This is a genomic window from Streptococcus sp. DAT741 (assembly GCF_009866825.1).
In the GTDB taxonomy this organism is placed as follows: Bacteria; Bacillota; Bacilli; order Lactobacillales; family Streptococcaceae; genus Streptococcus; species Streptococcus ruminantium.
The window spans coordinates 748,707-806,377 of record NZ_CP019557.1; the positions used below are offsets into that span (position 1 = coordinate 748,707).

General features: G+C 42.5%; 48 protein-coding genes and 3 pseudogenes (1 of these 51 only partly in view). 46 read left to right on the top strand and 5 right to left on the bottom strand.

The genetic code is table 11. The features are described from left to right. The first annotated feature begins 98 nt into the window (after positions 1-98). The 18 genes from atpD (at position 99) to pheT (ending at position 21,412) form a co-directional block, all read left to right on the top strand. The gene (gene atpD, locus BZG42_RS03620) at positions 99-1,505 is read left to right on the top strand and encodes a F0F1 ATP synthase subunit beta (RefSeq protein WP_024532406.1); all 1,407 of its coding nucleotides are present in this window, start codon (positions 99-101) and stop codon (positions 1,503-1,505) included. Between the two features lie 9 nt (positions 1,506-1,514). Beyond that, positions 1,515-1,931 carry a F0F1 ATP synthase subunit epsilon gene (locus tag BZG42_RS03625; RefSeq protein ID WP_155970839.1) on the top strand — a complete coding sequence of 139 codons (417 nt, stop codon included), beginning with the start codon at positions 1,515-1,517 and terminating at the stop codon, positions 1,929-1,931. Between the two features lie 163 nt (positions 1,932-2,094). Next, positions 2,095-2,322, top strand: coding sequence for a DUF1146 family protein (locus BZG42_RS03630; protein ID WP_032537890.1), 228 nt, complete (start codon positions 2,095-2,097; stop codon positions 2,320-2,322). A gap of 21 nt (positions 2,323-2,343) precedes the next feature. Then, entirely contained in the window at positions 2,344-3,627 is a 1,284-nt protein-coding gene (gene murA / locus BZG42_RS03635) for a UDP-N-acetylglucosamine 1-carboxyvinyltransferase (RefSeq protein ID WP_155969961.1), read from the top strand. After that, positions 3,620-3,811 carry a DNA-directed RNA polymerase subunit beta gene (locus tag BZG42_RS03640; RefSeq protein WP_120171528.1) on the top strand — a complete coding sequence of 64 codons (192 nt, stop codon included), beginning with the start codon at positions 3,620-3,622 and terminating at the stop codon, positions 3,809-3,811. The genes murA and BZG42_RS03640 overlap by 8 nt, the downstream gene beginning before the upstream one ends. Positions 3,812-3,840: 29 nt before the next feature. Beyond that, complete coding sequence (locus tag BZG42_RS03645) at positions 3,841-4,683, top strand: DNA/RNA non-specific endonuclease (RefSeq protein ID WP_155970840.1); 843 nt, start codon at positions 3,841-3,843, stop codon at positions 4,681-4,683. A 188-nt stretch (positions 4,684-4,871) separates the two neighbouring features. Continuing rightward, on the top strand, positions 4,872-6,425 hold the full coding sequence (locus BZG42_RS03650; RefSeq protein ID WP_120171530.1) for an MFS transporter: 1,554 nt from the start codon (positions 4,872-4,874) through the stop codon (positions 6,423-6,425). Positions 6,426-6,678: 253 nt separating this feature from the next. Beyond that, positions 6,679-7,707 (top strand): sugar kinase, encoded by a 1,029-nt coding sequence (locus BZG42_RS03655; protein WP_155995647.1) that lies wholly within the window; start codon positions 6,679-6,681, stop codon positions 7,705-7,707. A 15-nt stretch (positions 7,708-7,722) separates the two neighbouring features. Next, positions 7,723-9,513, top strand: coding sequence for a beta-glucuronidase (gene uidA / locus BZG42_RS03660; RefSeq protein ID WP_155995645.1), 1,791 nt, complete (start codon positions 7,723-7,725; stop codon positions 9,511-9,513). A 43-nt stretch (positions 9,514-9,556) separates the two neighbouring features. After that, on the top strand, positions 9,557-10,273 hold the full coding sequence (locus BZG42_RS03665; RefSeq protein ID WP_155965781.1) for a FadR/GntR family transcriptional regulator: 717 nt from the start codon (positions 9,557-9,559) through the stop codon (positions 10,271-10,273). Between the two features lie 125 nt (positions 10,274-10,398). Next, a complete protein-coding gene (locus tag BZG42_RS03670) occupies positions 10,399-11,019 on the top strand; it encodes a bifunctional 4-hydroxy-2-oxoglutarate aldolase/2-dehydro-3-deoxy-phosphogluconate aldolase (RefSeq protein WP_024532415.1) in 621 nt (206 codons plus the stop codon). A 1-nt stretch (position 11,020) separates the two neighbouring features. Continuing rightward, positions 11,021-12,421 carry a glucuronate isomerase gene (uxaC, locus tag BZG42_RS03675; protein WP_155995643.1) on the top strand — a complete coding sequence of 467 codons (1,401 nt, stop codon included), beginning with the start codon at positions 11,021-11,023 and terminating at the stop codon, positions 12,419-12,421. Positions 12,422-12,434: 13 nt separating this feature from the next. After that, complete coding sequence (locus tag BZG42_RS03680) at positions 12,435-13,535, top strand: mannonate dehydratase (RefSeq protein WP_155995640.1); 1,101 nt, start codon at positions 12,435-12,437, stop codon at positions 13,533-13,535. 2 nt (positions 13,536-13,537) lie between these two features. Continuing rightward, the gene (locus BZG42_RS03685) at positions 13,538-14,377 is read left to right on the top strand and encodes an SDR family oxidoreductase (protein WP_024532418.1); all 840 of its coding nucleotides are present in this window, start codon (positions 13,538-13,540) and stop codon (positions 14,375-14,377) included. Positions 14,378-14,379: 2 nt separating this feature from the next. After that, on the top strand, positions 14,380-15,177 hold the full coding sequence (locus tag BZG42_RS03690) for an HAD family hydrolase (RefSeq protein ID WP_120171536.1): 798 nt from the start codon (positions 14,380-14,382) through the stop codon (positions 15,175-15,177). A gap of 42 nt (positions 15,178-15,219) precedes the next feature. Then, positions 15,220-17,010, top strand: coding sequence for a glycoside hydrolase family 3 protein (locus BZG42_RS03695; protein WP_155964533.1), 1,791 nt, complete (start codon positions 15,220-15,222; stop codon positions 17,008-17,010). Positions 17,011-17,587: 577 nt separating this feature from the next. Next, the gene (gene pheS, locus BZG42_RS03700) at positions 17,588-18,631 is read left to right on the top strand and encodes a phenylalanine--tRNA ligase subunit alpha (RefSeq protein ID WP_120171538.1); all 1,044 of its coding nucleotides are present in this window, start codon (positions 17,588-17,590) and stop codon (positions 18,629-18,631) included. Positions 18,632-19,012: 381 nt separating this feature from the next. Next, positions 19,013-21,412 (top strand): phenylalanine--tRNA ligase subunit beta, encoded by a 2,400-nt coding sequence (gene pheT, locus BZG42_RS03705; RefSeq protein WP_155995638.1) that lies wholly within the window; start codon positions 19,013-19,015, stop codon positions 21,410-21,412. 296 nt (positions 21,413-21,708) lie between these two features. Here the strand turns inward: pheT and BZG42_RS03710 are convergent, their stop codons facing one another. Both BZG42_RS03710 and BZG42_RS03715 read right to left on the bottom strand, forming a co-directional pair. Continuing rightward, complete coding sequence (locus BZG42_RS03710) at positions 21,709-22,011, bottom strand: hypothetical protein (RefSeq protein ID WP_024532056.1); 303 nt, start codon at positions 22,009-22,011, stop codon at positions 21,709-21,711. 87 nt (positions 22,012-22,098) lie between these two features. Next, positions 22,099-22,581: an NUDIX hydrolase gene (locus BZG42_RS03715; protein WP_120171540.1), complete on the bottom strand. Its 483-nt coding sequence runs from the start codon at positions 22,579-22,581 to the stop codon at positions 22,099-22,101. 172 nt (positions 22,582-22,753) lie between these two features. Here BZG42_RS03715 and folE point away from each other — a divergent pair, with 172 nt between their 5' ends. The 21 genes and pseudogenes from folE (at position 22,754) to BZG42_RS03820 (ending at position 48,835) form a co-directional block, all read left to right on the top strand. Further along, positions 22,754-23,317: a GTP cyclohydrolase I FolE gene (folE, locus tag BZG42_RS03720; RefSeq protein ID WP_024532058.1), complete on the top strand. Its 564-nt coding sequence runs from the start codon at positions 22,754-22,756 to the stop codon at positions 23,315-23,317. Between the two features lie 8 nt (positions 23,318-23,325). Further along, on the top strand, positions 23,326-24,138 hold the full coding sequence (gene folP / locus BZG42_RS03725; RefSeq protein WP_120171542.1) for a dihydropteroate synthase: 813 nt from the start codon (positions 23,326-23,328) through the stop codon (positions 24,136-24,138). Continuing rightward, entirely contained in the window at positions 24,131-24,493 is a 363-nt protein-coding gene (gene folB, locus BZG42_RS03730; protein WP_120171543.1) for a dihydroneopterin aldolase, read from the top strand. The genes folP and folB overlap by 8 nt, the downstream gene beginning before the upstream one ends. Next, entirely contained in the window at positions 24,490-24,993 is a 504-nt protein-coding gene (gene folK, locus BZG42_RS03735) for a 2-amino-4-hydroxy-6-hydroxymethyldihydropteridine diphosphokinase (RefSeq protein WP_155995636.1), read from the top strand. The genes folB and folK overlap by 4 nt, the downstream gene beginning before the upstream one ends. Before the next feature lie 43 nt (positions 24,994-25,036). After that, the gene (locus BZG42_RS03740) at positions 25,037-26,353 is read left to right on the top strand and encodes a GntP family permease (RefSeq protein WP_024532062.1); all 1,317 of its coding nucleotides are present in this window, start codon (positions 25,037-25,039) and stop codon (positions 26,351-26,353) included. Between the two features lie 168 nt (positions 26,354-26,521). Next, on the top strand, positions 26,522-27,196 hold the full coding sequence (rpiA, locus tag BZG42_RS03745) for a ribose-5-phosphate isomerase RpiA (protein WP_155970852.1): 675 nt from the start codon (positions 26,522-26,524) through the stop codon (positions 27,194-27,196). 234 nt (positions 27,197-27,430) lie between these two features. Then, complete coding sequence (locus BZG42_RS03750) at positions 27,431-28,642, top strand: phosphopentomutase (protein ID WP_024532064.1); 1,212 nt, start codon at positions 27,431-27,433, stop codon at positions 28,640-28,642. Positions 28,643-28,671: 29 nt separating this feature from the next. Further along, positions 28,672-29,232 (top strand): GTP pyrophosphokinase, encoded by a 561-nt coding sequence (locus BZG42_RS03755; RefSeq protein WP_120171547.1) that lies wholly within the window; start codon positions 28,672-28,674, stop codon positions 29,230-29,232. 10 nt (positions 29,233-29,242) lie between these two features. Next, complete coding sequence (locus tag BZG42_RS03760; protein WP_024532066.1) at positions 29,243-30,052, top strand: purine-nucleoside phosphorylase; 810 nt, start codon at positions 29,243-29,245, stop codon at positions 30,050-30,052. Between the two features lie 681 nt (positions 30,053-30,733). Next, entirely contained in the window at positions 30,734-31,444 is a 711-nt protein-coding gene (deoD, locus tag BZG42_RS03765) for a purine-nucleoside phosphorylase (protein ID WP_024532067.1), read from the top strand. Between the two features lie 180 nt (positions 31,445-31,624). Continuing rightward, positions 31,625-33,889 carry a glycogen/starch/alpha-glucan phosphorylase gene (locus BZG42_RS03770; protein WP_155995634.1) on the top strand — a complete coding sequence of 755 codons (2,265 nt, stop codon included), beginning with the start codon at positions 31,625-31,627 and terminating at the stop codon, positions 33,887-33,889. A 516-nt stretch (positions 33,890-34,405) separates the two neighbouring features. Beyond that, positions 34,406-34,894, top strand: a complete 489-nt coding sequence (locus BZG42_RS03775) for a YSIRK-type signal peptide-containing protein (protein ID WP_159780092.1) — start codon at positions 34,406-34,408, stop codon at positions 34,892-34,894. Between the two features lie 312 nt (positions 34,895-35,206). After that, complete coding sequence (locus BZG42_RS03780) at positions 35,207-36,361, top strand: hypothetical protein (protein ID WP_155995629.1); 1,155 nt, start codon at positions 35,207-35,209, stop codon at positions 36,359-36,361. A 279-nt stretch (positions 36,362-36,640) separates the two neighbouring features. After that, positions 36,641-40,657 carry a YSIRK-type signal peptide-containing protein gene (locus BZG42_RS03785; protein WP_159780094.1) on the top strand — a complete coding sequence of 1,339 codons (4,017 nt, stop codon included), beginning with the start codon at positions 36,641-36,643 and terminating at the stop codon, positions 40,655-40,657. Further along, positions 40,657-42,810, top strand: a complete 2,154-nt coding sequence (locus BZG42_RS03790) for an LPXTG cell wall anchor domain-containing protein (protein WP_155995890.1) — start codon at positions 40,657-40,659, stop codon at positions 42,808-42,810. Before BZG42_RS03785 ends, BZG42_RS03790 begins: the two co-directional genes overlap by 1 nt. Before the next feature lie 366 nt (positions 42,811-43,176). Continuing rightward, positions 43,177-44,313 carry a radical SAM family heme chaperone HemW gene (gene hemW / locus BZG42_RS03795; RefSeq protein ID WP_155995888.1) on the top strand — a complete coding sequence of 379 codons (1,137 nt, stop codon included), beginning with the start codon at positions 43,177-43,179 and terminating at the stop codon, positions 44,311-44,313. Positions 44,314-44,432: 119 nt separating this feature from the next. Next, positions 44,433-45,173: an acyl-ACP thioesterase domain-containing protein gene (locus BZG42_RS03800; RefSeq protein WP_120171554.1), complete on the top strand. Its 741-nt coding sequence runs from the start codon at positions 44,433-44,435 to the stop codon at positions 45,171-45,173. After that, a pseudogene (locus BZG42_RS10240) lies at positions 45,160-45,314 on the top strand (NUDIX hydrolase N-terminal domain-containing protein); the annotation flags it as partial. The gene BZG42_RS03800 and the pseudogene BZG42_RS10240, both read left to right, overlap by 14 nt. Before the next feature lie 308 nt (positions 45,315-45,622). Beyond that, positions 45,623-46,489 (top strand): helix-turn-helix domain-containing protein, encoded by an 867-nt coding sequence (locus tag BZG42_RS03810; RefSeq protein WP_155995886.1) that lies wholly within the window; start codon positions 45,623-45,625, stop codon positions 46,487-46,489. A 320-nt stretch (positions 46,490-46,809) separates the two neighbouring features. Beyond that, the gene (locus BZG42_RS03815) at positions 46,810-47,244 is read left to right on the top strand and encodes a hypothetical protein (RefSeq protein WP_155965732.1); all 435 of its coding nucleotides are present in this window, start codon (positions 46,810-46,812) and stop codon (positions 47,242-47,244) included. Beyond that, on the top strand, positions 47,231-48,835 hold the full coding sequence (locus BZG42_RS03820) for an ABC transporter ATP-binding protein (RefSeq protein ID WP_155995884.1): 1,605 nt from the start codon (positions 47,231-47,233) through the stop codon (positions 48,833-48,835). Before BZG42_RS03815 ends, BZG42_RS03820 begins: the two co-directional genes overlap by 14 nt. 404 nt (positions 48,836-49,239) lie before the next feature. Here BZG42_RS03820 and BZG42_RS03825 read toward each other — a convergent pair. Together BZG42_RS03825 and BZG42_RS03830 are read right to left on the bottom strand one after the other, a co-directional pair. Beyond that, positions 49,240-49,727, bottom strand: a pseudogene (locus BZG42_RS03825) (nucleotidyl transferase AbiEii/AbiGii toxin family protein); the annotation flags it as partial. Next, positions 49,724-50,142: pseudogene (locus BZG42_RS03830) on the bottom strand (type IV toxin-antitoxin system AbiEi family antitoxin domain-containing protein); the annotation flags it as partial. The pseudogenes BZG42_RS03825 and BZG42_RS03830, both read right to left, overlap by 4 nt. 13 nt (positions 50,143-50,155) lie before the next feature. Between BZG42_RS03830 and BZG42_RS03835 the strand changes: the two are divergent. The 5 genes from BZG42_RS03835 to galE all read left to right on the top strand — a co-directional run bounded on the left by BZG42_RS03835 (position 50,156) and on the right by galE (position 53,772). Beyond that, positions 50,156-50,446, top strand: a complete 291-nt coding sequence (locus BZG42_RS03835) for a hypothetical protein (protein ID WP_155973932.1) — start codon at positions 50,156-50,158, stop codon at positions 50,444-50,446. 230 nt (positions 50,447-50,676) lie between these two features. Continuing rightward, entirely contained in the window at positions 50,677-51,450 is a 774-nt protein-coding gene (locus tag BZG42_RS03840; RefSeq protein WP_120171559.1) for a TIGR01457 family HAD-type hydrolase, read from the top strand. Next, positions 51,440-52,078 (top strand): TIGR01906 family membrane protein, encoded by a 639-nt coding sequence (locus BZG42_RS03845; protein ID WP_120171560.1) that lies wholly within the window; start codon positions 51,440-51,442, stop codon positions 52,076-52,078. The genes BZG42_RS03840 and BZG42_RS03845 overlap by 11 nt, the downstream gene beginning before the upstream one ends. Positions 52,079-52,324: 246 nt before the next feature. Continuing rightward, on the top strand, positions 52,325-52,501 hold the full coding sequence (gene rpsU, locus BZG42_RS03850; protein ID WP_000048054.1) for a 30S ribosomal protein S21: 177 nt from the start codon (positions 52,325-52,327) through the stop codon (positions 52,499-52,501). Between the two features lie 257 nt (positions 52,502-52,758). Further along, positions 52,759-53,772, top strand: coding sequence for a UDP-glucose 4-epimerase GalE (gene galE, locus BZG42_RS03855; RefSeq protein WP_024532369.1), 1,014 nt, complete (start codon positions 52,759-52,761; stop codon positions 53,770-53,772). A 568-nt stretch (positions 53,773-54,340) separates the two neighbouring features. Here galE and mscL read toward each other — a convergent pair. Then, complete coding sequence (mscL, locus tag BZG42_RS03860; protein WP_120171561.1) at positions 54,341-54,709, bottom strand: large conductance mechanosensitive channel protein MscL; 369 nt, start codon at positions 54,707-54,709, stop codon at positions 54,341-54,343. A gap of 179 nt (positions 54,710-54,888) precedes the next feature. On the opposite strand from mscL, the gene dnaG reads away from it, so the two are divergent. Beyond that, positions 54,889-56,679, top strand: coding sequence for a DNA primase (dnaG, locus tag BZG42_RS03865; protein WP_155963887.1), 1,791 nt, complete (start codon positions 54,889-54,891; stop codon positions 56,677-56,679). A gap of 2 nt (positions 56,680-56,681) precedes the next feature. After that, positions 56,682-57,671, top strand: partial view of an RNA polymerase sigma factor RpoD gene (rpoD, locus tag BZG42_RS03870; protein ID WP_024532366.1) — the 5' portion only. The gene runs 129 nt beyond the window's last position; only the first 990 of its 1,119 coding nucleotides appear in the window; its start codon is at positions 56,682-56,684; its stop codon lies off the right edge, out of view.

The following is a 57,671-nucleotide window of genomic DNA, read 5'->3' on the forward strand; positions in this document are numbered from 1 at the left end:
ACTCAGTTTTCGACCTAAAAAGTAGTAGAATCTATCTTTGTCTTCGTTTTCGAGGCTGAATTTGGTATTCATTGAGCAATAGAAATAGAGGAAATAGAATGAGTTCAGGCAAAATTACTCAGGTTGTCGGACCAGTTGTAGACGTGGCGTTTGCAGCAGAGGATAAGCTTCCTGAGATTAACAACGCACTCGTTGTATATAAAAATGATGATTCCAAACAAAAAGTCGTGCTTGAAGTTGCTCTGGAGCTTGGAGATGGCGTTGTGCGAACCATTGCCATGGAATCAACGGATGGATTGACTCGTGGAATGGAAGTTCTTGATACGGGTCGTCCTATTTCGGTTCCAGTCGGTAAGGAAACGCTCGGTCGTGTCTTTAACGTTTTAGGGGATACGATTGATCTTGAGGAGTCTTTTCCGGAAGACTTCAAACGTGATCCGATTCACAAGAAAGCCCCGGCCTTTGATGAGTTATCTACTTCGAGCGAGATTTTAGAAACAGGAATCAAGGTTATTGACCTTTTGGCACCTTATCTAAAAGGTGGTAAGGTTGGTCTATTCGGTGGTGCCGGGGTTGGTAAAACGGTTCTTATCCAAGAATTGATTCATAACATTGCTCAAGAACACGGTGGTATCTCAGTGTTTACCGGAGTTGGCGAGCGGACTCGTGAGGGGAATGACCTTTACTGGGAAATGAAGGAATCAGGTGTTATCGAAAAAACCGCTATGGTCTTTGGTCAGATGAATGAACCACCAGGTGCCCGTATGCGGGTGGCTCTTACTGGTCTGACAATCGCGGAATATTTTCGTGATGTTGAGGGGCAGGATGTCTTGCTCTTCATTGATAACATCTTCCGCTTCACTCAGGCAGGTTCGGAAGTTTCAGCTCTTTTGGGACGTATGCCATCAGCCGTTGGTTACCAGCCAACTCTTGCGACTGAAATGGGGCAATTACAGGAACGGATTACATCTACGAAGAAAGGCTCTGTTACATCTATTCAGGCTATTTATGTCCCAGCAGATGACTATACAGATCCAGCGCCAGCGACAGCTTTTGCCCACTTGGATTCGACAACAAACTTGGAGCGTAAATTGACCCAGTTGGGTATCTATCCCGCAGTGGATCCTTTGGCTTCCTCTTCTCGTGCCCTTGCTCCGCAAATTGTTGGTGAAGAGCACTATGCAGTAGCGATGGAAGTCAAGCGTGTCCTTCAGCGTTATCAGGAATTACAGGATATCATCGCCATCCTTGGTATGGACGAACTATCAGATGAAGAAAAGACCCTGGTTAATCGTGCGCGTCGTATTCAGTTCTTCTTGTCGCAAAACTTTAACGTTGCTGAGCAATTTACTGGCATGCCTGGTTCCTATGTTCCAGTAGCTGAGACTGTTAAGGGCTTCAAGGAAATCTTGGATGGAAAGCATGATCATTTACCAGAGGATGCATTCCGAAATGTCGGTTCCATTGAGGATGTAGTCGCTAAAGCTGCTAAAATGAAATTCTAGAGGTGGTCTATGGCACAAATGACTGTTCAAATCGTGACTCCTGATGGGTTAAAATACGATCACCGTGCGACCTTTGTCTTAGTTAAAACAGTAGATGGCGAGATGGGGATTTATTCAGGGCATGAAGAGTTGATTGCTGTTTTGGAAATCGGTGAAATGAAAGTACGTCGCGTTGATGACGAAAACCATGTGGACTGGATTGCGGTCAATGGTGGAATTATTGAAGTTAACAAAGATGTGATTACGGTTGTTTCCGATTCAGCAGAGCGGGCACGAGATATTGATATCAGCCGTGCGGAACGTGCCAAATTGCGAGCAGAGCGTGAATTGGAAGAAGCACAAAATGCCCGTAATATTGATCTGGAGATGCGGGCGGCTGTTGCTCTTCAACGTGCGATAAACCGTATTCGTGTTGGAAAGCACTAATGTAGCCCGACCTTTATGCTATCTTTGCTTTTCCAATCCTTTGTAAGGCTTGGGTAGAAAACTACTTTCCGAACTGTTGGAGCTAGTACCAAAAAGAAAAAGACTATATATGGGGTTGGACTTGTCCAAGTCCCATTTTTCAATTTCATGGTATAATGAGAGTATGGCAACATCAATTTTACAATTATTCAGTCATATACTTTTTATCTATCTGGCTCATCATCTACTGGTAACAACCGTTGATTGGACAAAGTGGTTGATAGTAACGAGAGATAACCAACGCAGGACGAACACACTGGTTCTATTTTTAGCCATTGTGTTGGGCTATCTTGTCTCTACATTCTTTTTAGAATTGTTGATGATTGGTCGTTCTTTTGCGAGGCTTGGATAAAGAGTAGGAAGAGGATGATAGATGGATACAATTATTGTTAGAGGCAGTCGATCTGGTTTAAAAGGTCAGGTTGAGATTGAAGGGGCTAAGAATGCTGTCCTTCCCCTGCTAGCTGCGACGGTCTTGGCGAGTCAAGGGCAGACACGATTGCTGCAAGTGCCAATTTTGTCAGATGTTTATACGATGAACAATGTTGTTCGGGGGCTCGGTGTTCGAGTCAAATTTGATGAGGAAAGTAAGGCGATTACTATCGATGCAACTGGAAAGCTCGGTAGTGAAACGCCTTATAAGTATGTCAGTCAGATGCGGGCTTCTATTGTTATTCTAGGACCAATTTTGGCTCGAAATGGCTATGCTAAAGTTTCTATGCCAGGTGGATGTACCATTGGAAGTCGCCCTATTGATTTGCATTTGAAAGGCTTACAAGCCTTAGGGGCAAAGATTAAGCAACGTGCGGGTTATATTGAGGTGAGTGCGGAGAAGCTGCGAGGAGCGCATATCTACCTTGATTTTCCAAGTGTAGGCGCTACGCAGAATTTGATGATGGCAGCAACTCTTGCTAACGGTACAACAGTACTAGAAAATGCTGCGCGCGAACCTGAAATTGTTGACTTAGCTATTTTTCTGAATAAAATGGGGGCTAAGGTAAAAGGAGCAGGAACAGAGACCATCATTATTACCGGTGTAGAAAGATTGACCGGTGCAGAACATCAAGTAGTGCAAGACCGCATAGAGGCAGGTACGTTTATGGTAGCTGCCGCCATGACCGGTGGTGATGTCTTGATTAAGGATGCGGTTTGGGAACACAACCGTCCCTTGATTTCCAAGATGGTGGAAATGGGTGTAGAAGTGACAGAAGAAGCGGGTGGAATTCGAGTGCGTTCGCAAGTGGACAAGCTCAAACCTGTAACAGTTAAAACTCTTCCGCATCCAGGTTTTCCAACTGATATGCAGGCTCAGTTTACCGCATTGATGGCTGTTGCCAAAGGAGAGTCTACCATGATTGAGACGGTATTTGAGAATCGCTTCCAGCATCTGGAAGAAATGCGGCGAATGGATGTGCATTCGGAAATCTTACGTGATACAGCTATTATCACAGGTGGTCAGCCTCTTCAGGGGGCTCCGGTCATGTCCACAGATTTGCGAGCTAGTGCAGCTTTGATTTTAGCTGGTTTAGTGGCTGAAGGCGAGACAACTGTTGGTCGGTTGACGCACTTGGATCGCGGTTACTACCGTTTTCATGAAAAATTAGCAGCTCTTGGTGCAAGTATTGAGCGTGTAAGTGGAGAAGGAGAAGATGGATAAGGAAAATCTTAACTATGTTGGTAAAAATTTACTCTTGGTAGTAGTTGGATTGATGATTGCCATTTTAGTATTTGCTATTGGTTTAATAGTAGGTTATGGTGTTATCGGTGATGGAGATAATATGTTTGCAATCCTATCACCAGAAAAGTGGCAGGAGTTATTTAGTAAATTTACAGGAAAGTAGGGAGACCTACTTTTTAATAGGAGAGTAAAGTGGCAAAGAAAAATGTAAAAAAACAAGCCATGAGTTTGTTTAGTTTGTTGGCCACACTCATTGTAGTGGGTGGAGGCTACTTTCTAAGCAGTACGACGAATAGTAATGTTACGAATCATCCTTACTACGTCAATCAATCCAAAGCTAGTGAATCAGTACCAAGTCAAGAATTGGCTAGCTCAGTATTGACAGAAAATGTAAAAAAGCAACTCGGAACTAAGATTGAGTGGAACGGAGCAGGTGCTTTCTTCATCAATGGGAATAAAACCAATCTAGATGCATCGGTAGCTAGTGCTCCTTATGGAGAAAATAAAACCAAGATTGTACAGGGAAAAATGGTACCGACGGTTGCAAATGCTCTTTTAGCAAAATCAACCCGTCAGTACAAGGACCGAGATGAAACAGGAAAGGGGCGTACCTCTTGGACTCCTGCTGGCTGGCATCAGATCCATGGCTTATCAGGGGAATATGATCATGCAGTTGATCGAGGCCATTTACTAGGCTATGCCTTGATTGGTGGGCTTTCTGGTTTTGATGCTTCAACAAGCAATCCTAAGAACATAGCTGTTCAGACAGCTTGGTCCAATCAAGCCAATGACCAAGCTTCTACCGGGCAAAATTATTTTGAAAGTCAGATTCGTCGGGCGTTGGATAAAAATAAGCGTGTCCGCTACCGTGTGACACTGATTTATGCAGAGGACAATGACTTGATTCCAGTTGGGAGTCATTTAGAAGCAAAAGCAGCAGATGGAAGTCTAGAATTTAATGTTTTTGTGCCAAATGTACAAAGTGGTTTGAGTATCAATTATCGTACTGGTAAGATTACAGTCAATCCCCACTAGAATTATCAGATGAATTTTCAATTAAATTAGCAAATATATCAGACGATTTATACGATAAATCGTCTTTTTTTCTTTGAAGTTAAAAAAATTTGCAAAAACTGTTGACAAATCATCAGATGAATATTAGAATAATAGTTAAGAAAACGCTTACGACTTTTGTCGTAGAAAACATTTAGGAGGAATTTCCGATGGAAAAACATGTTGAACAACGTGTTGAAGATGTTACTTATAACAGAGCAAAGTTGTGGCAGATTATTTTATTCGCCTTAAATAATTCTTCGACGAATATTTATCTGGTTGCCTTTACTTTTGTGACTTATTTGTCGACAGGCGTGCTTGGTTTAGCAGCGCTATTTGTTAGCCAATTGATGGGGTATATCCGTATTTTTGATGGCTTCATTGATCCAACAATCGGAGTTATTATTGATAAGACAGATACTAAATTTGGTAAATATCGTCCAATCTTGGTTTTGGGTAATATCATCACTGCCTGCTCTCTCTTTATGATGCTTGGTTTGAGTGGTGTTGGTGAAAGTCTACGTCTTCCACTGTTTATCCTCGTCATGATTATCCACAAAATTGGTTATTCGCTCCAACAAACAATCACTAAGGCTGGACAAGTTGCGCTCACCAATGATCCGAAACAACGTCCAATCTTTAACATTGTTGATGGTATCGCCACAACGGTTTTGATGACAGGTAGTCAAGTTGTTGTTTCAGGTACCTTGGTTCCAAAATATGGTGGCTTTACTGCTGAATTTTTCCAAGTACTTTTTACAGGCGTAGTGATTATTTCAGCAGTGCTCGGTATTTTAGCTATTATTGGTATCTGGGAAAAAGATAATAAGAAATACTTTGGTCTTGGTGAGAAAACACAAGAAACAAAATTGGCTGATTATTGGAAGGTCATCAAAGGTAACAGACCACTCCAAGTACTCTCTATTTCAGCAGCTTTTGTAAAGTTTGTCGCACAACTCTTTGGTGACTCTGTTCTCGGTGTTATGCTCTTTGGTATCGTCTTTGGTGACTATGCTCTTTCAGGGAAGATGTCCATGCTTCTCATTTTACCGGGTATTCTAGTGACAGTTGGAGCAGCACAGTTGGCTCGACGTAAAGGGTTGCGTTTTGCTTATGTAACTGCACTTCAACTTGGTATTGTAGGTCTAGTGGGATTGACATTCTTGTTGCTCCCAGCTCGACCAGGCATGTTGGATTTGACAAACTGGAATCTTTACACTGTCGCTTTCTTTGTAATATACATCATTGCTCGTTATGCCTCAAGTGCACCTTCTGGTTTGGTACTGACAATGGGGGCAGATATTACGGATTATGAAACTTCGGTATCGGGTCGTTATTTGTCAGGTATGATTGGTACAATTTTCTCCCTTACGGATTCTATTGCTTCATCCTTTGCACCGATGGTTATTGGTTTTGTGTTGGCTGCCATTGGTTTTGGAAAACAATACCCAACAGTTGAGACAGCATTTTCAGGTGATTTGAGAATGGCCACAATTGTCTTGTTGACAGTTATTCCTATCGTAGTTTTGTGTGTGTCATTGTTCTTGATGAAATTCTACAAACTTGATCGTGAAGAAATGGCCCGTATCCAAGAGAAAATTCATGTCATGAAAGCTGCAAAAGATGAAGAACGTGTTCGTGCTATTGCGAAAAATGTTCCTCTATCAGATATGGATTATGTTGATGTGACCAAGTACAAGGTTGATCAATATGAAGAAAAATAATATAGTCTTTATTGCCTTGCTGACTTGGAATAGTCCACTGAATTGGGATGAGTACTAGAAGCAAACAAAAAGACTATGCTCCATGAAAATTGACACGATAAGGGAATGAGTTCTTCTCTACTGGAGGCTTTGATCTTGCTGATAGGCATTCTGGTCATGAATAGCCTACGTGTAATTTTTCTTGAGTAAAGATAGTAAAGTTGATTGGTCTAGTTGGAGGATTCTGGCTAGGCCCTTCCTTTAGGAGGTAACAATGAAAAAAGTCTTGGCCTTTGGGGAGATCTTGCTTCGTCTATCCCCGCCACATTACCAGACCTTGACACAGGCAACTAGTCTGGATTGTCAATTTGGAGGTTCAGAGTTGAATGTTTTGGCGACCTTAACGCAACTCGGCTACCCTGTAGAATTATTGACAGCTCTTCCTGAGAATGAATTAGGAAAGATGGCAGAGCATTTTCTCTTTGCTCGGCAAATCGGACAAAACTATTTGATTCGAAAGAAGGGGCGCCTTGGGATTTACTATTATCAAAAAGGATTTTCTCTTAGACCGAGTCAGGTAACCTATGATCGTGACCACTCTGCTTTTAGTTTGTCAAGGGCAGAAGATTACGATTTGGAAGCTGTTTTTGATGGAGTGGATTGGTTCCATGTCAGTGGTATCACTGTCGCTCTGAACTCGGATGTCTATCAACTGGCCTTTCGCTTGATGGAACTAGCAAAACAAAAAGGTGTGACGGTCTCCTTTGATCTGAACTATCGTGAGAGTTTATGGTCTTCCTTTGAAGAGGCAAGGGCAAAGCTTTCTCCTTTTGTGGGTCTGGCAGATGTTTGTTTTGGTCTAGAGCCCATTCAGCTATTAGGCAGTTCAGGGAGGGACTTGAAGGACGAGGTAGGCTTGGTTCGACCTTACGAGGATAGAGAAGTATTGTTACGGGTTCTTGATGAATTGGCAGAAAACTACTCTATACGAAGTATTGCCTTTACTCAGCGAGAGATGACTTATAATAATGATTACCTGTTAAAGGCTTTTCTATACCAAGATGGTGTCTTGTATGAAACCGAGAAAGAATCAATTCAGGTTCTAGATCGAGTAGGAACTGGAGATGCTTTTACAGCAGGAATCATCTTTGGCTATTTACAGGAGGAGATGCCGCAAAAAATTTTAGATTTAGGAATGGCTAGCTTTCAATTTAAGCACACAATCGAAGGAGACATCAATGTTATCAATCAATCAGACATTGAATGCTTGCTTCAAAAAGGTTCGCATGAAATAAAACGATAGAAAGAAGGAAAAATTATGTTATATCCAACTCAAACGAAAACACGCTCTGTTTATTCATTAAATGGAATCTGGAAATTCAAGCAGGGACAAAATAATCCTCAGTCAATGTTAGATACAGATGAGGTCATGGTTGTACCTAGCTCTTTTAATGATATTGTTGTTGACAAGGAAAAACGTGACTTTGTTGGGGATAATTGGTATGAACTCATGGTATCCTTACCAGTTGTTTCTAGTGATGAAGAATTGATTGTCCGTTTTGGCTCGGTTACGCATCAAGCCAAGGTCTATGCCAATGGTCAATTGATTGGGGAGCACAAGGGAGGCTTTACACCATTTGAATGCTTACTACCAAAGGAACTATATAGTCTGGAACAATTCCGTTTGACAGTCTGTGCCAATAATGAACTAAATTTTTCAACCCTTCCCGTAGGCAATTATAGCGAAGAAGTAGATGAAAATGGGCAAGTAGTGAAAAAAGTGAAGGAAAATTTTGACTTTTTCAACTATGCTGGTATCCAACGAAATGTTCACCTTTATAAGCGCCCTAAAGTTTGTATAGAAGACATTGTTATCCAGAGTGAACTCAAAGAAGATTTGACTCAGGCTACCGTCAAGGTTGATGTGACTGTGGTTGGACAATGTGATACAGTACGTGTGACAATCTTAGATGAAGAGGGAAGAAGTCTTGGGCTGATAGAAAAGAATCAGCTGGTAATTGATTCGCCTCGTCTTTGGGAAGTACTAGATGCTTATCTCTATATTGCCAAAGTAGAATTATTTGATGGGGAACGCCTTGTTGATTCATACAATGAGTCATTTGGTATTCGTAGTATATCTGTTCAAAAGGGGCAGTTTTTCATCAATAATAAACCATTTTACTTCAAGGGCTTTGGTAAGCACGAGGACACCTTCATCAATGGTCGAGGACTCAATGAAGCTGCCAACTTGATGGATTTGAACCTGCTCAAAGAGATTGGTGCTAATTCTTTTAGAACCTCGCATTATCCCTACTCTGAAGAAATGATGCGTTTGGCTGACCGCTTAGGAATTGTCGTGATTGATGAGGTGCCTGCTGTTGGTCTTTTCCAAAACTTTGCAGCTTCTTTGGATTTGAATCCAAGAGATAATGGTACGTGGTCGGTCATGGAAACCAAGGAAGCACATGAACAAGTTATCAGAGAATTGGTGGCACGTGATAAGAACCATCCGTGTGTCGTTATGTGGGTAGTTGCCAATGAACCAGCCAGCCATGAAGCAGGTGCGCATGAATACTTTGAGCCACTTGTGCAACTCTATAGAGACCTAGATCCTCAATCTCGCCCAGTAACCTTGGTCAATATTCTCTTAGCAAAACCAGGACTAGATAAGGTTATGGACTTAGTTGACGTTATCTCCCTCAATCGCTACTATGGTTGGTACGTGGAGCACGGAGATTTGGCTAAGGCAGAAGTAGGTCTAGAAGAGGAGCTTAATGCATGGCAGAGCCTGTATCCTGACAAACCAATTTTGATGACAGAATACGGTGCAGACACTCTTCCGGGGCTACATTCCCTCTGGAATATTCCTTATACAGAAGAATTCCAGATTGCTTACTATGATATGAACCACCGAGTATTTGATCGTATTCCAAATTTAATTGGGGAACAAGTCTGGAATTTTGCAGATTTTGAGACCAATGTGATGATTTTCCGTATTCAAGGAAATCACAAAGGACTCTTTTCTCGCAATCGTCAGCCAAAACAGATTGTCGGAGAGATAAAGAAACGTTGGACTTCTATTCCGAACTACCATTATAAAGCAAAATAAGCTATAATAGTAGTAAATAGAAATGCATTTGGAGGAGTAAGGTATGGCAAGACCGTTGGTAGAAAAAGCAACGGAACGCTTACTCGAATTGATTCTTGAGAGAGGCTATGAGGTCGGCGATAAGTTACCGAATGAGTATGAGTTAGCTCAAGATTTGAAGGTTGGGCGTTCGACAGTCCGTGAGGCAGTTCGGAGTTTGGCTACTAGAAATATCTTGGAGGTTCGTCAGGGATCTGGGACTTACATCAGTTCCAAAAAAGGTGTATCAGAAGACCCTTTAGGTTTTTCTTTGGTGAGGGATCGCGTTAAGTTGACGACTGATTTGTTTGAAGTGCGCTACTTGCTCGAGCCGAGAATCGCTGAGCGTGTAGCACAATTTGCTTCAGATGAAGACATTGCTCGCCTAGAAGACATTGTCCTTGCTATTGAAGAATCGGTGGATGCAGGGGATCATCAACACTTAGAACTTGATGTGAAATTCCACTGTATGCTGGCTGAAATGAGTGGAAACTTAGCCATGACTAGTCTTATGCCGGTCATCAACCAATCTATTCATCTCATCAATGAAAATTACTCAAATCGTCAGATGAAATCAGATAGCTTACAAGCTCATAGGAATATCCTTTCGGCCATAAAACAACGGCATCCAGTTGCTGCTTATGACAGCATGCTAGCTCATATTATCTCTGTTAGACAAGTTGTTCTCAGTGAATGGTTTGGTAAAGATCTGACCATGCATGGTTTAAATGACACTAAATAATCAGTATATAAGAAATACCTAGAAGACTATCTTCTGGGTATTTTTTTGGCTTTTTTCTTGACAAATCATCAGATGAATTGTATACTAAAACTATAATTGATAACGCTTTCTAATTGGAGGTCAAGATGCTAAAACAATTAAAGGAAAATTATTTTTTCGCGGTGATCCGTGGAAAAGATGAAAATGATGCGAAAGAAATCGCTCGTCACGCGATTATGGGCGGTATTCGGAATATAGAAATTACATTTTCAACTCCTAATGCAGGGGAGGTCATTGCCGATTTATTGGAAGAGTTCTCAGATGATTCTTCTGTAGTGATTGGTGCCGGAACGGTCATGACTCCTGAATTAGCCAAGAAAGCCATGGATGCAGGAGCTGCCTTTCTAGTTAGTCCACATTTTGACTGTAAGATTCAGGAGTTAGCTCAAGAGGCTGGGAGTCTTTATTTTCCAGGTTGCGCAACTGCAACAGAAATTGTAAAGGCTAGCCAAGCAGGTTGTCCTATTATCAAACTCTTTCCTGGCGGTGTGCTAGGACCAGGGTTTATCAAGGATATTCACGGGCCTATTCCGGAAGTGGATTTGATGCCATCAGGTGGCGTATCAGTTGACAACGTAGCTGCATGGAAAAAAGCAGGAGCGTGTGCAGTAGGAGTTGGTTCTGCCTTAGCAAGTCGAGTAGCACTAGAGGGTTATCAGAGTGTGACAACGATTGCTCGTAGCTTTGTAGCAGCCTTGGAGGAATAACATGACATTTAATGATAGATACTTTATGTTGAAAAATGAGCCAGCAAAGAAACTGTATGAAAAAATAGCTGAGCTACCCATTTATGATTTTCATTGTCATCTTGACCCAAAGGAAATTTATGAAGACAAGGTCTATGAAGATATTGTTGATTTGTGGCTAGGCGGTGATCACTACAAGTGGCGCTTGATGCGGGCAAATGGTATTCCGGAGGAAGAAATTACTGGCTCTGCTAGCAAATTGACTAAGTTTAAGGCATGGGCAAGAACCTTGGAACGTGCTTATGGCAATCCACTTTACCACTGGAGTCACTTAGAATTAAGGCAGGTATTTGGTGTGGAAGAGCTATTAACGGAAGAAAATGCAGAAAAACTCTACCACCAGCTCAATGCCTATTTGCAGGAACATCAGATTAGTCCGCGTAAACTGATTGCAGATGCAAGGGTTGCCTTTATCGGTACAACCGACCATCCACTGGATCATTTAGAATGGCATAAACAGTTGGCTGAAGATCCAGAGATGGAGACAGTGGTTGCACCGACCTTCCGCCCAGATGAAGCCTTTGTAGAACATCGTCATTTCAGACAGTTTGTGAAGCGATTGGAAGAACTTACCGGTCAGGAAGTATCAGATTTTGCTAGTTTTGTGACTGCCTTAGGTCAGCGTGTAGCCTATTTTGCTCAATGCGGTTGTAGGGCAAGTGATATTAGCTTTACAGCTATTTGTTATGAAAAAGCCTCTACCATGGAGCTAAATGATATTTTACAGGCTAGCTTGGCAGGAAAAGTGGCTAGTCAGTCCAGTGTCAATAAGTGGCAGACTGCTATTTTTAGAGAACTCTGTCGCCTCTATAAAGAATATGGTTTTGTAACACAAGTTCATTTTGGAGCTTTGCGTAACAATCACACAGGTCTTTTTGAAAAACTAGGAGCGGACGTTGGTGTGGACTCAATTGGAGATCAGACGAGCCTGACAGTTAACTTAAATAGATTATTAGATGACTTAGTTCAGGAAGATGCCCTTCCAAAAATGATTTGGTACAACCTTAATCCGATTTACAATATTGCCCTAGCTAATACTCTAGCAAATTTCCAAGCCAACGAAGAAGGATGTCGTAGTCAGTTGCAGTTTGGGGCTGGTTGGTGGTTCAACGACACCAAGTTGGGAATGATTGAGCAGATGAATGCCTATGCAGAGCAAGGAATGCTAGCTAACTTTGTCGGTATGTTGACCGATTCACGTAGCTTCTTGTCCTATCAACGTCATGATTATTTCAGACGAATTTTAGCTAGCTATGTCGGACAGTGGATTATGGAGGAAGAAGTGCCGGAGGATTACGATCGTCTAGGACGGTTTGTTGAGGCTATTTCTTTCCACAATGCCAAAGAGTTTTTTGAACAATAAAGGAGAATAAATCATGAAAATGTCTTTTCGTTGGTACGGGAAGAAGGATCCTGTTACTCTTGAACAAATCAAGGCAATACCGGGGATGCAGGGGATTGTGACGGCTGTCTATGATGTGCCAGTTGGTCAGGCTTGGCCTTTGGAAAATATTCTAGAGTTGAAAAAAATGGTGGAAGAGGCTGGACTTGAGATCACTGTAATTGAGTCTATCCCAGTTCATGAGGATATCAAGCAAGGAAAACCAAATCGTGATGAATTGATTGAAAACTATAAAACATCTATTCGCAATGTGGGGGCAGCAGGTATTCCAGTGGTTTGCTACAACTTTATGCCTGTATTTGATTGGACGCGGTCTGACCTTCACCACCCACTTCCAGATGGTTCAACCTCGCTTGCCTTTCTCAAGTCTGATTTGGCTGGTGTAGACCCAGTGGCAGACGATTTGAACCTACCAGGTTGGGACTCATCTTACTCCAAAGAAGAGATGAAGGCTATCATCGAAAATTATCGTCAAAATATCTCTGAGGAAGATTTGTGGGCGAACCTGGAGTATTTTATCAAGGCCATTATGCCAATAGCTGAAGAAGCCGGTGTGAAGATGGCTATCCATCCAGATGATCCACCTTACGGGATTTTCGGTCTACCACGCATCATCACAGGCCAGCAAGCTGTTGAAAGATTTCTAAACCTTTATGATTCAGAAAATAATGGTATCACCATGTGTGTCGGTTCCTACGCTTCTGATCCGAAAAATGACGTGCTAGCAATGACTGAGTACGCTCTCAGACGCAATCGTATCAACTTTATGCATACTCGAAATGTAACAGCGGGTGAATGGGGCTTCCAGGAGACAGCTCATTTGTCACAGGCTGGTGATATTGATATGAATGCCATCATCAAGCTTTTGGTGGATTATGATTGGCAAGGAGCTTTGCGCCCAGATCATGGTCGCCGCATCTGGGGAGATCAGACCAAGACACCGGGTTATGGCTTGTATGATAGAGCACTGGGGGCGACTTATTTCAATGGTCTTTACGAGGCAAATATGCGAATAGCAGGTAAGATACCAGATTTTGGAATTACAGTGAAAACAGTCGGAAATAAGGAGGAATAAGAATGACACGTGTGATTGAATTTAAGGACAAAGTGGTTGTCATCACAGGAGCAGGTGGAGTGCTCTGTGGTTATTTGGCTAAGGAATTTGCCAAGGCTGGTGCCAAAGTTGCTCTTTTGGACTTAAACGAAGTAGCTGCTCAGGTCTTTGTTGATGAGATCAAAGCAGCAGGAGGGATCGCTAAAGCATACAAATCCAATGTCCTTTCCAAAGAAAATTTAGAAGAAGTACGCCAGCAAGTATTGGCTGATTTTGGTCCAGCAGATATTTTGGTTAACGGAGCAGGTGGAAACAATCCTAAAGCGACAACAGATAATGAATTTCATGAAGTCGGACTTCCTGCGGATACCAAAACTTTCTTTGACTTGGACGAAGCAGGCATCAATTTTGTTTTCAATCTCAACTACCTTGGAACCTTGTTGCCGACACAGGTTTTTGCTCAAGATATGGTAGGGCGTGCTGGAGCAAATATTATCAATATTTCCAGTATGAATGCTTTTACACCTTTGACAAAAATCCCAGCCTATTCAGGGGCAAAAGCAGCCATCAGCAACTTTACACAGTGGTTGGCTGTACATTTTTCAAAGGTTGGTATTCGCTGCAATGCTATTGCACCGGGCTTCTTGGTGACCAATCAAAACCGTGGTTTGCTCTTTGATGAGGCAGGACAGCCAACGGCGCGTGCTAACAAGATTTTAACCAATACACCTATGGGGCGTTTTGGGGAAGCAGAAGAGTTGGTAGGAGGTGTATTCTTCCTAGCAGATGAGAACCTAGCTAGCTTTGTAAATGGCGTTGTTCTCCCAATTGATGGTGGCTTTTCAGCCTATTCGGGAGTTTAGTCATGAAGTCTGATTACGTGTTTTGTGTTGATTCTGACGGTTGTGTCATGGATACCATGACTTATAAGCACAAGCTTTTCTTCGGCCCTTTAGCTGCGGATGTATTTGGGATTGAGGATAGAGAACCTTTTTTAAAAGAGTGGAATCGGGTTAATCTGTATTCACGTACTCGAGGTATCAACCGCTTTGTTGGGCTAGTCACAGGTTTGGACTTTGCTGGGGTGGCTAACATTGAAAAACTGAAACATTGGGTCGAGTCAACAGATTCTCTCTCCAATGCTTCTTTGGAAAAACTCTTGACTGAACGACCATCAAAAGATTTAGAATTAGCTCTAGAATGGTCCAATCAGGTCAATCAATCCATTAAGAACTATACTGGTCCAGTCCTAGCTTTTATCGGTGTTCATAAAGGTCTAGAAAAACTAAGTCAACTCGGAAAAGTTTACGTGGTTTCATCTGCCAATAAAGAAGCAGTAGAAGAAGAATGGACAGATCAAAGTTTAATGGGCTACGTTACAGAACTCAACTGTCAGGATAGAGGTAAAAAAGAAGATGTGATTAAGCGACTGGTTGATGAAGGCTATGATCCCAATAAAATTATGATGATAGGTGATTCACCTGGTGATTTGAAAGCAGCTGAGCTTAATAAAGTACATTTCTACCCGATTTTAGTTGGACAGGAGTTACACTCATGGGCAGACTTAGCCGAGAAAGTGGCAGAAGACTTTGTGGCTCAGCGCTTTACGACCGAATATGAAATGAGCTTAATAGATACATTTTGGAAAAATTTAGACGAGTAAGAAAGGGCTAGGGGTACGCCCCTAGCTTTTTTGGAGGCAGAAATGACAAACTTAGTAGATTTACGAAAAAAACCTTACAATTTAGATGAAGAAGCTATCGCTTGGATTGAAACAACCATCGCTCAGATGACCTTGGATGAGAAAATCGGTCAGCTCTTTGTCAACATGGGAAGTCAGCGGACAGAAGAGTATTTGACAGGTGTATTAGAAGATTACAAGATTGCCGCTGTTCGCTACAATCCTGGACCGGCAGCAGATATTTGGGAACAAAATAATATCTTACAAACCAAGTCTAAAATCCCGCTCTTGATTGCAGCCAATACTGAATCAGGTGGCAATGGTGCCGTCACAGATGGGACAAAAATCGGTGATGAAATCAAGATTGCCGCTACGAATGACCCACGTTATGCCTATGAAATGGGGAAAATTGCAGGTTTAGAAGCCTCTGCTGTTGGCTGTAACGCTTCTTTTGCACCAATCATGGATCTCAGCCGCAACTGGAGAAATCCTATTATCGCCAACCGAACTTGGGGAGCCCATGTGGAGCAAGTACTTGAACTATCAAAAGAATACATGCGTGGCATTATGGAACATGGAATCATTCCTTTTGCGAAACATTTTCCTGGGGATGGTATTGACGAACGAGATCATCACCTCTCTTTTGCTTCAAACCCAATGACCAAGTCTGAATGGATGGAAAGCTTTGGACGCATCTATGGTGAAATGGCTGAAGCTGGGCTTCCCGGAATCATGGCCGGCCATATTCATTTGCCAAATGTTGAAAAAGAAATGCACCCTGAACGTGAGTTGGATGAGATGTTACCAGCTTCGCTCAATAAAACACTTTTGGATGAGCTATTGCGTGGAGAATTGGGCTATAATGGTGCCATTGTAACGGATGCTAGCCACATGATTGGTATGACCGCTTCTATGTCTCGGCGTGAATTGTTGCCAACTGCTATCGAAGCTGGTTGTGATCTCTTCCTCTTCTTTAATGATCCAGAAGAAGATCTACAATGGATGAAAGAAGGTCTGGCAAATGGTCTCTTGTCTGAGGAACGGTTGCACGATGCCCTTCGTCGGACATTGGGCTTGAAAGCCAAGCTCGGTCTTCATCAGTTTGAGGGTCGTCGCCATGAGATGATGTTACCAAAAGAAGAAGCTCTAGCCTTGATTGGGACAGAAGAAGCTAAACATCTGGCTAAAGAAGTGGCAGATAAGGCGATTACCTTAGTCAAAGCCAAGCAAGAAGGAGTCTTCCCTGTGACACCAGCCCGTTACAGACGTATCTTGTTGGTAGAAGTAGATGGCTACAAGGGAGGTTTTGGCGCCCTTATCAATTCAGGTAAAAAGCGAGCTTCAGATACCCTGAAAGAATTGTTAGAAGCTAGAGGTCATGAGGTATCTATCTGGGAAAATACAGAAGCGCGGATTGCCAAGCTACCAGAAGAGGAAAGACCAGCAGCTATTGCCAATGTTTACGCTTCTAAACGCCCAATAGCAGAAATAACAGACCATTATGACCTAATTATCAATCTGGTTGATGTTAACTCTGGCGGAACCACCCAACGGATTATCTGGCCAGCCGCTAAGGGAACGCCAGACCAACCTTTCTATGTTCACGAGATTCCAACGATTGTCGTGTCCGTTCAACACCCGTTTGCACTTGCGGATATGCCACAGGTAGCAACCTACATCAATGCCTACGATGGCCTACCAGTCACCATAGAAGCCTTGGTAGAAAAATTGGCAGGAGAATCAGAATTTATCGGAGTATCTCCTGTAGATGCCTACTGCGGTTTGCTGGACACGCATATTTGGCGTGGAAAATAAGTCACTTTACATTTAATGTTGATGATAGTGACATGTGTACGAAGCACCAACATCTCAAATGATCCATGTATCTTCGGAAAAAGCAGTTATTGACATTTTCCACGTGGTAAAATAGCCTTGAAGTCCTCCAATATCAAACTCCTCTGTGATGGTTGAACTGCACTCAAAAAGTTAGAGAACAAATCTAATGATTGGGGTGTAGTTCAGATACGCAGTAGGAGTTTTTTAGAAAGATTTCTTGCTAAAATTTCCATAATTTGCTAAACTAATTAGTGAAGTCAAATAAAACTGTTTTCTATCCAAATAGAATCATTTTATGTGACGACTCAGCTCCCCTCTTAAAGGTTAGCTGAAAACTTACAGAAGACAAAATTGAATAGAAGTCTGTGAGACTAGTAAACCTATGGAAACTGTTCAGGGAGTTGAGCCGAGACTGCAAGCTCAATCAGTGAAAGTTGGTCGAATTCACTCACACGAGGACTTAAAAATAAGGTCTGCATAGCAGATGAAAACGGATGGTACCGCGTGACAACGCTCCGAGATGGGTGAAGTCATGCGTTTTTTTATTGGAGGAATGATGTCAAATATTGAACAACAACTGGCCGAATTGAGCCAAACCACGTTAGAAAAATTAAAAAAAATCCAACACCAAAGCGAAAAAGAATTACAAGATTTGCGTGTTGCTGTCTTGGGGAAAAAAGGTTCGCTGACAGATTTGCTTAAAGGACTCAAGGAGTTGCCAAATGATGTGAAACCGATTATTGGCAAACAAGTCAATGAGGTTCGGGATGTCCTAACGGCAGCCTTTGAAGAAACAGCGAAAAAGGTAGCGGAAGCAAAAATTAAACATCAACTGGCTGCGCAAACCATTGATGTGACTCTTCCCGGTCGTCAAGTTAAGGTCGGAAAACGTCATGTTCTAACCCAAACCTCTGAAGAAATCGAAGATATTTTCTTAGGCATGGGCTTCCAAATCGTTGATGGTTTTGAAGTGGAAAAAGACTACTATAACTTTGAACGCATGAATTTACCAAAGGACCATCCAGCCCGTGACATGCAGGATACTTTCTACATAACGGAAGAGATTTTGATGCGTACCCATACATCACCTGTTCAGGCACGTACCATGGATCAGCACGATTTTTCAAAAGGTGCTCTTAAAATGATTTCACCGGGACGTGTATTCCGTCGTGATACAGATGATGCAACCCACAGTCACCAATTCCATCAGATTGAGGGCTTGGTTGTCGGCGAGAATGTCTCCATGGGAGATCTCAAGGGGACTCTTGAGATGATTATCAAGAAAATGTTTGGGGAAGAGCGCCAAATTCGTCTGCGTCCATCTTATTTTCCATTTACAGAGCCCTCTGTTGAGGTTGATGTTTCTTGTTTCAAGTGTGGTGGTGATGGTTGCAACGTATGCAAGAAGACAGGCTGGATTGAGATTTTAGGAGCCGGCATGGTCCACCCACAAGTACTGGAAATGAGCGGTATTGATTCGACTAAATATTCTGGTTTTGCCTTCGGTCTAGGTCAAGAACGTATTGCCATGCTCCGCTATGGAATCAATGATATTCGTGGATTTTATCAAGGAGATATACGATTTTCGGAGCAGTTTTAACGTAGCACTACTTAAGGCTGACAAAGTCAGCTCTTAAGTAGACGGAAATCGCTATTATGCGAATTCCTTGACTTGATCACCTTGCTAGTTTTTTTATGCAAAAGTACCGTTTTGCTTGAAAAACTGTTGCAATTTGATGCTCATAAATTTACCTATTTATGAGAAGCCAGTCGTTATCGTGAACTATCTAACAACCTTACTCGTCAAAAGTTGAAAAATATCGGATTGTTACAGAGTATCCCTAAGCTTGTTTGGGGTGATTATTCGGTGATGGAAACGATAATGATGCGGTGAGGTTGGAAGAGTTGGGGCTGAATAAAAATCTTATCTTCTTAGGTAAGCATTCCAAAATCTTTCGATTTGAAATATAAAGAGGAAAATATGTTAGTAAGTTATAAATGGTTAAAAGAATTAGTTGACTTTGAAGCGACGAGTAGCGACTTGTCAGAAAAAATGTCAACAACGGGAATTGAGGTAGAAGGAGTTGAGCAAAAGAGTGCAGGTCTTTCTAAGCTCGTTGTGGGACAAGTTGTCTCTGCGGAGCCAATTCCAGATACCCACCTTCATATCTGTCAGGTGAATATCGGTGAAGAGGTGACACAAATTGTTTGCGGTGCACCAAATGTGACACCAGGTATCAAGGTTATCGTTGCTTTGCCGGGTGCACGTATTGCAGGCAATTATAAAATCAAGAAAGGTAAAATCCGCGGAGTGGAGTCTCTGGGGATGCTCTGCTCATTGAGTGAGATTGGTGTCTCAGACTCTGTTGTACCAAAAATCTATGCGGATGGTATCTACCACCTGCCAGCAGAAGCGGTTGTGGGAGAACCAATTTTCTCTTACCTAGACCTTGATGATGAAATCATCGAGCTATCCATCACGCCAAACCGTGCTGATGCTCTATCCATGCGTGGAGTAGCTCATGAAGTAGCTGCGATTTATGACAGTCAGGTCAACTTCAAGCAAGTAGCCTTGAATGAGAGTGACAAAAAAGCCAGTGATGTGATTGAAGTAGCGATTGAGTCCGACAAGGTGACAGCCTATACAGCGCGTGTCATTGAAGATGTAACCGTTACCCCAAGTCCACAGTGGCTGCAAAACTTGCTTATGAACGCAGGTATTCGTCCAATTAACAACGTAGTTGATATTACCAATTACATCTTGCTCTACTTTGGACAGCCTATGCACGCTTTTGATTTTGACAAGTTTGAGGACAAAAAAATTGTAGTTCGTCAAGCAAAGACTGGTGAAAATCTGGTTACACTTGATGGTGAAGAGCGCAACTTGATTGCAGATGACCTTGTGATTTCTGTCGCAGATAAGGCGGTTGCCTTGGCTGGTGTCATGGGCGGAGCAGATACCGAGATTGATGATGATTCTAAGACGGTTGTTCTAGAGGCTGCTCTTTTTGATGGCAAGTCTATCCGCAAAACTTCCAGTCGCCTAAACCTCCGATCAGAATCCTCCTCTCGCTTTGAAAAGGGGATCAACATAGCGACCCTATGTGAAGCGATGGATATGGCGGCGGCTATGATTGCTGATTTGGCTGGCGGTCAAGTCCTGTCCGGTATCGTGTCTGAAGGGACGGTAGACACTTCTGATGTACCTGTCACAGCAACCATTGAGTATGTTAACCGTTCGCTCGGTACCAACCTTGACTACACCCAAATAGCCGATATTTTCCGTCGTTTGGGTATGGAAATAACTGGCGATGCAAGTCAGTTTACAGTGGCAGTACCACGTCGCCGTTGGGACATCCGCATTCCAGCAGACTTGGTAGAAGAAATCGCTCGCATTTACGGATATGATAATCTTCCGACCACTCTTCCAAAAGAGGATGGAACAGCAGGCGAGCTGACTCTGATCCAGCAAATTCGTCGCCAGGTTCGACACTTGGCAGAAGGTGCAGGTTTGACGGAAATCATCTCCTACGCCCTTACAACACCTGAAAAATCAGTAGAATTTGCGGCCCATCCAACCACTGTGACCGAACTTATGTGGCCAATGACTGTTGACCGTTCTGCCCTTCGTCAGAATATGGTATCCGGCATGTTAGAGACAGTTGCTTATAATGTTGCCCGTAAAAATAAAAACCTAGCCCTCTACGAGATTGGAAAAATCTTTGAACAATCTGGCAATCCAAAAGAAGATTTGCCGCAAGAAATCAACAAGTTTGCTCTTGTTTTGACAGGCTTGGTTGCAGAAAAAGATTTTCAGACACCAGCGGTAGCTGTTGACTTCTTCCATGCTAAAGGGATATTGGAAGCCATCTTCGGTCATTACAAACTGGCTGTCGATTTTGTGGCGACAAGTGAGATTTCCGCTCTACACCCAGGTCGTACAGCGGCAATCCATTTGAATGGGACTGCTATCGGCTTTGTTGGTCAGGTACATCCTCAAACAGCTAAGGATTACGGTATTCCAGAGACCTATGTGGCTGAAATCAATCTTGATGCGATTGAGGCGGCTCTACAGCCTGCTCAGCCATTTACCGAAATCTCTAAATTCCCATCTGTTAGCCGTGATATTGCCCTTCTTTTGAAGAGTGACGTTACCCATCAGGATGTTTTGGATGCTATTACAGCAGCCGGTGTGAAGCGTTTGACAAAGGTAAGTCTTTTTGATGTTTATGCCGGTAGCAATATTGAGGTTGGCAAGAAATCAATGGCTTATAATCTGACCTTCCAAAATCCTGCGGATAGCTTGACAGATGAAGAAGTAGCCAAGTATATGGAAAAAATCAGTAAGAGCTTGGAAGCTCTCGGTGCTGAAATCCGCTAATAGCTCCTTATGCCCCATTGAGGCCTTGATAAGATTTGAAAATCCTAGTTTACGGACTAGGATTTTTTTTGGAGGAATGGACAGTCGCATAGAGCAGATTGGAAATATGAAACACGGATTGCTGTGATTTACTTCCAATGCTACGTTGAGATGGTGATACGAACTTTAAAAAGTGAGGCTGGGAAAATACTAATAAAATCACAAAAAGACTCGAAGGTTAGTTTACATAAATCTTCAAGTCTTTTGTACTATCGCTGGTTGTCCATTTTTGACTAAAAATGGAGTTCTTGTCTATCTTATAAAATAAACGGTTCAATCGTCAAGTTAACAGTGTCACCGTATTTAGCCACAAGATCTGCTGCTAGAGGGTGATAAAGTTCCCGTAGGTGTTCAATTTTGTCAGGAAATTGCTTGCCGATATAATCAAATTTACATTCGATAGTATGAAAAAGCTGATGGAACAGCTCATTTATACTATGTAATCGAGCAATCATCTCTTCATCTTCCTTGAGAAAATCTGGAATATCTGTGCGATTATCGACAAAACCATCAATCAGTTTTACGGGAAAAGATCCGTATTCGAGGACAAATTCGTACATGGGTTTCTCCTTGTCTATTTTTATGTCTATACAAGATAGCTGTGTTGGTGATTAGAGGAATTCATATTCTAAAATCAAGATGTTTGACTATTCTTCGTAGAAATCCACACTGTATTCGAGCAGTTTATCACCATCATAGCGGAAACAGGCAGAGAAAAACGGACGATTCTCCAGCAGCCATTCTTGAAAATGCCGATCTCCCTCCCAAGTCGGCTTGGATAAGACCTGGTCGTAGGGCACCCATTCCAAATCTCCTTCGCTGCATTCAATTAAGTTCCCTTCAAAACCGGTAATCTTAAAAACATAGGTGTACCAGTCGCAATTTGGCGTAAAATCTGGAAAGGTGATAATCCCTTTTAGTGCATGCTGGGTGACGGTGAGACCTGTCTCCTCGAAAACTTCACGAATAGCACATGCTTGCGGTGTTTCACCGGCCTCTAGCTTGCCACCTACCCCGATCCATTTTCCTTGGTGGACATCATTTTCTTTCTTATTGCGATGAAGTAAGAGGAACTCCCTGCCATTATCAATGTAACAAATAGTTGCTAGTTGGACTGGTTTCTTTGTCATGTCTTCTCCTTGTGGTCAATTAGCTTTATTATACCACAACTAGGGGAGAAAAAAGGAAGTTCTGGGTTCAACAATCTGTCCAGGGACAGTTTTGCTTTCCGAAAGACAAGAAGGCTTTTCCTGAAAACAAATTTAAGGTATAATGAAACAATCAAACCATTTAGGATGTCTTATGTCAAAACAAGAACAAATTGAACAAACTATCTATCAATTATTGGAATTACTAGGAGAAGATCCCAAGCGTGAAGGTTTATTAGATACACCAAAACGTGTCGCAAAAATGTATCTCGAAATGTTTAGCGGTTTACAGGAAGATCCAAAAGATCAATTTACGGCCGTCTTTTCCGAAGGGCATGAGGAAGTCGTTTTAGTCAAGGATATTCCTTTCCACTCTATGTGCGAACACCATCTGGTCCCCTTTTATGGTATCGCTCATGTTGCCTATATTCCAAGCAAAGGACGGGTAACAGGCCTAAGCAAACTGGCACGGGCGGTAGAAGTGGCCAGTCGCCGTCCACAGTTACAAGAACGTTTGACCTATCAAGTCGCTCACGCTCTACAAGATGCTCTTGATCCAGAAGGAGTTTTTGTTATGGTAGAAGCAGAACATATGTGTATGAGTATGCGTGGTATTCGTAAGCCGGGTAGCAAGACAGTGACAACTGTAGCTCTAGGTAAATACAAGGAGGATGCTATTTTGCGCCGTGAACTTTTATCCATGATTCATAACAAATAGGAGGAAATATGTCACTCGAACGATTAGCTAAACAAGTATCTATAATGGGAATCCTCAATGTAACACCAGATTCCTTTTCAGATGGTGGAAGTTATAATGAAATTGAAACTGCTCTAGCCCAAGCAGGGCGATTATTAGCAGCAGGCGCAAAGGTGATTGATGTCGGTGGCGAATCAACTCGTCCAGGTGCTACATTTGTTACAGAAGAAGAAGAGATTGCCCGTGTAGTTCCAATCATTCGTGCGCTCAAGGAAAAATATGACTGCCTGATTAGTATTGATACCTATAAAACAGGAACCGCCCGAGCAGCTCTAGAGGCTGGGGCGGATATTCTCAATGATGTTTGGGCAGGTCTCTATGATGGGAAGATGCTCGCCTTGGCTGCTGAGTATCAGGTCCCCATCATTCTCATGCACAATCAAAAAGAGGAAAGCTATCAAGACATCGTTAGCGAGGTGAGGGATTTTCTCATTCAACGTGCTCAAGCAGCCTTGGCTGCTGGAGTAGCGCCAGATAAGATTTGGCTAGACCCAGGCTTTGGTTTTTCAAAAAATGTCCAGCATAACCTTGACCTACTGCAAGGCTTGGACCAGTTGACAAATTTGGGCTATCCAGTTCTCTTTGGAATTTCCCGTAAGCGAGTTGTTGATCACTTGCTTGGTGGCAATACACTTTCTACAGATCGAGACCAAGCCACAGCGGCCCTATCAGCCTGGGCAATCATGAAAGGTTGTAAAATGGTTCGTGTCCACAACGTGGAAGCCAATAACGACCTAGTAAAAGTTTGGGACCAACTGATTTCAGGAGGAGAGAATGGATAAAATTTCGCTCAACAAGTGTCGTTTTTATGGCTATCATGGAGCCCTTAAAGAAGAACAAGTTCTCGGTCAGGTTTTCACGATAGACTGTGATCTATTTGTTGATTTGACAGCAGCTTCCCAATCAGACCAGCTAGAAGATACAGTCCATTATGGCTTGGTGTTTGAGACCATAAAAGATATTGTAGAGGGCAAGCCCTATGTTCTCATCGAAAAAGTAGCAGGTGTGATTTGTCAGGAAATTTTTGCTCGCTTTCCAAAGGTGGAGAAAATTCGTCTGGCGATCTACAAGGAAAACCCTCCTATCGCAGGGCATTATGATTCAGTCGGTATCGAGTTGGAGCGCAAACGCCCATGAAACATCTAGCCTATCTCAGTATCGGAGGAAATATGGGAGACCGCCTAGCCTATCTACAGGCAGCCTTAGAAAAATTAGACAATCATAAGGACTGTCAGCTAGGACTCGTTTCCTCCATCTATGAAACCCCAGCTTGGGGAAAAACAGATCAAGCAGATTTTCTCAACCTCGCCTGTCAGGTTTATACAGACCTATCTGCCCAAGATTTTTTAGCTTTCTGTCAAAAAATTGAACAGGATTTACACCGAGTTCGACTTGAAAAATGGGGGGAACGAACCATTGACCTCGATATTATTTTTTGGGATCAAGAAAGGATTGCAGAGGAACATTTAGTTGTCCCTCACCCCTACGCTCAGGAGCGAGCCTTTGTTCTTATCCCTCTCGCAGAGATTGCAGCTACCTATTGCCATCCAGTATTTGGAAAGACGGTTGCAGATTTATTAGCAGAACTTGGAGAACAAAAAGACATTAGAATATTTAGTAACCCTCCCTTTGAATAAAATACCATCATCAGAGGGAAATAGAGATGTATGAAGGAGAACCATGACACTTTTAGCGCTTTTAGGAGTTTTATTGGCGATTGTTGCCATTATCTACTGGACATCAAAGAACTTGCATGTCATCATTGCAGCCCCCTTGGCTAGTTGCATCATCATCTTGACCAATCAGATGAATATTCTTGAGATGATGCTAGGAAAAGAGCAATCTTACATGACCGGTTTGGCTAGTTTCCTCATCAACAATTTTGCCATTTTCATGCTAGGCTCTATCCTCGCTCGTTATATGGAAGCAAGCGGAGCAACTCAGACCATTGCCGATAGCATTTTGAAAATGATGGGAAAAGACAGTCCTTACAAGGGCTTACTAGCCATCACTCTTATAGCCTCTATTTTGACCTATGGAGGCGTAAGTATTTTTGTAGTGATTTTTACCCTCCTTCCTCTATCGCGTCCTCTCTTTAGGGAGTTAAATATTAACTGGGCCCTCTTTCCACTCCCTGTCTTTCTGGGAGCAGGAACCTACACCATGACAACCTTACCGGGAGCACCATCTATCCAAAACGTTATTCCAACAAAAGCCCTAGGAACTAATTTGGCCGCAGCTCCAGTCATTAGCCTAGCTGCCAGTCTGACCTTGTTTGTTTTCGGCTTGCTTTATATGGCCTATTGTCTCAAAAAGAGTTTAGCAAATGGTGAAAGCTATACGGAAGAAGAGGAGGAGATGACAATAACCACGCCTGCTAAGGCACCAAATCTTTTCTTGTCTATTCTCCCTCTGATCAGCTTGATTGGAACCATCTTTCTTTTGAGCAAGTTACCTAATGTTTTAGCAGTCGGCTTACTAGTATCTATTATGCTAGCTGCTCTCATTTTCCGCCCTTATTTGCCGAATCAAAAAGAGATTTTAAACTCTGGCGCGACTGCCTCTATCATTCCTGCTTTTGCAACTTCCAGCACAGTAGCATTTGGTACCGTCTTGACATTATCAACTGGCTTTACCATTATCCAAGAATGGATACAACAAATTCCAGGCTCCCCGCTTCTCAGTCTATCTATTTCAACAGCACTTGTTAGTGGGATTATCGGCTCTTCATCTGGTGCTGTAGGTATTGCAACCAATAATTTTCTTCCAACTTATCTGGAAATGGGGATTCATCCCGAATTGCTACACCGTGTCATCGTTGTTGCCTCAGCTATCTTGACAGTCGTACCACAGTCCGGTGTCATGATTACTTTCCACAATCTATCTAAGTTGAGCATGAAACGTGGTTTGAAGTATTCCTTTATCCTAGTGACAGTTGGGCATCTCCTAGCCTTACTAGTTATTCTGCTATTAGCATCTTTTATCTACAAAACTTAAACCAGTAGCTCCTCACAGGTGAGTGAGCAAACATGTGCCTCACTTTCACGACCCCATCTAGCCCACCTTGTCATCCGTTTGCTCTCTCATAAATTTTAAAATTTATTGTATCGAGTGGCTTGCTTCATGCTATAATAGTTGTATCAGTTTTTTTCAAAGGAGCATGACATGTCGAACTTAAAAGAACAGGTCGGAATCAAGGCCGCTGAATTTGTAGCTGATGGTATGATTGTGGGGTTGGGAACCGGCTCGACGGCTTACTATTTTGTGCAGGAGATTGGCCGGCGGGTGCAGGAGGAGGGACTTCAAATTACAGGTGTAACGACGTCGCATGCCACTGCCGAACACGCAGCATCCCTTGGGATTCCCCTAAAAAATATCGACGAAGTTGAGTATGTAGACTTGACTGTGGATGGTGCAGACGAAGTTGACGGAGCTTTTAATGGTATCAAGGGTGGCGGCGCAGCTCTCCTTATGGAGAAAGTCGTTGCAGTCAATAGCAAGGACTGTATCTGGATTGTTGATGAGACGAAGATGGTAGAAACTTTGGGAGCCTTCAAGTTACCAGTAGAAGTCGTTCAGTATGGTTCGGAGAATCTTTTCCGCCATTTTACCGCCAAAGGCTACCGACCAAGTTTCCGCATGCATGACGGTAAGAAACATGTGACAGATATGCAAAACTTCATCATCGACCTCGACTTACGCCGAATTGAAGATACCTATGCTCTAGCAGAAGAATTAGATCGGACCGTAGGTGTCGTAGAGCATGGACTTTTCATTGGTCTTATCTCCAAAGTCATTGTAGGCACACCAGATGGACCACAAATTATCGAAAAAAAATAAAGTGAAAACGCTTCTCATTTTGATACCAATGAGAAGCTTTTTTGTGGTATAATGAAAATACGAACGTTTAGATTCTTGGAAAATCCAGTCCACATCTCGCTGGCTTAATTTGAAGCGTCATCTACCCTGATAAGCCTCCCTAGCTTGCAGTTGCAATGATGTTTCATCTGTGTCCACAGGCTTTGTTGACTGTGATTTTCTTTGACTCTAATTATTCAAAAAAAGGAGACGATTATGCCTAAATTTAAACGTGTTCACTTGGTTGTCATGGACTCTGTCGGCATCGGTGCAGCACCAGATGCAGACAAATTCTTCAACGCAGGTGTAGCAGATACCGAATCAGATACTCTCGGTCACATCTCTGACAAGGCTGGACTTGAAGTGCCAAATATGGTTAAGATTGGTCTTGGAAATATTCCACGTGATACCCCCCTTGCAACGGTACCGATGGAAGAGAACCCTACAGGTTATGTGACAAAACTAGAAGAGGTCTCGCGCGGTAAGGATACCATGACAGGACACTGGGAAATTATGGGTCTCAATATCACTGAGCCATTTGATACCTTCTGGGACGGCTTCCCAGAAGAGATTTTAACAAAAATAGAGGAATTCTCAGGACGTAAAATCATCCGCGAGGCCAATAAGCCGTACTCAGGGACTGCTGTTATTGATGACTTTGGTCCTCGCCAAATGGAAACAGGCGAGCTAATCGTTTATACATCCGCAGATCCTGTTCTTCAGATTGCAGCTCATGAGGAAGTTATTCCACTTGACGAGCTTTACCGCATCTGTGAATATGCCCGTTCGATTACCCTTGAACGTCCAGCTCTTCTCGGTCGTATCATTGCTCGTCCTTATGTCGGTGAGCCGGGCAATTTCTCACGGACTGCTAACCGTCATGACTATGCAGTATCACCATTCGAAGCGACAGTTCTCAACAAGCTGGCAGAAGCTGGTGTATCGACTTACTCTGTCGGTAAAATCAATGACATTTTCAACGGATCAGGCATTACAAATGACATGGGACATACCAAATCAAATATGCATGGGGTGGATGTTTTGATAGATACGCTCAAGTTACCAGCATTTGAGGAAGGCTTCTCCTTCACAAACTTGGTTGACTTTGATGCTGTTTATGGCCACCGTCGCAATATCGAAGGGTACCGTGATTGCCTGCAAGAATTTGACGCACGTATCCCAGAAATCATCGACAACATGCGCGAAGATGACCTACTCCTGATTACAGCAGACCATGGGAATGATCCATCTTATGCAGGCACCGACCACACTCGTGAGTATGTGCCGCTCTTGGCTTACAGCCCAAGCTTTACAGGTAGCGGTGTTATCCCAGTCGGTAACTTTGCTGACATCTCAGCAACCGTTGCCGAAAACTTCGGTGTCGAAACTGCCATGATTGGACAAAGCTTCTTGGATAAATTGGTATAATCATAAGCAGATGGTTGAAAGGAATTGTCATGCTTGAACAGGTTGAACGCTTGATTGATGAACTCAACAAGATTGATAGGCAGTTTTTCGTAGATTACTTTGAAACTGGTAAAGTCAAAAAAATCAACCTCAAACATACCTTTGCCAAGGTGCCGACTGAGCCTATCCTGCTTTATCGCTTCAATCTGCACGAATCAATCAATGATTACCTGATGAAATCTGACATCAAGGACATCAGCTTTTACTATCGTGTAAAGACAGCGGAGTCCATTCTGGATAAAATCGAGCGTTTTAAAGAGCGGTCGGAAGGTTATCCGATCCATTCGATTTTGAATGACATCTTTGGTGCTCGGATGATTCTGACCTCCGCTCAGTTGGAGCAGGTCATGGAAAGTTTAGATGATTGGCAGGAAAAATTTGGTTTGAAAAACTGGTATCTGCGAGATAAGGATGAGTACACAGGCATTCATATCTATTTCAAAAATAAGAGCAATTTCTACTATCCTTGGGAATTGCAACTGTGGGACGAAAAGGACTTGGATCGCAATATCGCCAGTCATCGCAAGTATAAACGAGATTTCGTAAAATAAAGGAGAATGTATGTCACTAATCGAAAAAATTTATGAAACAAAAGCTTTTTTGGAAGAAAAAGGCTTGGTAAAGCCAGAATTTGGCTTGATTTTAGGCTCAGGTCTAGGTGAGTTGGCTCAGGAGGTAGAAAATGCGATAGTCATTGATTACGCAGATATTCCAAACTGGGGCAAGTCAACCGTTGTAGGGCACGCTGGCAAGCTGGTGTACGGTGATTTGGCTGGCCGTAAAGTCTTAGCCCTGCAAGGTCGCTTCCATTTCTACGAAGGAAATCCGATGGAAGTTGTCACCTTCCCAGTGCGTGTCATGAAAGCCCTTGGCTGCCAAGGTGTGATTGTTACAAATGCGGCAGGTGGAATCGGCTATGGCCCAGGTACCCTGATGGCGATTACAGACCATATCAACCTAACAGGTCAAAATCCATTGATTGGTGAAAACTTGGAAGAATTTGGACCACGTTTCCCAGATATGTCCAATGCCTACACCAAAGAATACCGAGAAAAAGCACATGCAGTTGCTGAAAAGTTAGGTATCAAGCTAGATAACGGTGTTTACCTTGGCGTTACAGGACCAACCTATGAAACACCTGCTGAAATTTTAGCCTTTAAGACCATGGGTGCTCATGCAGTCGGAATGTCAACGGTACCAGAAGTTATCGTAGCTGCTCACTCAGGCTTGAAAGTCTTGGGAATCTCTGCAATCACCAACTTTGCGGCTGGATTCCAATCAGAACTCAACCACGAAGAAGTAGTAGAGGTCACAGAACAAATCAAGGGTGATTTCAAGGGCTTGGTTAAGGCCATCTTGGCTGAATTATAATAGTTTGTAAACGTTAGTATCGTTTGTATGAGGAGGACTAGCATGAATAAACGCTATTCAAAGCAGTTATTACTTCTCTGTTTGATAACCGGAGTCTTACTATTTGTCTTGTTTGCGAAATGGGCTCTAATTGGAAATAATGCATTGAAGTTTTTAGTACTTTATTCCATTTTTTCAGTAGGCTGTTTCTGTCTCAATCTAATAAGAAAAAAATAATATAAAGCGTGGTATCGTAAGATATACCGCTTAAATCAAAAAACTAGAAAGGCAGGGCAATCGAGTTCCTTAGAATTGAACTCGGACTAGAGGCTGTGCAAAAAAGATAAACCCTTTCAAGATGTTTGCGTCTACAGTCGGTTTCCTATTTTTGCTTTGCCTCTTTCACGCTCTCGTATCCCGTTTAAGTGGATATGTAGTTTCCTTGCCTACCAAACTAAGAAAGGAATTTAAATCCTCGTAAAAAAGATGAACCTCCGAGCAAATTAAGCTTTGCTGTGGCTCCCTATTTTTATTCCTTTTACTTAACTCAATATAAAAAACTAGAAAGGCAGGGCAATCGAGTTCCTTAGAATTGAACTCGGGCTAGAGGCTGTGCAAAAAAGATAAACCCTCCCAGACGTTTGCGTCTACAGTCGGTTTCCTATTTTTGCTTTGCCTCTTTCACGCCCTCGTATCTTAATTATGTCAATCCATATTGCTGCTAAACCAGGTGAAATTGCTGATAAAATCTTGCTTCCAGGAGATCCGCTTCGTGCTAAGTTTATCGCTGAAAACTTCCTTGAAGATGCTGTTTGTTTCAATGAGGTCCGCAACATGTTCGGCTACACTGGTACTTATAAAGGCCACCGTGTTTCCGTCATGGGAACAGGGATGGGCATGCCATCAATCTCTATCTATGCGCGTGAGTTGATTGTAGATTATGGAGTGAAAAAGCTGATTCGTGTCGGAACAGCCGGCTCTATCAATCCAGATGTACATGTCCGTGAGCTGGTTCTTGCTCAAGCTGCGGCAACCAATTCCAATATTATCCGGAACGATTGGCCGGAATTTGACTTCCCACAAATTGCTGACTTTGAACTACTGGACAAGGCCTACCACATCTCGAAAAAACTAGGTATGACAACGCATGTCGGTAATGTTCTTTCTTCGGATGTTTTCTACTCAAATATGGCAGATCGCAATATTGCCCTTGGTAAATTGGGTGTCCATGCTATTGAGATGGAAGCAGCAGCCCTGTACTACTTGGCAGCCCAGCATGATGTGCAAGCTCTAGCTATCATGACAATTTCAGATAGCTTGGTGAATCCAGAAGAAGATACGACAGCCGAAGAGCGCCAAAATACTTTCACAGATATGATGAAGGTTGGTTTGGAAACACTGATTGCGGAGTAATGTAAATCGCTCTAAACTATCAATTTTTTGCAAAAAAAATTGAGGCAAACTAATTTCTATTTATATGGAAATTGGCTTGTCTTTTTTTCGTAAATACGGTATAATAAAATAAGAAAGCGTTTACAAAAAAGGGGAGAAACCTTTCTGAATGATTACGTTACTATATTTAGGAGAAACACCATGATCAATTTACAACATTTTGTCCAGTCTATGTATGCCAAACGTATCGAAGATTGCACTGATCAAGAACTCTATTATGCCCTGCTCGCCTTTACCAAACAACAAAGCGAAGCCAAGTATACAAACGATCAGAAGAAAAAAGTTTACTATATCTCTGCCGAGTTTTTAATTGGCAAACTCCTATCCAATAACCTTATCAATCTAGGCCTTTATGATGAGGTAAAAAGCCAGTTGGTAGCTGCCGGCAAGGACCTGCTCACCATCGAAGAAATGGAGATGGAACCATCCCTTGGGAATGGTGGCCTAGGTCGCCTAGCAGCCTGCTTTCTTGACTCCATCGCAAGCCTTGGTTTGAATGGCGATGGTATCGGACTTAACTACCACTTTGGTCTGTTTCGCCAGCTATTCCAATACCATCAACAGTCAGCAGTACCAAATGAGTGGCTGACACCACGTTCATGGCTGACAGAGTCCCCGATTTCTTATCAGATTCCCTTTGCTCATTTTACACTAACATCCAAGTTGTACGACATTGATGTACCAGGATACAAGACAGACCGCAAGAATCGTCTGCGCCTGTTTGATCTCGGATCAGTTGATGATGACATCATCTACGATGGTATCGAGTTTGACAAAGAAGATATTTTCCGCAACCTGACCCTTTTCCTCTATCCAGACGATTCGACAGATGAAGGCAAAGTACTGCGGATCTTCCAACAGTACTTCATGGTATCCAATGCTGCGCAACTTTTGATTGATGAAGCTGTTGCCAAAGGGTCAAACCTCCATGACCTGCCTGATTACGCAGTGATCCAAATCAACGACACGCACCCATCGCTGGTGATTCCTGAGATGATTCGCCTTTTGGAACTCCGTGGCATCTCCTTTGATGAAGCTGTCGAGATTGTCAAGAAAATGACTGCCTACACCAACCATACCATCCTGTCAGAAGCCTTGGAAAAATGGCCACTTGACTTCCTCAATTATGTCGTACCTCATCTGGTACCATTTATCATGGAGTTGGATCGTCGTGCAAAAGAAGTGAAGAACGACCCTGCTGTAAATATTATTGACGAACATGGACGTGTCCACATGGCGCACATGGATATTCACTACGGTTATTCGATCAATGGAGTTGCAGCTCTGCATACCGAAATCTTGAAGACATCTGAGTTGAAAGCCTTCTATGACCTCTACCCAGAAAAATTCAACAATAAGACCAACGGTATCACCTTCCGCCGCTGGCTCATGCACGCCAACCCAAGTCTAGCTAACCATCTCGATGATTTGCTGGGACATGGCTACCATCATGAAGCCGGTGAACTTGAAAAACTCCTGGAACACAAGGATAATCCAGCATTGAAGAACAGCCTGGAAGAAATCAAGCAGCACAACAAACGCAAGCTACAACGCCATATTGCACGTACCCAAGGACTGACCGTCAATCCGGACTCTATCTTTGACGTACAAATCAAGCGAATGCACGAGTACAAACGCCAACAGATGAATGTCCTCTACGTGATTCATAAATACTTAGACATCAAGGCAGGAAACATCCCGACACGACCATTGACCGTTTTCTTTGGAGGAAAGGCAGCACCCGCCTACACCGCAGCTCAGGATATTATCCATCTAATCTTAGTCTTGTCCCAAGTCATCAAAAATGACCCCGAAGTTGCACCACACTTGCAGCTAGTCATGATTGAAAACTACAACGTTACAGAAGCAAGCTATATCATCCCAGCAGCAGACATTTCTGAGCAGATTTCCCTTGCATCCAAGGAAGCCTCCGGGACTGGTAATATGAAATTTATGCTAAATGGCGCACTGACAATCGGTACAGATGATGGTGCCAATGTGGAAATCCACGAGCTTGTCGGTGACGAGAACATCTATATTTTTGGTCAAGACAGCCAAACCGTCATCCAGCACTACGCGCAAGGGACTTACCATCCGTATAGTTTCTACGAGCGTGAGACAATTCGTCCCCTGATTGACTTTATCACGAGTGACACTGTTCGTCAGGCTGGTGGTATTGATGAGCGCTTGTGGCGATTGCAGGACAATCTCAAGCACAAGGACTACTTTATGACCTTACTGGACCTAGAAGACTATATCCATACCAAAGAGCGCATGCTGGCTGACTACGAAGACCGGGATAGCTGGTTGGAGAAAGTGATTGTCAATATTGCCAAAGCTGGCTTCTTCTCATCTGACCGCACAATCAAGCAGTACAATGAAGACATCTGGCATTTGGAAAATTGAGTTGGAGCGGTTCAGGCACCTCACCAAGTCCCCTTATGTGGTATGATTAGAGTGGATAACTGGCAGCAAAGACCAAATTGACATTGCCATTAAAGAGATTGAAGTTACTATCAACGGTGTAACCTATAAACTACAAAAGAAACCTATCTAATTCCCACCCAGCTCCGAACTATTTTGGAAAACTAAAAATCAATGAGATTATCTTTCTCCCTTTCTCCAAAGATAAATTGGTTTTTGATTCGGTAACATCCATAGTAGAGATTTAAAAGGAAATGGAAAAATCCTTATTTTCAGACCTTAGTCCGCAACAACTGAGCATAATCTTAACATTGAAAACAACAAAAACAGCTCCCCCTTCAACCTAGAAAAGAAGGCGGTTGCAAAAAAGTAGATAAAAAATAGATTTCCTACAGAGGATGAATACTTACACCTCGTGGAAGTTTGGTACAATAGTCATATCTAGGAGAGAGGTGCATCATCTCTTTCCAAAAAAACAATAAAGGAGTGACACTTACAGTGTTTTCATGTAAAAAAGTTAAAGTCGGCCTTGTTTCGGCTGCAATCGCTTCATTATTTGTCTTGGCGTCAAGCCCAGTTGCTCAAGCTTCTAGCTATCGGAGTTCTGATAGCATAGGCTTCGAGTTTGACAAAGATGGAGCACGGGGTTCTGATAGCTTAGGCTTCGAGTTTGAGAAAGATGGAGCACCAGGCTCTGATAGACAACATGACAATATCCCTCCTCGTGGTGGTGGCAATATTGAGATTTGCAACTATGACGGTGGTAACGGTATTATCTCAATCTGTCGTGGTTCAGGTACTGGTCGCTACAATCATTGGGGCTATAATGGCTACAGTGGCGGTAGCAGCAATCAAGAGTTAGGCTGGGAGTACGAAAAAGACGGTGGCAATGGTCCTAGATACCATGATGGCCTCGGTTCACATAACACCCTCGGCTTAGGTAGTGTTCTGGGGGATATGGGAAGAGCCATCCTTCATTTAAAATAACCAACCGGTCATTCGGATAAAAAAATTGCTACAAATTCCTTTTAACCAACAAAACAATCATCTGTCGTGCGGGTGATTGTTTTTGTTTGCCTATATAATGAATGTCCTACAAAACCAATCGCCTTGTGCTATAGCACCGATCGCTTGACAAGCCTTCGCATACTTCCTACTTGGAAAAGGAAAAGTCACCTCCTGACAAAAAATAGATGACCTACAGAGGATACATACTTCCGTCTGATATAATGTTTTACATTCTAGGAAGAAAGAGGTCTCTTCCTGCAAAAGTAAAAAATAGATAAAGGAGTTGTATCAGTGTTTTCTCATAAAAAATTAAAGCCTTCATTGCATGCAGTGAAGCCCCTTATAGTGTCAGTGGCTATCCTCCCCCTACTCTCCATCCTAATGGCAGGGACGGTTGTTCGTTCCGAAACTTGCACTGGTAGTGGAGGTATTAGTGGGAATAACCTAAATACTCCGTTGCAAGGCGCCGAGGGGGATAGTAGTAGTCTCCGTGGGGATAAATCAGGTACTCCCCTAAAGGGGGAGGAGGGCGCAACAACTCACCCTATCTTGAGCGGCAACAATCAAGGTAGTCATAAGCTCCCAGGAGATGGTGGTGAAACTCAGCCACTCCCAGGTCTTGTAGGCGGAAGCCGAGGTAATAACGCACTTTCAGGAGAATCAGGTAGTACCAGCGCTCCTATTTTTAGTGGCAACAGTGGCGGTGTCAAACTTCCCGGTTTAGAGGGAGAACGCGGCAATGATGGTATCAGCGGTCGTACTCCTAAGCTTCCCGGTTTGTCAGGCGAGCGCTCTTGTCCTTTCTCTGGCACCCCTGCTCAATGCCCCCTCTCCTGCTCCCAAGTGGAGCTTACTCAGCTAGATTGTCACCAGATTGAAGTCAAGCTGGAGTCCCTGCCTACTGTCTCAGCTAGGGATGGCTGTGAAAACCTTCCTTATATCCGGATGATAGTCGTCCCTACCATGGCGCCTGACTCCCTTCCAGAGGGTGCGTCCTGCAAAGAAACATGCTTGAAAAAAGTGATAGAATACTGCAAAGTCCAGCCCAGTCCAGATGGCAAATGCCAGTGCCAGCCCTTTCAAAGAGACACCTGTAAATTTGAGGTAGTTACTTGTCCTGTACAGCACCTCTATGAAGACCATCCCTGTATCATCCTATCGGAAGCCTGCCCCATAGCAGCCAGCCAGTCTGCTGGAGAGGGACAAGGACGGGTGCACCTGTGTATTTCCCTAGCAGAAAAATCCCCCCAACAGTCAGCAGAGAGTCTCGCTAGGATAAAAGCTTTCCGATGTGCAGAGCTTTCAGAAGCCACGGACAAATCAGATGACCGATTTGTGATTCACTGGCTTATCCCTCACGAACTAGCTGATAAGAAACGCCTTTGGATCATGTGGATTCCTGTCTTACCGCTCTCTCCTGCTTCCCAACAACCATCTGCAAGCTAGCGGATGGTTGCGGGGTTTACTAGCAATGGGTGGAATCTAGCAGTCACAAAAATGAGAAAAATGCACCTTTTCTACTATGAGTATGTCCCTACTCCTTACCTTTTCTCCCTACTTGGAAAAAGAAAAAAACTCCTCAAAAGTTGTCCTTCAAAAAAATTAGATAAAAAATAGATTTTGTACAGAAGACGAATACTTCCGTTTGATATAATAGTCCATGCTCTAGGGAAGGGGTAAAGACTCTTCCTTGCAAAAGCTAGAAATCATAAAGGAGTTAGTGAAATGTTTTCACACAAAAATAAAAAGTATTCATTACGTAAGGTGAAAAATGGCGTAGCATCAGTAGTTATCGCCTTATTGTTTGCCTCAGTGACTGCTCCAGTTGCTCAGGCTCAGTCTGATGGAGTTGGTTTTCATCCAGATAGAGAAACGGCTACCGTAGTTGGCACTGGCTACAATGGCTTGCGCTTGGATGGTCGTGTTGACATAACTAGCATTGGTGGCTCAGGAGGAAGCAGAGGTAGTGAACATGATAAAGATGGATGTCCTAGGCCTTGGGGTACGGTAGGTGACCCAGCTGGCGAGATTTGTTCGGGAGGTTCACAAGGTGAAAGTGGTCGTGATCCACGTCTAGGTGGTACTACAGATCGCAATAGCCTTCCAGGCTCACAAGGTGAAAATGGTCGTGATCCACGTCTAGGTGGTACTACAGATCGCAATAGCCTCCCAGGCTCACAAGGTGAGAGCGGTCGTGATCCACGTTTAGGTGGCACTACAGATCGCAATAGCCTCCCAGGTTCACAAGGTGAGAGCGGTCGTGATCCACGTCTAGGTGGCACTACAGATCGCAATAGCCTCCCAGGTTCACAAGGTGAAAGTGGTCGTGATCCACGTTTAGGTGGTACTACAGATCGCAATAGCCTTCCAGGCTCACAAGGTGAAAATGGTCGTGATCCACGTTTAGGTGGCACTACAGATCGCAATAGCCTCCCAGGTTCACAAGGTGAAAGTGGTCGTGATCCACGTCTAGGTGGTACTACAGATCGCAATAGCCTTCCAGGCTCACAAGGTGAAAATGGTCGTGATCCACGTCTAGGTGGTACTACAGATCGCAATAGCCTCCCAGGCTCACAAGGTGAGAGCGGTCGTGATCCACGTCTAGGTGGTACTACAGATCGCAATAGCCTCCCAGGTTCACAAGGTGAAAGTGGTCGTGATCCACGTTTAGGTGGTACTACAGATCGCAATAGCCTCCCAGGTTTACAATGCCCAAGTTGGATCTTGGGGGGCTGTCCTGATGGTAACAGTCTCTTTAATAGAGGCAGTGGCGGTTCAGGCGGTGGTCGCAGCGGTAGCCTTCCAGGCTCACAAGGTGAGAGCGGTCGCGACCCACGTCTAGGTGGTACTACAGATCGCAATAGCCTTCCAGGTTCACAAGGTGAGAGCGGTCGCGACCCACGTCTAGGTGGTACTACAGATCGCAATAGCCTTCCAGGTTCACAAGGTGAAAGTGGTCGTGATCCACGTTTAGGTGGTACTACAGATCGCAATAGCCTTCCAGGCTCACAAGGTGAAAATGGTCGTGATCCACGTTTAGGTGGCACTACAGATCGCAATAGCCTCCCAGGTTCACAAGGTGAAAGTGGTCGTGATCCACGTCTAGGTGGCACTACAGATCGCAATAGCCTCCCAGGTTCACAAGGTGAAAATGGTCGTGATCCACGTTTAGGTGGCACTACAGATCGCAATAGCCTTCCAGGTTCACAAGGTGAAAGCGGTCGTGATCCACGTCTAGGTGGTACTACAGATCGCAATAGCCTTCCAGGCTCACAAGGTGAAAATGGTCGTGATCCACGTTTAGGTGGCACTACAGATCGCAATAGCCTCCCAGGTTCACAAGGTGAAAATGGTCGTGATCCACGTCTAGGTGGTACTACAGATCGCAATAGCCTTCCAGGCTCACAAGGTGAAAATGGTCGTGATCCACGTCTAGGTGGTACTACAGATCGCAATAGCCTCCCAGGTTCACAAGGTGAAAATGGTCGTGATCCACGTCTAGGTGGTACTACAGATCGCAATAGCCTCCCAGGTTCACAAGGTGAGAGCGGTCGTGATCCACGTCTAGGTGGTACTACAGATCGCAATAGCCTCCCAGGTTCACAAGGTGAAAGTGGTCGTGATCCACGTTTAGGTGGTACTACAGATCGCAATAGCCTCCCAGGTTTACAATGCCCAAGTTGGATCTTGGGGGGCTGTCCTGATGGTAACAGTCTCTTTAATAGAGGCAGTGGCGGTTCAGGCGGTGGTCGCAGCGGTAGCCTTCCAGGCTCACAAGGTGAGAGCGGTCGCGACCCACGTCTAGGTGGTACTACAGATCGCAATAGCCTTCCAGGTTCACAAGGTGAGAGCGGTCGCGACCCACGTCTAGGTGGTACTACAGATCGCAATAGCCTTCCAGGTTCACAAGGTGAAAGTGGTCGTGATCCACGTTTAGGTGGTACTACAGATCGCAATAGCCTTCCAGGCTCACAAGGTGAAAATGGTCGTGATCCACGTTTAGGTGGCACTACAGATCGCAATAGCCTCCCAGGTTCACAAGGTGAAAGTGGTCGTGATCCACGTCTAGGTGGCACTACAGATCGCAATAGCCTCCCAGGTTCACAAGGTGAAAATGGTCGTGATCCACGTTTAGGTGGCACTACAGATCGCAATAGCCTTCCAGGTTCACAAGGTGAAAGCGGTCGTGATCCACGTCTAGGTGGTACTACAGATCGCAATAGCCTTCCAGGCTCACAAGGTGAAAATGGTCGTGATCCACGTTTAGGTGGCACTACAGATCGCAATAGCCTCCCAGGTTCACAAGGTGAGAGCGGTCGCGACCCACGTCTAGGTGGTACTACAGATCGCAATAGCCTCCCAGGTTCACAAGGTGAAAGTGGTCGTGATCCACGTTTAGGTGGTACTACAGATCGCAATAGCCTTCCAGGCTCACAAGGTGAAAATGGTCGTGATCCACGTTTAGGTGGCACTACAGATCGCAATAGCCTTCCAGGTTCACAAGGTGAGAGCGGTCGTGATCCACGTTTAGGTGGCACTACAGATCGCAATAGCCTCCCAGGTTCACAAGGTGAAAGTGGTCGTGATCCACGTTTAGGTGGCACTACAGATCGCAATAGCCTCCCAGGTTCACAAGGTGAAAGTGGTCGTGATCCACGTCTAGGTGGTACTACAGATCGCAATAGCCTCCCAGGTGCTGGTGGTGAACACGATAAAGATAAGTGTGACCCTAGACCTTGGGGTGAGGTAGGAAATCCATCTGGTGAGGTTTGTCCCAGAGATGGCCACTCTCCCAGTTTAAGCAATAACAACGAAGTTCCGACTCCAACTCCTCTGACCAATGCGTCAGGCTCTCAGAACAATAACGGGAGGTATCCCAGTTTAGGCTCGAATAATGAGAACAATCTTCCAGCTCCCTCTCCACTGATGAGCGAGTCAAACTCTCAAGGTGGCGGTAGTGAGCACCGTCCCAGTTTAAGCATTAATGGTGAAAATAGCCTTCCAACCCCAGTCCCAGCTCCTCTGATTAGTGATTCAGATACTCGGTCTGGCAATGGTGGTGCAGGCTCACAAAGAGACAGTCTTCCAACCCCAGTCCCAGCTCCTCTGATTAGTGATTCAGATACTCAGTCTGGTAATGGCGGTACAGGTTCACAAGGTGACCGTGTGCCAGCACCAGCGCCTCTAACTAATGATACAAGCACTCGGACTGGTAATGGCGGTACAAACTCTCAAGGTCGCAGTCTTCCAACCCCAATGCCTTTAACTAGCGCTCCAAGTACTCAAGCTGGTAATGGCAGCTCAGCTTCCCAAGGTAGAAGTGGTGGTCGTGGTGCTAGTCATGGTACTCAAACCACTCCTCTAGCCTTTACAGGTGAGTCTGGCTCTACAGGTACAGGAGTTTCTCCACGTGCTACACGTACTAGACGTAGTGTGAGTGGTACTACAAGTACAGGTGGTTCCTCAGTAGGAGGTCAAACGACCAACACGACTGGCAACCAATCAGCGAACAATTCACAATCAAACAACCAAAACCAACAATCGAGCGCTCCAGCAACTACATCTGCTGCGACAAACGCTCAACACCAAGCTAGTCCAAAGCATCATAAGGTTTCAAAATCAATCACGAAAAAGACAGCAGATGCTTTGCAGTTTATTTGGATTTTACTGCTGGTGATGATCCTGGCTATTGCAGGTTACCTCGTCAGCAAAAAAACACCTACAACTAAGGAGATGAAGTAGTGACACAACAGCACATCCAGTCCTATGCAAAGAAGGGGATTCGTCTGAAATCCTCCCTCTTGCTGGCGACAAGTTTAGCACTATTGGCAACAGGCTCTGTTTCCGCTTCTGCCAATGAAGTGACATCTGAAAAAGACATGCCTACCAATCAGGAAGCGGCAAGTCGTACTTCATCCGTCTCGTCTCAGCCAGTCTCTACCTCTGCGACAGAGGAAGTGACTGCTGCGGCAGAAAAGCTAGATGAGACAACAGCGATAGAAGAAGCGAAAGAGTCAACCGTCTTGGAAAATCCTCTTTCTGTAAAGCCTATCTCTCCTGGAGATAAGACTATTTCAGGCGAGACCACTCCAGGTGCTCTAATAGACATCAAGGTGGATGAAACTTCTCAAATCTTGATAGTAGATCCTGTATTTGCAGACAGAAAAGGAAAATTTACCCATGAGCTCAAGCAGCCTGTCCTCTATCATCAAAAGGTCGAAGTAATCTCTACTCACCCAAGACTCATGGAAGAGGAAGAAGTAGAGCTTGATGGTGGAGAGACCAAGGTAGAGCAGACGACTCCACGACACCCTCAGGCTTATCCTATCCCTACCAAACCCCTCCAAAAGGTAGGCAACCAGCATCAGGTATTGGTCGAGCCTCTCTTTGAAGGTGCCAAGAAGATACAAGGACACACCTCTGTTGAGGGGACTGTCTATGCCATGATTGGTGGCACCATTGTATCCAAGCCTGCTCAGATAAAGAATGGTTATTTTGAGATCGAATTTTTAGATGCTTTAGAAGCAAGCACCTTTAAAACCACTCACAATGTAAGATTGTCTTTCATCTCAAATGACGGTCTACCAGTGATGCAGGCTGTCCCAGTCTACCCACTGGGAGAAACACTCAAGGAGAAGCCAAAGCCTTCTCACACTTATCAACCTCTGACAGCAAGTAGCACAGAGTTTTCTGGGATGACCGAGCCTTTTGGCCGGGTCCAGCTCTACAATGCTGAGACAGGTAGCTTTGTCCTAGAAGCATGGGCAAATGAGGAAGGAAAGTACTCTGAAAAATTACCAGCATTGACTAGTAACCAGCGCTATTACCGTCTCTTTATGGGTCTCAACAATGACTATCAGATGTTAGTAGAGCAGACCGTAGACGGAGCAGATAAGCAGATTCCTTCTTCACAGGTCTTGGAGATTTTGGATCGCATCCTCTTTGACACCTCAGATGTTGTCTCTCCTTCTAGTCCGCTAGAAGTACCAAGTATTCACAATCAAAAAGAATACATAGCTGGACGTAGCAAGTACGCTCACCACTTCGTCCGTATCACATCTTCTGTGCCAGATAGAAAATTCCCTACCATTATGACCAGCGAACTTGGTTTCTGGGGAATTGACTTTAGAGATTTGGACATAACACTGGAGCAAGGCGAGCAGTTGACCTTTGAGGTGATTGATCCTAAGACCTTTGCGGTCGTGGCTAAACAAAGCACGATTGTCAAAGGAATCAATGATGGGGTAAAACCAGAAGAGCACTCCTTTGTCTTGCCGACGATTACAAGTGATACAGGCTATGTGAAAGGACAGGTTGCTCCGAATGTTCGGATTTTTGTCCATCAAGGTGATAAGCTCTTGGCAGAGACTATCTCGACTCCTGAAGGAGACTTTGAGATTGACTTTGGAGAGACGGTATTTAAGCCAAATAGCGTGCTGACATTTACCGCCTTCAACGCAGAAGGACGACAAGTCCTTTGGAATAAAGTTTCTGTCAAAAGAGGAGAAGGCAAGCGCATTCGGAAACCTGAGAAAAAAGCAGAAGTTCAAAAGAAAGCGCCAGATGCTCTTGTCGATACTCAAAAGAAACAGGCAGATAGTTCTAAAAAAGTCCTCCAACCACAGGATAACCCTTCTATAGACAAGAAAACAGAAAACAAACGACCGCTTGACCCATCTACAGAGATCAAGGTTCTTCCAAGTGATGAGATTCCATCTGTCACAGGAAAAGAGTCCCAGCAAAACGCTCCTCTTTCAACTGTAGCCAGCGAAGGAAAAGCTGCATTACCGCGCACAAATGCAACACCTTCTCTTGCTCTGATATTGACAGGCTTGATCAGTCTAGGAGCTGCAGCTCTTATAATCTTGAAGAAAAAACGGTCAACGGATAAATAATATTTTATTCAACACTCCAAGATATTTCATAAAAATACTTTATAAAACACTTTACAAACTATCTATTCATAAAATACTTCACAAAACATTTCACTTAAGTTGCCAAACAAAAACCCTAATGTTTGAGCAATAGTATACAACAAAAGAACTACCTCCATTATCGGAAGTAGTTCTTTTGTTTGTGGCAGAAGATGTCATCAGGATATAGTCGATAAGATTGATTTCATTGGCAACTTTCCTTGTGTCATTTGAGTCAGTCCGACAAAAAGACTACTTTCTCTGGAGAAGTGCGGCAATTCCGCTGATTTTGTGGGCAAAGGAGTGCCTGTGAAAATAATTTCTCCCACATTGTGCTATAATAGTTTTATGCAAAAACGACCGACATCAGCCTATATTCATATTCCATTTTGTACGCAGATTTGCTACTATTGTGATTTTTCCAAGGTGTTTATCAAAAATCAGCCTGTTGATGAGTATCTGGCAGCTCTGATAGAGGAGGTCACCTTTTACGATTTGCCAGCCCTTCGTACTCTCTATATCGGTGGAGGGACTCCATCAGCCCTATCAGCTGAACAACTGGATTACCTGCTGACCCGTCTGGAAGCAGTAGTGGACCTGTCGCAGCTAGAAGAATTTACCATTGAGGCCAATCCCGGAGACCTGACAGCCGATAAGATTGCAGTCCTGCAAAAGTCCAAGTGCAATCGGGTCTCTCTAGGAGTTCAGACCTTTGATGATCGCATGCTGAAAAAAATCGGTCGCAGTCACAATCAAGCTCAGATTTACGAGACTATCTCATCTCTCAAAGATGCAGGGTTTCACAATATTTCCATCGACCTCATCTACGCCCTACCTGGCCAGACCATGGAGCAGGTGGTGGACAATGTTACTAGGGCGCTGGAGCTAGATATTCCCCATCTGAGCCTCTACAGCCTGATTTTGGAGAACCACACGGTCTTTATGAACCGTCAGCGCCGCGGCAACCTCCATCTCCCCAATGAAGATGTGGAGTCAGACATGTTTGACTATATCCTCAAAGAGCTGGAGAAAAATGGCTTTGAGCACTACGAGATCTCCAACTTCACCAAGCCCGGCTTTGAAAGCCGCCATAATCTCATGTATTGGGATAACTCCGAATACTACGGACTGGGTGCAGGAGCTTCAGGCTACATAGACGGTATGCGCTACCGCAATCGTGGTCCCATCCAGCACTACCTCAGATCCATCCGTGAAAAAAGACATTCTCGCCTGCATGAGGAATTTCTCAGCAAGACCGAGCAGATGGAAGAAGAGATGTTTTTAGGGTTACGGAAAAAAGCTGGCGTATCAATCGAGCGCTTCGAGGAAAAGTTCGGTGTGTCCTTTGAAGCTCGCTACGGTCGAGTCGTCAGAGACTTAAAAAATGAAGGACTCTTACAAGAAGAAGACCGCTTTATCCGAATGACGAAAAAAGGTCTCTTTCTAGGTGATACCGTTGCCGAGCGTTTCATCTTGGATGAATAGGATGGTCACCGGTGCCTGATGGGATGTTTAGGCGCAAGACCGGTAGCTACCGTAGATATTTCTATCGAGCGAATCGCAGCGGATAAAATGGTTTAAAATAGTAGAAAGGTTGGAGTGATATGGGATTAACCTACCAAGAAGAATGGACCGTCCCTTTTGACATGTGTGATGTCAAGCAGGAGGTCAAGTTGCCTGCCCTCATTTCCCACTGTCTGGCAGTCTCTGCTCGGCAGTCCGAGGAGCTGGGGCGCAGTGATTTATTTGTTTATCAAGAATACAGGCTCATCTGGGTGGTGACAGATTACGAATTGACGATTGAGCGCCTTCCCAAGTACAGTGAAACAGTCCTCATTCGGACAGAAGCTGTAGCCTACAACAAGTTTTTCTGCCAACGGACATTTGTCATCTATGATACGGAAGGCAATCGTCTATTGGATATTCTGTGTTATTTTGTTTTGATTGATTTTGACAGTCGCAAGCTTTCCCCTGTACCAGAAGAGTTGATTGCTCCGTATCAGTCTGAGCAGGTCAAGAAATTACCTAGAGTTCCCAAGTACCAAGATCTGGAAGAGCCGATTGTTCAGTCGTTTCCTGTCCGCTATTTTGATCTGGATATGAATGGCCATGTCAACAACGGTAAGTACCTGGAATGGATGTATGAGGCTCTGGGCTATGATTTTCTGCTCTGCCATTGCCCTCAAAAAATCCAACTGAGGTACATCAAGGAAGTGGCACCGAAAAGTCAGGTTAGCTCGCTCCTTTCCCAAGTACACCTGACCAGTCAGCACGAGATTGTGGTCGACGGTCAGATCCACGCCCAGGCAGTCATTGAGTGGAGGGAGAGCCATACCGCAGGATAGATGGTTGGAGTGGGCAGTACGTCTGCAAGCTCTAGCACAGACGAGTTAGTCTGTGGGAAAGATGTTTACGACATCGAACGTTTCGAGGAAATCCGCAGTATTGCTGCTGAAATGCTGGCAGAGTCTTCAGGTCAGCCCTTGTAAGTGGTCGAAAGTCTCTTTTGTGCAGATGAAAAGACGATTTCCTTTTAGGAAGCCGTCTTTTTTGATGTTGTCGAAATACTACATATTGTGGTTAGTGTAAACAGATACATAGTTCCCATAAAAATATTAGTCCGAAATTTTGGGGAAATATCTCAATAGAATAGAGAAGATGTACATGATAAACAATGAAGAAATATTGTGATATATCCAAATAGGCATTTTCTAAATAAAAATATAAAAAATTTACATTTTTGTTTAAGAATGATAAAATATATTGCTGCAATAAAAATAGAAAGGTAGATATTATGGGAACGTTATTGGCTACTAGGATTAAGAGTAGAAGAAAAGAATTGAAATTATCTCAAAAAGAATTAGCAGAAGGAATTTGTAAGCAAGGTCAAATCAGTCGTTTGGAGAACGGAGAATACACTCCAGGTTCAGAATTATTGCATCAGTTAGCTAAAAAACTTAAAGTGAGTATGGATTATTTTTTTGATGAACAGGTTTCAAATGAAAATTCAGAACTTACTGAGTTTAAAAAAATAGCTAAAACATTTATTGCTCAAAGGAATTATGAATCATTGAAATATATCTATGATTTAGAGAAAGAAACGTCGCATCGCTTATCATTGTCAGATAAAATATATCTGGAGTGGATTGCATCTTTAGTTGAATTCTATTTCCACGGTAGAAAGAAGGAGGCGATAGAAAGGTTAGAAAAGTTATTACAGTCACTTGATAAATCAGATATTAACTTTTTGCAAATTTCTAATACCCTTTTTAATTTCTATTACGATACAGAAAACTTAGCTAAATTTGATTTAATAAGGGAAGAGTTAAATGTTCAATTACATCAATTAAATTTAAGTACAATAGAGGAATTGGAATTGTCTATAAAATTTAACTACAATCTCAGTCGTTACTATTGGTTACAAAAAAATATTGAATTGGCTATCAAACAAGTATCAGCAACTATTAAGCTGTGTCAAGAGTATCGAACCACATATTTACTAGCGGATTTATTTTTATTATTGGGAAATCTAAGTCAAAATTTTTCAGAAAAAACGACTGCTAAAGGCTACTTTGAGATTGCACATTTTTTATATAAGCAAATCGAAGATAATAAAGAGATGGCTCTGACAGTAGAACACTATATTGCAGATAAATTTTAGGATTAGACATTGGAACGATGTTTAAAGGCATCGTTTTTTATAATATAAAAAACATATATATAAAATATATATAAAAAGATTATAAATTTTATTGACGAATAAATTCCTTGGTGCTAAAATGAACCTATAGAAAAAGTAAAAGTAGTTTTTATGAGGAAGGTTTTAAAGAAACTCATCGTTATGTCTTTGTTGGGAGGACTGATTTTATCTATTGGTAAAGGTGAAGACTTTTTCGACTTAGGTCTAGTGGAAGTTACAGATATAAACTAATAAACCTAGATAACGATTTTGCAAATTATCAGTATACACCTGCAATAAATTTGGGAACATCCTTTGAAAAACTCTTTGCATCCCAGCTGAAAGGAATTGTTCAAAGAGTTGTTCTCTATAATAATGGTGAATATTTTACTGATAGCAATGGAGAATATGTAGTTCAGTATTTTGAACTAAACAGAGAATACTATTTTGTAGATTTTAGAACGGCTTCACAATACACTTTGCTTTTAATCAAGCTACCTCCAATTCAAGACGAACTTATAAATTACATTCTATTTATAGGATGTTTAGCACAAGAAATCTGCATCAATAATGCAGGTTTGGGACATTATAATCGACCAGTCAAGCAAGTAAATTTCACCTTTTGTAAAAATATTTTAGGTGATAAATACAAAGATTATTTGCCGTTCTACGGTGTAATAACAGGCAAAGAAACGATATTAAGTGGAGAAAGTGAGAATATATATGATGCCGAATAAAAATAAAATAGTTGAGATTCTTTCGAATGATAAGCTTAATTTGTCATTATCAGCTTTTTTAACCTTTATTGTCTCGGTTGGAGCAGTATATACAGTCTATGCAAGGACAGATATTTTGAATGAGGTGTTGGCTGGAACTGGTCAAGTTTGGTTCAATCTTATTTGGCTTGTTGTCTGCTTGATTGTTGTTGAAATATTGAGAGCCATATTGAAAATTGTCAATGCCAAGTTAACTCGAAAGTGGAAATTATATCTGGGAAACAGGATTAGTAAGAACATTGAGCGGATGCCGTTTGAGAAGTTTTATCAAAAAGAAATAGGCGACCACATGGCAATCTATACCTACCAATTAGAGGTCGTATCCGTCTACTTATTGGAGCCGATAACAGGTTTTATTAGTTCTGTAGTCCTATCGGTCATTTCTTTGGTATTCTTAGGTTTGATTAGTTGGAAGTTTGTTGTTTTTGCGTTGGTTTCAACTGTTCTACTTTTTTCCATAAGTGGAAAGTTTGGGAAAAAAATCAGCGATGGATATGCTGCATTATCCGTTCGCACAGGGGAATTTTCAGAAAAATTAAAAGAATATTTATCTGCTTATGAGATTTTAAAAAATTTAGGAGTGGTTGATCGGATATCAGAACAAATTGGAAAGAGTCAAGAAGCTAAAGAAAATCAACAGTTTCTCATAACCAAGTATCTGGCATTTGGCGGACTAACTCTACAAAGTGTTGAAAAACTATTTGAAATGTTAATTTTTGCCTTTACCATATTTTTGATTAGTAGAGGAGAGTTGCTGATTGGTGCTATTGTTTCGGTTCCTGCTATGCTAGGGATATTTTTACAAGCCGTCGAACAGTTGGTAGATTTGTATATGAAAATTATCGGTACAAAGGATATGCTAGATACTGTGACGGAAATCTCAGAAACGGTGGAAGAGGATTATCCAACGGTAGAGCGATATATTGAGTTTGAGAATGTTGGTTTCACTTATGGTCCGAAGCAGATTTTCAATCAGTTGAATTTTCGGTTTGATACTGGGAGGAAGTATGCTCTGGTTGGTAAAAGTGGAAGTGGAAAATCAACCTTGCTCAAGCTATTATTAGGACGTCTTAAGCCGACAGAAGGTCACATTTTGATAGATGAAAAAGTATATTCACCAGAGGTAGATGTTAACTTTTCAAATCAAATCGGCTACATCAATCAATCCCTCTTCATTTTCTCAGACTCTATTCGTTACAATATTGGTCTTGGACAATCATATACAAATGAGCAACTTTGGGAAGTACTTGAAAAAGTTAAAATGGCAGATGTGGTGGCTAAATTGCCACAAGGTTTAGATGAAGTGGTAGGTGAATTTGGGGTAGACTTATCTGGCGGCGAGCAACAACGGCTTGCAATGGCACGGATTTTAATTCGAAAACACCCGATACTACTACTGGATGAAGCAACGTCTGCGATTGATGTGAAAACATCTAAGGTGATTGAGCAAGAAATATTAAGCAACCCTGATCTAACTGTCATTATGATTACACATCACTTACAAGAGGAAATTAAACCATTCTTGACAGATATTCTAGATCTTGATAACTAATGACGGTACGGGTATTTGAAAGCAAACAGTGAGATTTTTTCGATGGTAAAATTTTCTATGAGACCATCATTTTTTCCATCATTTTTAACACAGATTGACAAATTCGCTATATATCGAATATCTTGTTTCTTCATATGTAAAACACTTCAGTTGAATCCAGTTCGAGAACTTGATTCGATTGAGGTTTTTTTATTTCTTCAATTTTGGAAAGGTACTGCCACAATAATGTTGTTTGAGCAGATGTAGGTTTTCTAGAACAAGGGCGCAATCTTTTCACTCTAATATTGACGGGAGAAGTCTCGAAATAACCAGTAAGTAAGGAGTAACTATGATAGGTATGCGACCCCCTCCTTATATTATATTTAGTGCGGTTAGCTACTGCCCAAGCCCAAGTGATACACTTAAGCAATGATTGGAAATGTGTCTTCATTAAAAACAGCTTTGTAGTCATATGTAATAGGCTGTGGAGTCATAACATCTCCTATCGCAATATCCAAATGGATAACTTGTTTAATATTCTCAAGTTGACACAAAATCGTTGCACGATAGCCGCCATAGTCATTACTTTCTTTAATAGCTGTGATAGATTGAATCGTTAAAGAAATACCTTCTCCTAAAACTGCTAAAATTTCTTTAAGTTGCTGCTTCACAGTATTTTCTGAAAGTGTTATTTGATGGAACAAAAAGTCAATATCAACAATGCTACGGATCCAACTCCGATGATATTTGACAGTAGGAATCCTCCTTTGGAAATATAGTGATTTGAGTAGGTACTCTGACTTAATTTTTTCAAAATCACTTCTAGAAAGTAATAGATTATTACGGAATTAAAGGGTAATCCAGTATTCTTTGATATTTTATGACAGAGTGCTGTTGACTTAGCTTTGTTCATATTAGGATCTCCAGAGTTTGTTTTACTTTGTCTAGGGTATTCATCTTTGTTGCAGATTCATAGAAATTCGCAAAATTTTTTAGGATATTTTCTATAATATTTAAGTTTTTTGCGAAAAGCTCAGAATCTATTTTTTCTCGATGAATCACAAAATCACAGACAATACGTTCAAAATCATAAACTTTTACTTTGTTTCCCATAGGGGTATTTACAGTAGTAATTCCCAGTTCGCTGTATTCTTTAGAAACGGAATGAATATTCAGATTAGCTGGAGGAGTATTAAAAGATAGTCTCTAGGGATTGTTACATCAAAATATTGAGGAATTTCATCTGTAAATTGTTGCAGATACAGTGCTGAGATATAAGAGAAGACAGCCTTGGGATAACGGTACTGAAATATGATGGGGAAGAAGTAGCAGTTTGTTACTATGGGAATAGCTACTGTTGCTTGGAGTAGCACGGTTGCACAAGTTGGTGAAGCGACAAAGCGACTGGATCATACTATTAGACGGAAGGCCTATCCAGCTACTAATTTGCCTGAGGCTCAACCAGCACTAGTTACGGAACAGACGGACAGTCTTATTCAGCCAAACACGCAAACTGTACCGCATGATGTGGTGATACAAGTATTAGCTAGAACCTTTATGGCAGTAAATGTTATAGACTACGGACAATGGGATTCAAATCAATCATTTATTTTCAAAAAAGTAATGACATAAAGTTATTGTAATAACTACCTGTTAAATAATAAAAATAACTTGTATATTTTAAGTTCATTGTGGTATAATGAGCTTAGAGTTCGGTGTCTCACTGCCATTAAAGGTGGAGCATTAACATTAGGAGGGATGTTGCATCTCTCCTTTAATTTTTGAAAAGTTATTATCAAAATTGCTTTTTGTCCCAAAAACCTTATCATTTCTGGAACAAAAGGTGACGAAAAGGAGAAAAGATGACCTATCAAGGCTATTTGATTGACTTAGATGGTACAATCTACGAAGGAAAGAAACGGATTCCAGCCGGTGAACGGTTTATCCATCGTTTGCAAGAACACCAAATTCCCTATCTGTTTGTGACAAATAATACAACGCGCAGACCTGAGACGATTCAGACGATGTTGGCGGAAAATTTTAATATTCAAACCCCTCTTGAAACCATTTATACAGCCAGCTTAGCAACGATTGACTACATGAATGATCTGGGCAAGGAAAAAACGGTTTATGTTATCGGGGAAGATGGTCTCAGGTCTGCCATTTTTGAAGCCGGCTATGTAGAAGATACGGAACACCCTGCCTATGTCGTTGTTGGACTAGATACCCAGTTGACCTATGAAAAACTCACCATTGCAACTTTAGCTATTCAAAAAGGTGCGACTTTTATCGGTACCAATCCAGATCTCAACATTCCAACAGAACGCGGTCACCTACCAGGAGCAGGTTCTTTGATTGCTCTTTTAGAGGCGGCAACTCGTGTTCAACCTACTTTTATTGGTAAGCCAGAAGCCATTATCATGAACAAGGCATTGGAAATCCTAGGGACTGAGCGCAGCCAGACCATCATGGTGGGAGATAACTATCTAACTGATATTCGAGCAGGCATTGATAATGGCTTTCCAACACTTTTAGTGTTGACAGGATTTACCAAATCTGAGGAGGTAGCCAGCTTGCCTATTGCTCCAACTCACATCCTTAAGAGCTTAGACGAATGGAGTTTTGATGAAAACTAGGTTGCAAGTTATAGGTACGGCATTATTCATCTTATCAGCAGCCATCTTGGCAACGATTTATCTAGCTTGGCTTGTCTATCCTTTGGAAATTTCCTTTCTAGGGCTGGAAAAAATCGTCTATATGAAGGCGGCGGATATTGCCTATAATTTTAATATGTTGATGAACTATCTAACCAACCCGTTTGTGACCGTTTTGAATTTTCCCAGTTTTTCAGCCTCAGCGGCCGGTCTCAAACATTTTGCGGACGTCAAGCATTTATTTCACTTGGTGCAGGGGATCTTTGTCATCACTTTGCCAACTTTTATCCTTTTTACAAGGAAGATCGTTCTAAAAGGACATGGAAATCTATTCAGAAATGTTTTTTTCTTACTGGCTCTAGCTCCAGTTCTTGTTGGTCTGTTGGGCTTATCTATCGGCTTTGATCATTTCTTCACCCTTTTTCACCTTGTCCTCTTTCCAGGAGATTCGACTTGGCTCTTTGATCCAGCTACGGATCCTGTCATCTACATCCTACCGCAGGAGTTTTTCTTACATTGCTTTCTTACCTTTTTCTTTCTTTACGAACTGTTCTTTGGGATAATTCTTACGTGGATAGTCAGAAAGGGCAGAAAAGAAAGTACCTTGTAATTTTCAGATGTTGAGATTAGAAAGTGCCTAAGCTTTCAAAAAATAAAAAGAAACATTATCAGAGCAGGTATCAGAAAATTTTGCTTCAATCTTCTTTTAGTTAGAGCAACACATGGTTTCTTGGGTGATAAGTCAATTTTGGATTCTCTCCAAAATTTACCACATACCAGAATCAAAAAAAGATTGACAAACGGTTGGAATCATAGTAAAATGATAGGGACTTTGAAATTGAGGGGAGTGAAAAAAATGTCAAAAACAGTAGTACGCAAGAACGAATCACTTGATGATGCTCTTCGTCGTTTCAAACGTGCGGTTACTAAAGCTGGTACTCTTCAAGAAACACGTAAACGTGAGTTCTACGAAAAACCATCTGTAAAGCGCAAACGTAAATCAGAAGCAGCTCGCAAGCGTAAAAAATTCTAATTGAATTTGAAACAGCTCTGTTTGGGAGCTGTTTTTTTGTTTACTTTTTACCTTGAGTGACTTATAATAGCTATGTAGAAAAAATCTTTTTTCGAGCAATGCGTTAGGAACATCGAAGGTAATCCTCGGTGAACATCAAAAAATAGATGAGAAAATAGCACCCAAGTTCATCAAATCAAAGTGACATTATAGTTTTGATTTTTGAAGAGGATGAAGTGGAGATGATTGATGTTCGAGGGTAGAGAAGGAGTTGTCAAATGAGTATCTTAGTAACAGGTGGGGCAGGCTACATTGGTAGTCACACAGTTGTCGAATTGTTGAAATTGGGTAAGGAAGTCGTGATTGTTGATAATCTTTCCAACTCAAATATTGTTGTTTTGGATCGTATTGAAGAAATTACTGGCAAGCGCCCGACCTTCTATCAGCTAGATGTTGCAGATAAGGATGGTCTCCGAACAGTTTTTGAAAAAGAGGCGATTGAATCAGCCATTCATTTTGCAGGCTACAAGGCAGTCGGTGAGTCTGTTGAAAAACCGATTATGTACTACGAAAATAACATCATGTCAACCCTGTCTCTTGTAGAAGTAATGGCTGAGTTTGGTGTTAAGAAAATAGTATTTTCTTCAAGTGCCACCGTTTATGGTCTAAACAACCCATCTCCACTGGTCGAATACATGCCAACGAGTGCTACCAATCCTTACGGATATACCAAGGTCATGCTAGAGCAGATTCTTCGTGATGTGGAAATTGCAGATAGCAAGTGGAGTGTTGCGCTCCTTCGCTACTTTAATCCAATTGGTGCTCACGAGTCAGGCTTGATCGGTGAAGATCCTGCGGGTATCCCGAATAACCTTATGCCATTTATTGCACAGGTAGCTGTAGGAAAGCGTGAGCAGCTAAATGTCTTCGGAAACGATTACGACACAGTGGATGGGACAGGTGTTCGAGACTACATCCATGTCGTTGATCTGGCTTTAGGTCACATCAAAGCCTTAGAAAAAATTTCATCCGCAACAGGTGTCCACACCTATAATCTAGGTTCGGGTCAAGGTACAAGCGTGCTAGAATTGGTACAGGCATTTGAGAAGGTAAATGGTGTCCCTGTTCCCTATAGAATTGTAGACCGTCGCCCGGGTGATGTCGCAACCTGCTACGCAAATGCTGACAAAGCTCTCAGAGAATTGGATTGGAAGACGGAAAAAACGATTGAGGACATGTGCCGTGACACTTGGAATTGGCAATCAAAAAATCCAAGTGGCTATGAAGGATAAGAAAAAGATGCAAGGTGTTTGCTTATACCTGAGCATGTAGATTCTTATCAGAGCTAATAAAACGTAAACTATAAATAAGAGCTTGGGACAAAAAGATTTTCAATTTTGAAAATCTCAATTATCAAGTCCTTTAGATTTATAATTGAACAAAAAAAGCGAACAAAACTAGTTTTCTGACAATCAGAATCTTGGTTTGTTCGCTTTTTATATATGAGATTGGACTATTGTCCCAACCTCTTTGTTTTTCAATAATAAAGAAGAAAGATTGAAGAACTTGCCCCAAGCGAACCTTTTCTTCAATTTGAGATATAAGTATCTGCACGCATTTTTTTATTAACGATAAGAAAAACAGGTACAATGCCTGTTTCAGAGCGTAGACAAACCCTATCAACAATAGAATAATTTCAAATTTAGAGATTGACTACTACATAATGAAAATTCCGATAAATACTATCATACTTGCATTTCTCAGAGTTTTTAATTTTCTAAGTAAAAGAAAAAAGATTGAAGAATATCTCCAAAATGGACTTTTTCTTCAATCTGAACAGGCATTATACCTGTTTCCATATTATTTGTTTTTCAACAAGTCACGGATTTCTGCAAGAAGTTCTTCTTGAGTTGGACCTGCAGGAGTTTCTTCTTCAACTTTTTTAGGCATTGCTTTTTCAGCAGCCTTAACGACAAAGAACATTGCAGTACCGATAATCAAGAAGTTGATGATAGCGCTCAAGAAGCTACCGTATTTCACACCATTCCAAGCAAGATCAGCGATATTTTGAACATTCGCAGCTTCCAAGGCAGGATTTAAAATCAATGGAGTGATAATATCCTCAACAAATGATTTGATAATCGCACCGAATGCACCACCGATTACAACAGCTACAGCAAGGTCAACAATGTTCCCACGGAACAAAAATGCTTTCAATTCTTTCAACATATCCTAAATATGTCCTTTCATAAATTATTACTCCCTCTATTATAAACATAAAAAAATATTTTACAAGTACTTTGTTTTATAAATTTTACATTTTTCCTCATTTAGTATAAAATAGAATATGTTAAACTAAGGGAAGAGTGTTCATTTTTGAATGAACTCGTATGATATGAGGGGGGGACATGCTTTCAAAAGATAAGATTACTGAAATAAAGCAAGCTCTCAATATCGTTGATGTTATTGGCGAGACTGTTGCTCTGACCAAAGCTGGCCGTAACTATATCGGTCTTTGTCCTTTTCATGGAGAAAAAACACCTTCGTTTAATGTGATTGAGGATAAGCAGTTTTACCACTGTTTTGGATGTGGGAAATCTGGTGATGTCTTCAAGTTTGTAGAGGAAACTAATGGGGTTTCTTTTGTGGATGCAGCGGCTATCCTGGCCGAAAAAGCTGGTCTTCAGTTGGACATTACGCCTTCCCATCGTCAGGAAGAAAAACAGATGAGTCCTCATCAGATTCTTTACGATATTCATCGGGATGCGGCAAAATTTTATCATGCTCTTTTGATGACAACCAAGATGGGAGAAGCAGCCAGAACTTATTTGCACCAACGAGGGCTGAACGATGAGGTTATCAAGGCTTTCCAACTAGGCTTGGCACCTGCTGAGCAAACTATTCTCTATCAAAAACTGTCACGTCAGTATGATGAGGAGAGCTTGTTGAACTCTGGTTTGTTCAATCCTGGTGAAAATAATATTATCTACGACGCTTTTCAAGCTAGAATTATTTTCCCCTTGACGGACGAATATGGTCGAATCGTAGCCTTTTCGGGTCGGATTTGGACGGAGATTGACCGAAACAATAAGCAACTGGCCAAGTACAAAAATTCACGTAGCACAGCTATTTTTAATAAGAGTTACGAATTATATCATTTGGACAGGGCTAAAGCGGTCATAAAAAAGCAACGGGAAGTCTACCTGATGGAGGGCTTTTTGGATGTTATTGCAGCCCACCGCGCCGGTATTGATAATGCGGTTGCCTCTATGGGGACAGCTCTTACCAGAGAGCATGTCGGACATCTAGCTAAGTTTTGCAAGAAAATTGTCCTGACATACGACGGGGACAAGGCTGGACAAGCGGCAACGCTGAAAGCATTGGATGAGTTGCAAGATTTTCAGGTGGAGATTGTTAGTCTTCCAGACAATATGGATCCAGATGAGTTTCTGCAAAAAAACTCAGAAGAGGCTTTGCAACAGGTTCTAACCAAGTCACGCATCAGTGATGTTGAATTTTTGATTCAATATTGGAAGCCTGAAAATCCTGATAATCTGCAAATGCAAATTGAGTTTGTGGATAAGATTGCCCCTATCATTGCTAAAGTTTCATCCATCACCGCCCAAAATTCTTATATTTATAAAATAGCAGATTTGCTTTCGGATTTTGATTATGGTCAGGTGGAGCAAGCTGTTAATGCTATCCGCTTGAATCAGCGGCAGCAACGAACTCAGCAGGTGTATCACGATCAGGCTAGTCAGCCTTATCTGCCTCCCATTCAGGCGGTTACACGAGTTACTCGTCTCATTCGGACAGAGAATCACTTGCTCTCTCGAATGGTAGAACATCCCTATATTTTAAATGAATTTCGTTTAAGGGAAGATTTTTATTTTGCAACGCCAGAATTGCAGCTTCTGTACGATATTTTGAAAAGGCAAGGGGAAGTTACTAGCTTTGACTTGTCTCAACTGGATGATTCTGTTCAACAAGCTTGGTATCGAATGCAAGAAGAACGTTTGCCGCAAGAAGTGGCATCGAATGAGATGGAAGAATTAGAATTCCGACGAGATCGGGAACTGTTGAAAAAGGAGAATCAACAGTTAGCACGGAAAATCCGTGAGCATTCCCACGTGGGAAATGCAGATATTGCCCTCGATGAGTTACAAAAACTCCTCGATAGAAGAAGACAAATGGAGTAAATATGACAAGCAAAAAAGATAAAAAAACAGAAGTAACTACTTTTGATGTGCAAGTTGCTGAATTTATCCGCAACCACAAGAAGCAAGGTGCGGCTACGGATGATGAAATCAACGACCAATTGGTCATTCCTTTCACACTTGATGCGGATGGAATTGATGATTTGCTCCAACGGATTCAGGATGCAGGGATTTCAATTGTTGATAAGGATGGAAATCCTTCTGCGCGTGCTATGCAAGTAGAAGAAGAACCAGAATTATCTGATGAGGACTTACTCGGTAGCACCTCTGCAAAAGTAAATGACCCTGTTCGCATGTACTTGAAGGAAATCGGTGTTGTTCCACTTTTGACGAATGAAGAAGAGCAAGAGCTAGCCTTGGCTGTGGAAGCTGGAGACCCAGAAGCCAAACAGCGTCTAGCTGAAGCCAACCTTCGTTTGGTCGTTTCGATTGCAAAGCGTTATGTGGGACGTGGGATGCAGTTTCTTGACCTCATTCAAGAAGGAAATATGGGCTTGATGAAGGCTGTTGATAAATTCGACTACTCGAAAGGTTTTAAATTCTCAACCTATGCGACTTGGTGGATCCGTCAGGCGATTACACGTGCCATTGCTGACCAAGCTCGTACGATTCGCATTCCTGTTCATATGGTTGAAACCATCAATAAGCTTGTTCGTGAACAACGCAACCTTTTGCAAGAACTCGGTCAAGACCCCACACCTGAGCAGATCGCAGAGCGTATGGATATGACACCTGAAAAAGTGCGTGAAATCCTCAAAATTGCTCAGGAACCAGTTTCTCTTGAAACACCGATTGGTGAGGAAGATGATAGCCACTTAGGTGATTTTATCGAAGATGAAGTGATTGAAAATCCAGTTGACTATACGACTCGTGTGGTACTGCGTGAACAACTGGATGAGGTATTGGATACGCTGACTGACCGTGAGGAAAATGTATTGCGCCTGCGTTTTGGTCTGGACGATGGGAAAATGCGT

What these genes read in the sequence shown, in the direction of transcription:
- folB (WP_120171543.1), top strand. Translation starts at nt 24,131, where the DNA reads ATGGATAAAATTTCGCTCAACAAGTGTCGTTTTTATGGCTATCATGGA.
- BZG42_RS03820 (WP_155995884.1), top strand. Translation starts at nt 47,231, where the DNA reads ATGATGCCGAATAAAAATAAAATAGTTGAGATTCTTTCGAATGATAAG.
- BZG42_RS03835 (WP_155973932.1), top strand. Translation starts at nt 50,156, where the DNA reads ATGGGAATAGCTACTGTTGCTTGGAGTAGCACGGTTGCACAAGTTGGT.
- BZG42_RS03740 (WP_024532062.1), top strand. Translation starts at nt 25,037, where the DNA reads ATGACACTTTTAGCGCTTTTAGGAGTTTTATTGGCGATTGTTGCCATT.
- BZG42_RS03690 (WP_120171536.1), top strand. Translation starts at nt 14,380, where the DNA reads ATGAAGTCTGATTACGTGTTTTGTGTTGATTCTGACGGTTGTGTCATG.
- BZG42_RS03750 (WP_024532064.1), top strand. Translation starts at nt 27,431, where the DNA reads ATGCCTAAATTTAAACGTGTTCACTTGGTTGTCATGGACTCTGTCGGC.
- BZG42_RS03650 (WP_120171530.1), top strand. Translation starts at nt 4,872, where the DNA reads ATGGAAAAACATGTTGAACAACGTGTTGAAGATGTTACTTATAACAGA.
- galE (WP_024532369.1), top strand. Translation starts at nt 52,759, where the DNA reads ATGAGTATCTTAGTAACAGGTGGGGCAGGCTACATTGGTAGTCACACA.
- pheS (WP_120171538.1), top strand. Translation starts at nt 17,588, where the DNA reads ATGTCAAATATTGAACAACAACTGGCCGAATTGAGCCAAACCACGTTA.
- pheT (WP_155995638.1), top strand. Translation starts at nt 19,013, where the DNA reads ATGTTAGTAAGTTATAAATGGTTAAAAGAATTAGTTGACTTTGAAGCG.
- uxaC (WP_155995643.1), top strand. Translation starts at nt 11,021, where the DNA reads ATGACATTTAATGATAGATACTTTATGTTGAAAAATGAGCCAGCAAAG.
- hemW (WP_155995888.1), top strand. Translation starts at nt 43,177, where the DNA reads ATGCAAAAACGACCGACATCAGCCTATATTCATATTCCATTTTGTACG.
- deoD (WP_024532067.1), top strand. Translation starts at nt 30,734, where the DNA reads ATGTCAATCCATATTGCTGCTAAACCAGGTGAAATTGCTGATAAAATC.
- BZG42_RS03845 (WP_120171560.1), top strand. Translation starts at nt 51,440, where the DNA reads ATGAAAACTAGGTTGCAAGTTATAGGTACGGCATTATTCATCTTATCA.
- BZG42_RS03840 (WP_120171559.1), top strand. Translation starts at nt 50,677, where the DNA reads ATGACCTATCAAGGCTATTTGATTGACTTAGATGGTACAATCTACGAA.
- BZG42_RS03665 (WP_155965781.1), top strand. Translation starts at nt 9,557, where the DNA reads ATGGCAAGACCGTTGGTAGAAAAAGCAACGGAACGCTTACTCGAATTG.
- murA (WP_155969961.1), top strand. Translation starts at nt 2,344, where the DNA reads ATGGATACAATTATTGTTAGAGGCAGTCGATCTGGTTTAAAAGGTCAG.
- BZG42_RS03800 (WP_120171554.1), top strand. Translation starts at nt 44,433, where the DNA reads ATGGGATTAACCTACCAAGAAGAATGGACCGTCCCTTTTGACATGTGT.
- BZG42_RS03655 (WP_155995647.1), top strand. Translation starts at nt 6,679, where the DNA reads ATGAAAAAAGTCTTGGCCTTTGGGGAGATCTTGCTTCGTCTATCCCCG.
- folK (WP_155995636.1), top strand. Translation starts at nt 24,490, where the DNA reads ATGAAACATCTAGCCTATCTCAGTATCGGAGGAAATATGGGAGACCGC.
- folP (WP_120171542.1), top strand. Translation starts at nt 23,326, where the DNA reads ATGTCACTCGAACGATTAGCTAAACAAGTATCTATAATGGGAATCCTC.
- BZG42_RS03630 (WP_032537890.1), top strand. Translation starts at nt 2,095, where the DNA reads ATGGCAACATCAATTTTACAATTATTCAGTCATATACTTTTTATCTAT.
- dnaG (WP_155963887.1), top strand. Translation starts at nt 54,889, where the DNA reads ATGCTTTCAAAAGATAAGATTACTGAAATAAAGCAAGCTCTCAATATC.
- BZG42_RS03770 (WP_155995634.1), top strand. Translation starts at nt 31,625, where the DNA reads ATGATCAATTTACAACATTTTGTCCAGTCTATGTATGCCAAACGTATC.
- BZG42_RS03670 (WP_024532415.1), top strand. Translation starts at nt 10,399, where the DNA reads ATGCTAAAACAATTAAAGGAAAATTATTTTTTCGCGGTGATCCGTGGA.
- BZG42_RS03760 (WP_024532066.1), top strand. Translation starts at nt 29,243, where the DNA reads ATGTCACTAATCGAAAAAATTTATGAAACAAAAGCTTTTTTGGAAGAA.
- BZG42_RS03715 (WP_120171540.1), bottom strand. Translation starts at nt 22,581, where the DNA reads ATGACAAAGAAACCAGTCCAACTAGCAACTATTTGTTACATTGATAAT.
- BZG42_RS03810 (WP_155995886.1), top strand. Translation starts at nt 45,623, where the DNA reads ATGGGAACGTTATTGGCTACTAGGATTAAGAGTAGAAGAAAAGAATTG.
- BZG42_RS03695 (WP_155964533.1), top strand. Translation starts at nt 15,220, where the DNA reads ATGACAAACTTAGTAGATTTACGAAAAAAACCTTACAATTTAGATGAA.
- uidA (WP_155995645.1), top strand. Translation starts at nt 7,723, where the DNA reads ATGTTATATCCAACTCAAACGAAAACACGCTCTGTTTATTCATTAAAT.
- rpiA (WP_155970852.1), top strand. Translation starts at nt 26,522, where the DNA reads ATGTCGAACTTAAAAGAACAGGTCGGAATCAAGGCCGCTGAATTTGTA.
- BZG42_RS03685 (WP_024532418.1), top strand. Translation starts at nt 13,538, where the DNA reads ATGACACGTGTGATTGAATTTAAGGACAAAGTGGTTGTCATCACAGGA.
- BZG42_RS03710 (WP_024532056.1), bottom strand. Translation starts at nt 22,011, where the DNA reads ATGTACGAATTTGTCCTCGAATACGGATCTTTTCCCGTAAAACTGATT.
- BZG42_RS03640 (WP_120171528.1), top strand. Translation starts at nt 3,620, where the DNA reads ATGGATAAGGAAAATCTTAACTATGTTGGTAAAAATTTACTCTTGGTA.
- BZG42_RS03680 (WP_155995640.1), top strand. Translation starts at nt 12,435, where the DNA reads ATGAAAATGTCTTTTCGTTGGTACGGGAAGAAGGATCCTGTTACTCTT.
- BZG42_RS03755 (WP_120171547.1), top strand. Translation starts at nt 28,672, where the DNA reads ATGCTTGAACAGGTTGAACGCTTGATTGATGAACTCAACAAGATTGAT.
- mscL (WP_120171561.1), bottom strand. Translation starts at nt 54,709, where the DNA reads ATGTTGAAAGAATTGAAAGCATTTTTGTTCCGTGGGAACATTGTTGAC.
- folE (WP_024532058.1), top strand. Translation starts at nt 22,754, where the DNA reads ATGTCAAAACAAGAACAAATTGAACAAACTATCTATCAATTATTGGAA.
- BZG42_RS03785 (WP_159780094.1), top strand. Translation starts at nt 36,641, where the DNA reads ATGTTTTCACACAAAAATAAAAAGTATTCATTACGTAAGGTGAAAAAT.
- atpD (WP_024532406.1), top strand. Translation starts at nt 99, where the DNA reads ATGAGTTCAGGCAAAATTACTCAGGTTGTCGGACCAGTTGTAGACGTG.
- BZG42_RS03625 (WP_155970839.1), top strand. Translation starts at nt 1,515, where the DNA reads ATGGCACAAATGACTGTTCAAATCGTGACTCCTGATGGGTTAAAATAC.
- rpsU (WP_000048054.1), top strand. Translation starts at nt 52,325, where the DNA reads ATGTCAAAAACAGTAGTACGCAAGAACGAATCACTTGATGATGCTCTT.